Annotated in this window: 49 protein-coding genes, 1 tRNA gene and 1 pseudogene (1 of these 51 running past the window's edge); 13 read left to right on the forward strand and 38 right to left on the reverse strand. The window is 46.0% G+C overall.

Annotation, left to right across the window (positions count from 1 at the left end; translation table 11 throughout):
- Positions 1–63 precede the first annotated feature (63 nt).
- The 5 genes from ACWP87_RS07260 to thrS form a co-directional block, all read right to left on the reverse strand.
- The gene (locus ACWP87_RS07260; protein WP_014569726.1) at positions 64–1,425 is read right to left on the reverse strand and encodes an MFS transporter; all 1,362 of its coding nucleotides are present in this window, start codon (positions 1,423–1,425) and stop codon (positions 64–66) included.
- A 166-nt stretch (positions 1,426–1,591) separates the two neighbouring features.
- Positions 1,592–2,311: an SIR2 family NAD-dependent protein deacylase gene (locus tag ACWP87_RS07265; protein ID WP_005687980.1), complete on the reverse strand. Its 720-nt coding sequence runs from the start codon at positions 2,309–2,311 to the stop codon at positions 1,592–1,594.
- Between the two features lie 288 nt (positions 2,312–2,599).
- Positions 2,600–3,295, reverse strand: coding sequence for an enhanced serine sensitivity protein SseB C-terminal domain-containing protein (locus ACWP87_RS07270; RefSeq protein WP_005687982.1), 696 nt, complete (start codon positions 3,293–3,295; stop codon positions 2,600–2,602).
- Complete coding sequence (locus ACWP87_RS07275) at positions 3,288–3,677, reverse strand: hypothetical protein (protein ID WP_005687984.1); 390 nt, start codon at positions 3,675–3,677, stop codon at positions 3,288–3,290. The genes ACWP87_RS07270 and ACWP87_RS07275 overlap by 8 nt, the downstream gene beginning before the upstream one ends.
- 167 nt (positions 3,678–3,844) lie before the next feature.
- Positions 3,845–5,818 (reverse strand): threonine--tRNA ligase, encoded by a 1,974-nt coding sequence (thrS, locus tag ACWP87_RS07280; RefSeq protein WP_005687985.1) that lies wholly within the window; start codon positions 5,816–5,818, stop codon positions 3,845–3,847.
- Between the two features lie 443 nt (positions 5,819–6,261).
- On the opposite strand from thrS, the gene ACWP87_RS07285 reads away from it, so the two are divergent.
- Positions 6,262–7,434 (forward strand): HNH endonuclease, encoded by a 1,173-nt coding sequence (locus ACWP87_RS07285; protein ID WP_014569727.1) that lies wholly within the window; start codon positions 6,262–6,264, stop codon positions 7,432–7,434.
- A 479-nt stretch (positions 7,435–7,913) separates the two neighbouring features.
- Here the strand turns inward: ACWP87_RS07285 and dnaI are convergent, their stop codons facing one another.
- From dnaI to ACWP87_RS07365, 16 genes and pseudogenes are all read right to left on the reverse strand, one after another.
- A complete protein-coding gene (gene dnaI, locus ACWP87_RS07290) occupies positions 7,914–8,849 on the reverse strand; it encodes a primosomal protein DnaI (protein WP_005689761.1) in 936 nt (311 codons plus the stop codon).
- Positions 8,849–10,195 (reverse strand): replication initiation and membrane attachment family protein, encoded by a 1,347-nt coding sequence (locus tag ACWP87_RS07295; protein WP_014569728.1) that lies wholly within the window; start codon positions 10,193–10,195, stop codon positions 8,849–8,851. Before ACWP87_RS07295 ends, dnaI begins: the two co-directional genes overlap by 1 nt.
- A 75-nt stretch (positions 10,196–10,270) precedes the next feature.
- Entirely contained in the window at positions 10,271–10,738 is a 468-nt protein-coding gene (gene nrdR, locus ACWP87_RS07300; RefSeq protein ID WP_005687991.1) for a transcriptional regulator NrdR, read from the reverse strand.
- Positions 10,739–10,792: 54 nt separating this feature from the next.
- Entirely contained in the window at positions 10,793–11,395 is a 603-nt protein-coding gene (gene coaE / locus ACWP87_RS07305; protein ID WP_014569729.1) for a dephospho-CoA kinase, read from the reverse strand.
- Entirely contained in the window at positions 11,392–12,240 is an 849-nt protein-coding gene (gene mutM, locus ACWP87_RS07310; protein WP_014569730.1) for a DNA-formamidopyrimidine glycosylase, read from the reverse strand. Before mutM ends, coaE begins: the two co-directional genes overlap by 4 nt.
- A 9-nt stretch (positions 12,241–12,249) precedes the next feature.
- Positions 12,250–14,895 carry a DNA polymerase I gene (polA, locus tag ACWP87_RS07315; RefSeq protein WP_014569731.1) on the reverse strand — a complete coding sequence of 882 codons (2,646 nt, stop codon included), beginning with the start codon at positions 14,893–14,895 and terminating at the stop codon, positions 12,250–12,252.
- A gap of 439 nt (positions 14,896–15,334) precedes the next feature.
- On the reverse strand, positions 15,335–16,045 hold the full coding sequence (locus tag ACWP87_RS07320; protein ID WP_014569732.1) for a Bax inhibitor-1/YccA family protein: 711 nt from the start codon (positions 16,043–16,045) through the stop codon (positions 15,335–15,337).
- A gap of 850 nt (positions 16,046–16,895) precedes the next feature.
- On the reverse strand, positions 16,896–17,951 hold the full coding sequence (locus tag ACWP87_RS07325) for a DUF916 and DUF3324 domain-containing protein (protein WP_014569733.1): 1,056 nt from the start codon (positions 17,949–17,951) through the stop codon (positions 16,896–16,898).
- A gap of 14 nt (positions 17,952–17,965) precedes the next feature.
- Positions 17,966–18,331, reverse strand: a complete 366-nt coding sequence (locus ACWP87_RS07330; RefSeq protein ID WP_029943844.1) for a hypothetical protein — start codon at positions 18,329–18,331, stop codon at positions 17,966–17,968.
- Between the two features lie 6 nt (positions 18,332–18,337).
- Positions 18,338–19,126 (reverse strand): WxL domain-containing protein, encoded by a 789-nt coding sequence (locus ACWP87_RS07335; protein ID WP_014569735.1) that lies wholly within the window; start codon positions 19,124–19,126, stop codon positions 18,338–18,340.
- A 31-nt stretch (positions 19,127–19,157) separates the two neighbouring features.
- Positions 19,158–22,700: a WxL domain-containing protein gene (locus ACWP87_RS07340; protein WP_015764973.1), complete on the reverse strand. Its 3,543-nt coding sequence runs from the start codon at positions 22,698–22,700 to the stop codon at positions 19,158–19,160.
- A gap of 416 nt (positions 22,701–23,116) precedes the next feature.
- Positions 23,117–24,622 (reverse strand): helix-turn-helix domain-containing protein, encoded by a 1,506-nt coding sequence (locus tag ACWP87_RS07345; RefSeq protein WP_014569737.1) that lies wholly within the window; start codon positions 24,620–24,622, stop codon positions 23,117–23,119.
- Between the two features lie 345 nt (positions 24,623–24,967).
- The gene (murC, locus tag ACWP87_RS07350) at positions 24,968–26,278 is read right to left on the reverse strand and encodes a UDP-N-acetylmuramate--L-alanine ligase (protein WP_015764975.1); all 1,311 of its coding nucleotides are present in this window, start codon (positions 26,276–26,278) and stop codon (positions 24,968–24,970) included.
- A pseudogene (locus ACWP87_RS07355) lies at positions 26,278–28,002 on the reverse strand (DNA translocase FtsK); the annotation flags it as partial. The gene murC and the pseudogene ACWP87_RS07355, both read right to left, overlap by 1 nt.
- A gap of 1,363 nt (positions 28,003–29,365) precedes the next feature.
- Complete coding sequence (ytpR, locus tag ACWP87_RS07360) at positions 29,366–30,004, reverse strand: YtpR family tRNA-binding protein (protein WP_014569740.1); 639 nt, start codon at positions 30,002–30,004, stop codon at positions 29,366–29,368.
- A 14-nt stretch (positions 30,005–30,018) separates the two neighbouring features.
- Positions 30,019–30,336, reverse strand: a complete 318-nt coding sequence (locus ACWP87_RS07365; protein WP_005687831.1) for a thioredoxin family protein — start codon at positions 30,334–30,336, stop codon at positions 30,019–30,021.
- A gap of 282 nt (positions 30,337–30,618) precedes the next feature.
- Here ACWP87_RS07365 and ACWP87_RS07370 point away from each other — a divergent pair, with 282 nt between their 5' ends.
- On the forward strand, positions 30,619–30,957 hold the full coding sequence (locus ACWP87_RS07370) for a hypothetical protein (RefSeq protein WP_005687830.1): 339 nt from the start codon (positions 30,619–30,621) through the stop codon (positions 30,955–30,957).
- 60 nt (positions 30,958–31,017) lie between these two features.
- Here ACWP87_RS07370 and trmB read toward each other — a convergent pair whose 3' ends face one another.
- The 4 genes from trmB to ACWP87_RS07390 all read right to left on the reverse strand — a co-directional run bounded on the left by trmB (position 31,018) and on the right by ACWP87_RS07390 (position 34,806).
- On the reverse strand, positions 31,018–31,662 hold the full coding sequence (gene trmB, locus ACWP87_RS07375; protein WP_005687828.1) for a tRNA (guanosine(46)-N7)-methyltransferase TrmB: 645 nt from the start codon (positions 31,660–31,662) through the stop codon (positions 31,018–31,020).
- A gap of 131 nt (positions 31,663–31,793) precedes the next feature.
- Complete coding sequence (locus ACWP87_RS07380; RefSeq protein ID WP_005687826.1) at positions 31,794–32,567, reverse strand: phosphotransferase family protein; 774 nt, start codon at positions 32,565–32,567, stop codon at positions 31,794–31,796.
- A 296-nt stretch (positions 32,568–32,863) separates the two neighbouring features.
- Complete coding sequence (locus tag ACWP87_RS07385) at positions 32,864–34,078, reverse strand: ABC transporter permease (protein WP_014569741.1); 1,215 nt, start codon at positions 34,076–34,078, stop codon at positions 32,864–32,866.
- A complete protein-coding gene (locus tag ACWP87_RS07390; protein WP_014569742.1) occupies positions 34,075–34,806 on the reverse strand; it encodes an ABC transporter ATP-binding protein in 732 nt (243 codons plus the stop codon). Before ACWP87_RS07390 ends, ACWP87_RS07385 begins: the two co-directional genes overlap by 4 nt.
- Positions 34,807–34,902: 96 nt before the next feature.
- On the opposite strand from ACWP87_RS07390, the gene ACWP87_RS07395 reads away from it, so the two are divergent.
- The 3 genes from ACWP87_RS07395 to ACWP87_RS07405 all read left to right on the forward strand — a co-directional run bounded on the left by ACWP87_RS07395 (position 34,903) and on the right by ACWP87_RS07405 (position 36,743).
- A complete protein-coding gene (locus ACWP87_RS07395) occupies positions 34,903–35,331 on the forward strand; it encodes an HIT family protein (protein WP_014569743.1) in 429 nt (142 codons plus the stop codon).
- 2 nt (positions 35,332–35,333) lie between these two features.
- Positions 35,334–35,693, forward strand: a complete 360-nt coding sequence (locus ACWP87_RS07400; RefSeq protein ID WP_005687820.1) for a YtxH domain-containing protein — start codon at positions 35,334–35,336, stop codon at positions 35,691–35,693.
- A 147-nt stretch (positions 35,694–35,840) separates the two neighbouring features.
- Positions 35,841–36,743, forward strand: coding sequence for a peptidylprolyl isomerase (locus ACWP87_RS07405; protein ID WP_005689802.1), 903 nt, complete (start codon positions 35,841–35,843; stop codon positions 36,741–36,743).
- 123 nt (positions 36,744–36,866) lie between these two features.
- Here the strand turns inward: ACWP87_RS07405 and ACWP87_RS07410 are convergent, their stop codons facing one another.
- The 3 genes from ACWP87_RS07410 to ACWP87_RS07420 form a co-directional block, all read right to left on the reverse strand.
- Positions 36,867–37,835 (reverse strand): 3'-5' exoribonuclease YhaM family protein, encoded by a 969-nt coding sequence (locus ACWP87_RS07410; RefSeq protein ID WP_005714017.1) that lies wholly within the window; start codon positions 37,833–37,835, stop codon positions 36,867–36,869.
- Between the two features lie 313 nt (positions 37,836–38,148).
- Positions 38,149–38,496: a YlbF family regulator gene (locus ACWP87_RS07415; RefSeq protein WP_005685470.1), complete on the reverse strand. Its 348-nt coding sequence runs from the start codon at positions 38,494–38,496 to the stop codon at positions 38,149–38,151.
- 21 nt (positions 38,497–38,517) lie between these two features.
- Positions 38,518–40,560, reverse strand: a complete 2,043-nt coding sequence (locus tag ACWP87_RS07420) for a PBP1A family penicillin-binding protein (protein ID WP_005685469.1) — start codon at positions 40,558–40,560, stop codon at positions 38,518–38,520.
- 111 nt (positions 40,561–40,671) lie between these two features.
- Between ACWP87_RS07420 and ACWP87_RS07425 the strand changes: the two genes are divergently transcribed.
- Complete coding sequence (locus ACWP87_RS07425) at positions 40,672–41,508, forward strand: RluA family pseudouridine synthase (RefSeq protein WP_014569744.1); 837 nt, start codon at positions 40,672–40,674, stop codon at positions 41,506–41,508.
- Positions 41,509–41,635: 127 nt separating this feature from the next.
- Here ACWP87_RS07425 and argR read toward each other — a convergent pair whose 3' ends face one another.
- The 3 genes from argR to ACWP87_RS07440 all read right to left on the reverse strand — a co-directional run bounded on the left by argR (position 41,636) and on the right by ACWP87_RS07440 (position 44,155).
- Positions 41,636–42,091 carry an arginine repressor gene (gene argR, locus ACWP87_RS07430; protein WP_005711510.1) on the reverse strand — a complete coding sequence of 152 codons (456 nt, stop codon included), beginning with the start codon at positions 42,089–42,091 and terminating at the stop codon, positions 41,636–41,638.
- A gap of 93 nt (positions 42,092–42,184) precedes the next feature.
- Positions 42,185–43,867, reverse strand: coding sequence for an arginine--tRNA ligase (gene argS, locus ACWP87_RS07435; protein WP_014569745.1), 1,683 nt, complete (start codon positions 43,865–43,867; stop codon positions 42,185–42,187).
- A 217-nt stretch (positions 43,868–44,084) separates the two neighbouring features.
- Positions 44,085–44,155: transfer RNA gene (locus ACWP87_RS07440), tRNA-Gly, on the reverse strand.
- A 167-nt stretch (positions 44,156–44,322) separates the two neighbouring features.
- Here ACWP87_RS07440 and ACWP87_RS07445 point away from each other — a divergent pair.
- The 4 genes from ACWP87_RS07445 (at position 44,323) to ACWP87_RS07460 (ending at position 47,825) form a co-directional block, all read left to right on the forward strand.
- Positions 44,323–44,709 (forward strand): hypothetical protein, encoded by a 387-nt coding sequence (locus tag ACWP87_RS07445; protein ID WP_005685464.1) that lies wholly within the window; start codon positions 44,323–44,325, stop codon positions 44,707–44,709.
- Positions 44,710–44,721: 12 nt separating this feature from the next.
- Complete coding sequence (locus ACWP87_RS07450) at positions 44,722–44,904, forward strand: hypothetical protein (protein ID WP_014569746.1); 183 nt, start codon at positions 44,722–44,724, stop codon at positions 44,902–44,904.
- 165 nt (positions 44,905–45,069) lie between these two features.
- On the forward strand, positions 45,070–46,011 hold the full coding sequence (locus ACWP87_RS07455; protein ID WP_005685462.1) for a dihydroorotate oxidase: 942 nt from the start codon (positions 45,070–45,072) through the stop codon (positions 46,009–46,011).
- Complete coding sequence (locus ACWP87_RS07460) at positions 46,008–47,825, forward strand: glycerophosphoryl diester phosphodiesterase membrane domain-containing protein (protein ID WP_014569747.1); 1,818 nt, start codon at positions 46,008–46,010, stop codon at positions 47,823–47,825. The genes ACWP87_RS07455 and ACWP87_RS07460 overlap by 4 nt, the downstream gene beginning before the upstream one ends.
- Before the next feature lie 83 nt (positions 47,826–47,908).
- On the opposite strand, the gene ACWP87_RS07465 is transcribed toward ACWP87_RS07460, so the two are convergent.
- The 3 genes from ACWP87_RS07465 to ACWP87_RS07475 form a co-directional block, all read right to left on the reverse strand.
- The gene (locus ACWP87_RS07465) at positions 47,909–48,592 is read right to left on the reverse strand and encodes an adaptor protein MecA (protein WP_005685460.1); all 684 of its coding nucleotides are present in this window, start codon (positions 48,590–48,592) and stop codon (positions 47,909–47,911) included.
- A gap of 141 nt (positions 48,593–48,733) precedes the next feature.
- Complete coding sequence (gene spxA, locus ACWP87_RS07470) at positions 48,734–49,186, reverse strand: transcriptional regulator SpxA (RefSeq protein WP_014569748.1); 453 nt, start codon at positions 49,184–49,186, stop codon at positions 48,734–48,736.
- Positions 49,187–49,436: 250 nt separating this feature from the next.
- Complete coding sequence (locus ACWP87_RS07475; protein ID WP_014569749.1) at positions 49,437–50,174, reverse strand: MBL fold metallo-hydrolase; 738 nt, start codon at positions 50,172–50,174, stop codon at positions 49,437–49,439.
- Between the two features lie 68 nt (positions 50,175–50,242).
- Here ACWP87_RS07475 and ACWP87_RS07480 point away from each other — a divergent pair, with 68 nt between their 5' ends.
- Entirely contained in the window at positions 50,243–50,746 is a 504-nt protein-coding gene (locus ACWP87_RS07480) for a hypothetical protein (protein WP_014569750.1), read from the forward strand.
- Between the two features lie 174 nt (positions 50,747–50,920).
- Here the strand turns inward: ACWP87_RS07480 and ACWP87_RS07485 are convergent, their stop codons facing one another.
- Complete coding sequence (locus ACWP87_RS07485; protein ID WP_014569751.1) at positions 50,921–52,996, reverse strand: ABC transporter permease; 2,076 nt, start codon at positions 52,994–52,996, stop codon at positions 50,921–50,923.
- Positions 52,980–53,750 carry an ABC transporter ATP-binding protein gene (locus ACWP87_RS07490; RefSeq protein WP_005689833.1) on the reverse strand — a complete coding sequence of 257 codons (771 nt, stop codon included), beginning with the start codon at positions 53,748–53,750 and terminating at the stop codon, positions 52,980–52,982. The genes ACWP87_RS07485 and ACWP87_RS07490 overlap by 17 nt, the downstream gene beginning before the upstream one ends.
- Before the next feature lie 618 nt (positions 53,751–54,368).
- On the opposite strand from ACWP87_RS07490, the gene ACWP87_RS07495 reads away from it, so the two are divergent.
- Positions 54,369–55,043: a response regulator transcription factor gene (locus ACWP87_RS07495; protein WP_005685451.1), complete on the forward strand. Its 675-nt coding sequence runs from the start codon at positions 54,369–54,371 to the stop codon at positions 55,041–55,043.
- A gap of 9 nt (positions 55,044–55,052) precedes the next feature.
- A complete protein-coding gene (locus ACWP87_RS07500) occupies positions 55,053–56,156 on the forward strand; it encodes a sensor histidine kinase (RefSeq protein ID WP_014569754.1) in 1,104 nt (367 codons plus the stop codon).
- Between the two features lie 152 nt (positions 56,157–56,308).
- Here the strand turns inward: ACWP87_RS07500 and nrdG are convergent, their stop codons facing one another.
- Both nrdG and ACWP87_RS07510 read right to left on the reverse strand, forming a co-directional pair.
- Positions 56,309–56,887 (reverse strand): anaerobic ribonucleoside-triphosphate reductase activating protein, encoded by a 579-nt coding sequence (gene nrdG, locus ACWP87_RS07505; RefSeq protein ID WP_015764976.1) that lies wholly within the window; start codon positions 56,885–56,887, stop codon positions 56,309–56,311.
- 220 nt (positions 56,888–57,107) lie between these two features.
- Positions 57,108–57,671, reverse strand: partial view of a heavy metal translocating P-type ATPase gene (locus ACWP87_RS07510; protein ID WP_014569756.1) — the final stretch only. It continues 1,662 nt past the right edge of the window; only the last 564 of its 2,226 coding nucleotides appear in the window; its start codon lies beyond the right edge, outside the window; the stop codon is at positions 57,108–57,110.

The raw sequence follows: 57,671 nt of genomic DNA on the forward strand, positions 1-57,671 counted from the left end.
ATTAACTAATTCACCATACTACTCGTTCATTGTTTGTTTTGCAGAGATTCGGAACCTTTATAGCTAAATTTGATCTTCATCTTCAACCCTACTTTTTCTCAAAACAAGGGTCATGACAAATAAAATCCCCATAATGAGCAAGATTGCTGCCAAAATCATAACATTTTGAAAAATGTGAATGACACTCGTTGTCCCGGACGTAACAACCAACCCCAAAGCAAGCCCCAAAGCCGCACCGAATTGTCTGGTCGTATTATAGACGCCAGATGCGGCTCCGCTAATGTTTTCAGGGATATCAGCCATTGCCGAAGAAGTTAGTGGTGTTAAAGCCAAGGCAAATCCAGCACCGAACGTCAATGTGAATGGAAAAATGTACCAATAGTTTGTCAAACCTGCGAAAACGGCCAACCCAACTGCCGAAACAAACACAAGAAAGAGGCCTACAAGCATAACTTGACTATTACCGAATAATTGCACAATTTTCCGCGCTTGTAACGCAACAAAGAATAGCAAAATTGACATGGGTATCATTCCGATGGCGGCAATAAACGCAGTATAATGAAATTCTCTTTGCATGAACTGAGGAATATAGAACCAGAAAATCACTCCTGCCGCCGAAAATAAAAGTGAGCCAATGTAAGAACCCACCCGCACCCGATTCTTAAAAATGACAAGAGGCATCATCGGCTTAGTTGTGCGTAACTGACTGATAATAAACATGAGCCAAAACATTCCGGAAAGCGTTAACGTTAAGATTGGTCTATGACTGCCAGCAAGACTATAGGTTAGTGAGACCATAGCAAGCACGGACAGTAGATTACCTACCCAATCAAGTTCGACGGTTTTCTTTTGACGGTTCGATAAAACCCTCACCGCAACAACTCCCATTATCAAAGCTAGCGGAGCATTGATTACAAAACCAAGCCGCCATGAAACAAACGCTGCACAGAAACCGCCAAAAGCAATCCCAACTACCGCACCAGCTCCAATGACGGCTGCATAGTACCCAATCGCCTTTTGAAGTTCCTCGCCCCTGAATGTGTCCGTTATGATGGCAAGACAGGTTGGTTGCAAAATAGCGGCTCCAATACCCTGAATTGTCCTGAAGGTAATAATCATAGGAGCGTTCACCGATAGACCTACCGCCAAACTACCTGTAGCAAATAGAAGTAAACTGATAATAAAAAAGTTTTTTCTGCCGTACATATCGCCAAGTTTGCCACCTAACAACATAAAACCAGCGTATGTGAGAACATAACCCATTTGAACCCAAGAAAGCTGACTAGGTGTTAACGACAACTGTGCTGCCAACTCGACGGTTCCAGTATAGAGAATGCCTGTATCGAGAACCGTTAGAAATGCTCCAATAAGTGCAACCATCATGATAACCTTTTTCTTCACTGTCAATACTTTTCCTTCTTTCATTGCTACCTTACGAATTGCACCATAAGATTATTAGATATAACCTAAATATACCTATTAATCTAAAAAGCACCTGTTAATCTCAGTTTTTACCTCGTCACAAAATAAAACGCCACTGGATTTCTCCGGTCACAAGCCAACAACTAATGGACTTAAATTTCGTGCTACATCAATACAACGCGTGGTATTTCTCTGATAAATCAATGAACAAATCGTTTATATTTTGATTAATCGTAAGCACACCATCTTCTGGGGAAGCCGATTCACTAACAACAATCTTTTTAATAGCACTCGGGAAGCTGCTTGCCCGACGTTTCGTTCCAAGAATGAGAAGCAAATCTGCCGACTCGATCATTTTCTCACCGTTTGCCACCTCATTTGGATAAGTCCTTAGATCTCGATAAACAAAATCCGGGATAATGAGTCCTCCACAGATACGACATTTGGGAATATTCTGGTTTTCCAAGAGACTCCAGTCATAAAGTCGGTTACAATTTACGCAACGGTTTTTTCGCATATCACCCCAATACTCACAAACCTGCCGACTGCCGGCTTTTTGGTGTAGATAATCAATATTCATAGTGACGACACCGGCTAACTTTCCAGCCTTTTCAAGGTCAACCAAAAAATGATGACAACTGTTTGGCCGTGCATCTGGGTGAAAAAATGTTTTTCGATAAATACGGTAAAACGTTGCTGGCTCACTTCGCGCAAAACGTTGACTAACAAGGTTATAAGCGTCCCCATGATAGTCACTGTCTCGGTTTAAAATACTTAAAATACCATCGACATCGGGAATTCCCGAATCGGTTGAAACTCCGGCACCAGTAAAAGCAACAATGCGGTGACTTTCTGCGATTAATTCAAGCATTTTGGATATTTTGCACATAAATTCTTACCTCCTTCAATTAATGTTAAAAGTATATTCCAATTATACTTTTAAAACAACGCTTTTCAGTCTTTTATCTATATCCATCTTGTCGCTGATACTACTTTTGTTAGTATCTTTTCCCTACCTGACTAACAAAATTTTCTGGAATTGACCACGGCCGTTTAAATTGACTATCTTTATAAAAAAAGCAGATGCCCAAAGACGGACTCTGCTTAAAATAAATCATTGACTTCACTTTCAAAAATCAAACAATCGTCAACGCCGAAATAGTGTTTTCTCCAGCTGTTACCGTTGATAAAATGGTTCAAACTCACCACTCACATACCGACCAAGCTCATTATCAGCCGGACTGACATGAAATTGCAGCGTCTCCGGTAAATAGGCTTCTGCAAAAGCAACAAGCGCATGCAAGTCGGCGTTTTCGTCAGCATCCACTACCAACAATAAACTCTTGGCATCGTTGGCTCGAATCATGGTTGCTAAATATGCAGCGTGAATCGTTGCCATTTTCGGCAAGTACGTTTGCAGACGTGAAACAAGATCAGCCGCTTCTTTAGGCGGTTCAGAAAGACGAACAGCCTCGCCATGTTCGGCTTGATCCGGTTTAGCAACATAAAACAGGTTGGCGCGGGTTAAGACCATGTTTTCGCCATACGGATTGATTACAACGCCCTGAATATCGTGGTCTTCATAGAGAAAATTCGCACAATCGTCAATGGTTGCAACCGCAAAATGGTCATGGTCAGGACTTTGGGCAAAACTGGCCTGATCGGTAAAAATGGGTAAAAAATCGTGGCCATTATCATCCGTCAACAGTACCACTGTCGGATCCCCTGTCCGCGCCGTGCCAACCGGTAACATAAATTTAGCTGTTTTTAACCCCGCGTAAAAAGCTGCTCGCGTTTCATCATTTTGATCCTCACGTAATAAATGCATCAGGTGAATCAGTTGGGGATTTTTAACTTGTGGTTCATCACTCATCATGGTCATCTCCTTTATCCTGCTGTTGATCCGCGTTAATTTTTTCTCGAAAAGCGCGTAATTTTTTAGGTAATCCAAGTAGCCAGGACAACAAGACGATCCCGACGCTACCGAAAACCGCAACGCCTTGGGGCTGGAATTCGATCTTGCCGAACCACCAATTTGCAATCCCATATGCGGCAACCGCGGTTAACAACATCACGAATCCCATGATCATCAATAATCCGCGGCCACGATGAGCGATTAGCCAGTAGCCGCGTTGATTAGGGGTGCGCCACGGCAGTTTCATATAGATCAGCAAGACAGCGAAGTATAAGACCGCTGCTAATATTTTGGTAACGAAGAACAAGACGAGCCAAGAAGCCCATAACGCAATAAACACCTAGTCACCCTTTCTTTGATGTGGGTTTTAAATGAGTTTAGTGTATCATACATCACAAAATGTCGTGAAACCGCGAGATCTTTATCCTAAGATTGCGCTAATCCTTCAACGGCAATTAAAAAGATCTGAGCTAAATTGCCCAGATCTTTTCGTTGGAACTAAATGAATTAGTCACCTAAAACCTTATTAGCTTCGCCCGGCTTGGTTTTGCCGTCGCGACTGTAGTTCTTAACCTCAGCTACCATCGCATCGATGAACATATTACCCGCTTCTTCTTCAGTATGTTCATCGCCATACCGCCGTACGGATACCGCCGCATCGTTGAGTTCTTTGTCCCCGACAACGACCGTGTATGGAATCTTCTTGGTTTGGGCTTCGCGAATCTTATAACCCATCTTTTCATTGCGGTCATCGACTTTGACGCGCAACCCGGCTGCCTGCATCTGGCGTTTGATGCGGTTGACATAGTCTAAGTGCAGATCATTGTTAACCGGAATCAAAACGGCCTGTGTTGGTGCCAGCCAGGTTGGGAAAGCACCCTTATAAATTTCGGTCAGGTAGGCGATGAACCGTTCCATCGTACCGACAATCCCACGGTGAATCATGACAGGCCGATGTTCCTCGCCATCCTTGCCGACATAAGTCAAGTTGAAGCGTTCCGGCAACATGAAGTCTAACTGAATCGTGGACATGGTTTCATCGTTGCCAAGCGCGGTCTTAGTCTGGATATCCAACTTCGGACCATAAAAGGCTGCTTCACCCTCGGCTTCGTAATAGTCTAGGTGCAAGTCATCCATAGCGCCTTTCAACATGCTTTGGCTACGGGTCCACATTTCGTCATCATCAAAATACTTTTCGGTATTCTTAGGATCACGATAAGAAAGCCGGAAGCTGTAATCGGTAATGTTGAAGTCTTCATAAACATCCATGATCAGACGCAGAATCTTTTTGAATTCTTCTTGGACTTGATCCAGCGCAACGAATGTGTGGCCATCGTTTAAAGTCATTTCGCGAACACGTTGCAAACCAGACAAAGCACCTGATTTTTCATACCGATGCATCATCCCTAGTTCAGCAATCCGCAGTGGTAATTCTCGATAAGACCGAATGTGATGGTTATAAATCTGAATATGGCTTGGGCAGTTCATCGGACGTAATTCGAGCATTTCGCCATCGCCCATGTCCATCGGCGGGAACATGTCTTCACGATAATGATCCCAGTGGCCGGACGTCTTGTACAAGTCAAGGTTGGCAAGCACAGGGGTGTAAACATGTTCGTAACCATCGGCGATTTCCTTGTCAATAATGTAGCGTTCAATGACCCGCCGAATCGTTGCGCCATTTGGCATCCAGTACGGCAACCCAGCGCCGACTTTAGGATCAACGAAGAAAAGATCCAAGTCGCGGCCGATAACCCGGTGATCACGTTCAGCCGCTTCCTTACGCCGCTTGGCATCATCTTCAAGGCCTTTTTCGCTCCAATAAGCGGTCCCGTAAATCCGCTGTAGCATCGGATTGCTGCTCTTACCTTGCCAATAAGCCCCGGCAACCGACAGCAGTTTGAAATGCTTCAAATCCTTAAGACTCGGAAGCAAGACTTTTTCTTCAAAATCAACAAAATCGCCTAGCTTATAACCCTTAATCGGATCGCCGGCAGCTTCGACCAGTTGCTTTTTGAACGGATCGTCCTTAAAGCGGTCAAAAGCCTCTGCCCGACTGAGCACCACTGGCTCCAAAGCAGCGTTAGCCTTAATGATTTCTTCCATTTTCTTTTGGACTGTCGGTAAATCATCAACACTGACTTGTCCATCCGCACGATCGGTATCATAGTAAAAACCGTCTTCTATGGCTTGGCCCTTGCCAAAATGGATATCAGGGTACAATGCTTTGAGTGCTGCTGCTAAAACAAATGCCGCCGTCTGCCGCAAAACCGTGAGCCCTTCTGCATCATCTTTGGTCATAATCTGCAGCTTGCCAGAATGGGCAATCGGTTCATTGTATGCAATCAATTCATCGTCCAGTTTGCCAGCAACGGCCTTTTTTGCCAGACTATTGCTAATGCCTTCCGTGATGGCTTTTACCGTTGTACCATCAGGGAATTGTTTGACACTGCCATCTGGAAACGTAATATCTAATGCCATAAGTAAGACTCCTTTGTCGTTTTTTCGAAGAAACCATTTTACCGAGTACCACTTCTGAGTTGGGGAGGAAAACCGCGCTGGCTCGCGCTCACAAAAAAATCCCTGATATCTCCTAAGAGACATCAGGGACGATTTGTGATCGCGGTTCCACCCAGGTTGCCGACAGTCTTGCTGCGGGCCACTTCATTGGCGCGTAACCTGCGCAACAGGGCCATTAGGGCAATCTCGAGAAGTGGTTCGGATCAGATCTTGCAAGGCTTTCAGCCACGGCCTTACTCTCTAGTAGATGATCCTTTATTGCTTCCGTCTTCGATAGTTACATTGAACCACAATGTCCGCTTTGGTGCAAGTAATTTTCTGAAAGGGTAAAATACCAAGTCCACTTGGTATAAAATAAATATACTTCTCCGGTACGATTATTGACAAATGGGGAGGCATATACCTTGGAAAACGAAAAGCAAATTATCCAAACGAGATTTGGAAGTGCTCTGATGCGACTTCGCCTGGACCAACACCTTACTCGTCAAAGCGTTGTCGATCATAATGACCTTTCACTTAACGCCTTAGCTAGCATTGAAAATGGTCAAGCTCTCGTGAAATTAGACACCCTTATGATGCTGCTGAAATACTACAATATGTCATTAAAAGATTTTTCCGAAAATTACGTAAATGTAGCCAACAATTCAGATTTCAGTACCTTGATGAGTCAGTCCATCACACCAGATACACGATTCTTCATTCTTGATACAAAGGGCGCAACTTCAGCAAATAACTACTCTGACCAAGATTTCTCTCAATATCACTGGAACTCCCGTCAATTTAACAAGGTGCGCACCGGAGACTGGTTCATCTACCGTCGCCCAAAAGGCAGTTCTAAGTTTTGGTATTTCTTTGGTGCTGGTCAAATAGGTCCAATCACTCACGATGCCCAGAACAATCAACATGCCAAGATTGTCAACCCAATTGCATTCACATATTATCTCACCCCTGAGGACTTAATAGATTTTCCCTGGTCGTTTCGTCGACGAACTAGGCAAGATTGGTTGTACTTTTTCAATCAATACGGCATGACTGAAATTCAACAAACCGATTTCCAAGGACTTCTAAATGTTGTCTTAAACCATATGGATAGTCAGACTTCGTTACCTCTCACTCCTGAAATTCTCCAAGAAGACGTTGCTGTATACCAACACATTCAACGCCATGAACCCGAGCTAACGGAGAAAGTCGAGCCTCGTAAAGAGAGAATCGGACAAAATCAACTCGCCGAATTGGTGCGGCTGAACTATGGTTATCAATGTGCAGTCACTGGAATCCATACTCGCTCGTTGTTAATTGCATCACATATAATCCCTTGGGCGTCTTCACCAGAAAATCGGTTAGATCCCAGCAACGTAATCTGTCTATCGCCACTGTGGGATAAAGCTTTTGACCAAGGGCTGATTACATTTGATGCATTTGATCACACTATCCGATTATCATCACAAGTTACTGAAGACACTCATCTTTACCAAGAACTAGCCCCTTTTAAAGGAAAGCTGCTACGCCAACCCACTAAGGATAAACCCCAAACCAAATTTCTTGCTTATCATAATCGAAATATTTTTAAAGGCTAAAAAAACTATCTTTAGCACCAGTTACCGCTAAAGCCCGATCCCCTGGAAAGCTCGTCTAAGCAGAGTGATCTGTATTCAAACATGTCATTGTAGCATTTTTCAATTTAGGGAGCATATTTTACTACCTAGATCCTTAAACTAGTGGTATCTAACATCGATATTTGCAGTGATAATAGTAATCAGCAATCAATAACTTTTTAGCAACACTCACTGTCCATACTACTTCAGATAGCATGTCACTTAACGTTTTGCTGTTTGTCGTTGCCCCGATGCTGGCCACTAAATCTAGTACTCGCGGATAGGGTTTTTGAAATTCGAATTCGCCGAGCCATTAAATACAACGCATTGTTCATCTCTGTGATTTCGTGTAAAAACTAGCGCCCTTCTATAAATAATTATTTCAATTTTGAAGATTATCAAAACGAATCGCCCCAACATGGCATCTAGTGAATGAATAGTAGCGTCTATTGAAAAAACCTTTAATCTGCCAAAGGGTTCCGGCGATTTTCACCGTCAACGGTAATTTCTTTTGCCAAGAACCGTACCCGCTCCATAATGCGTTTGGCTTTTAACATTTCCGAGTTGCCACGGTCCGTCCCTGCCAATGACTCGGTTAATTCGGCCATACTCTTGTTTGAACTGAACAGCGTCGGCATTTTCTCCTGCATGCGATATTGCAGAATAATGCCCAGTACGTCATCCCGAACCCATGGACTGATGCTTTCGGCGCCAATATCATCAAGCATTAAAATCGGTGCCCGCTTCACGCTATCAATCTTTTTCAACACGCTGTTATTGCCGATTGCGTTCTTCATTTCAACGACAAACGTCGGCACATGAATTAATGTGGTTGCGATACCGCCTTTGCTTGCTAAATCGTTGGCAATCGCACCTAACAAGTATGTCTTGCCAACCCCAAACGGCCCACTTAAATATAATCCCTGATGAAACGCCTTAGGATCGGCAACAACCGCTAAAACAAACCGGTTTGCGGCCAAAAGTGCATCAAGTCGGTCATCGGTTGGATCATAACTGTCCAAGCTTGCATCGCGAATATCTTTAGGCATGTTCACCGAGGTCACCAATGAGGCTTGCTTGGCTTCTTCGTCTGCCGCTACTTTCGCATCAGTCGGTTCATACGCCACGTCAATCAAACCGTTTGCCACGACAAGCTTGGGTTGATAGCCAGGCGCCAATGGTAATTCGCCTCGGGCAATCTTGTTACGCTCACTGACAAATTCATAAATCTTGGCAGTTCCGCGGTCAATGGCATCATTGGCTAAATCCGCTTCATGCTGCTTCAGGAAAGTCTGGACTTCCGGATCCTGCAACGCTTCTTTGACCATCTTAAAATACCGCTCCCGCCACTGTCGGGAATCCATCAACATGGCCAGACGCTTGCGCATATCTTCCATTAGTTCTTACCTCCTTTATCACCAAGCTGCCGAAGTTTCTCCAATTGGGCAGCCAAGGTTTGCCGATCAGCTTCACTGACCTTCCTTTTCTTTGGCTGATAACCTTCTTTGGCCCAATCCGGTAGTTTTTCTTGCCGCGTGCCTTTTGTTTGAGTTTGACGACGTTTTTGGCCAGTCGCCTTTTGATGCTCAAACGCATGGATCTGGTTTAAGGCAGCTTCCGGGCTGGTTACATTGGCTTTTAACCAGCTGTTGGCAATCGCATCCAACAACGCCTGATTAATACTGTCGTTGGTTCTGAGAATATAATCAATCAGAATATTAATCGTCGGTGCGTCAAAAACATTGCGCTCACTCAATTGCTGAATGGCGCGCAGTTCGTTGTTAGCCGGATACATGCGCGCGTTTTTAGCCTGTTTCGCCGCAGTTAAAAACTGCCGCGGTGGCATACTTTTGGCCCGCTTAAGCAATGCCTCATCAGCACTTGCTACTTTTGGCGTCTGGGTTGGAGTTTGCGGTTTGGCATGTGGCTGCTGGCGCGTATAGCTTTGTTCGGCTAGCCGGCGCAGTTGATTCAAATCGATTTTTCCCGTCATAACATCGGTCGCGCGACTGATCAAGCGGGCAAAATCAGGCGGTTGCAAGCCGTAAAATGCCGCTACTTGATAAAGTGCCGCTTGATGTTTAGTCAGTTGTCCGGTTTGCAGATTGCTATTGGCCAACAACGATTTTAATAAGTCCCAATCGTAGCCATCCCCGCTTCCCAACCGTGGACGATTTGCCGGCTTTTGGGTCACGGCTTCTTTAGCGGCCACAACAGCCGGTGGTTCCTGGCTGAGGTCATGGTCAAAGCGAAACACATCCAAGAAGCTGGCGGTAATCTCTTGCCATTCCGGACGCCGCACCGGTTTCAAGCTAAACTTGGCTACCAATTCATCGTAGCGATTCTCGCCCACTTTGTCATACAGCAGGAGTCCTAACAGGTCATCTTTGAAAAAGGCATCGGGACTCACCGGTGGGTAAAGTTCATACGCATAATAACGGCCCAATGAGTCAACTTGCGAATAAGTGCGTAATAACCCCACTGCTTCCAATTTCACGCGCGCAACAAACAGCTGCTCAATGTCAATATCCAAAAGATCCAACAGCCAAAGTTGCGGCCGCCGATCCGTGACCAAGGCGCGGTCTTTGACTTCTTGCCATAAGCTCAGGTAAAGCGCCATCGGAACCGGGCCAACTAAGGGTTGATAAAGCGAAACTGCCACTTTTTCGTCAAAGTCGCTAAAATAACCTGCTTTGGTCAACACAAACCCGGCTTGCGGAATAAACGTATCAGGGCGCTGCATGACATTCACCTCTTTTCAGACAACGGACCTGAGACAATCGCCTCAGGTCCGTTTTGTTGATTACTTCAATCACATTTACTTCTTAGTCTTTTCCTTCTTCATCATATCCTGAAGCTCTTGCATGAAGACGGACATATCCTTAAATTGGCGGTAAACACTGGCAAAGCGAATATAAGCGACATCATCGACATCCGCTAATTTCGACATGACATATTCGCCAATAGCCTGACTGGAAACTTCATTTTCACCAATCGCGCGCAGTTGATTTTCAACCGAATCCACGATCCCTTGCATTTGTTCCATGGTCACCGGCCGTTTTTCAGCAGCCCGGATGAGCCCTTTAAGAATCTTCTCGCGGTTAAATTCTTCCCGCGTGCCATTCTTTTTGATGACCAATAACGGGGTCTGTTCAACGCGTTCAAAAGTTGTAAAACGAAACCCGCAGTTCTCGCACTCACGCCGACGCCGGATTGCCCGACCGCCGTCTGTGGGACGCGAATCGACAACCCGCGAACTATTATGATGGCAATGGGGACATTGCACGACTCCACCTTCTTAATCAAAGTTTGATAGCTTATTATAGCACGTGCAAGCCGCTTATGATAGTTGCTCAAGCCGGTGAATCAAGGCTTTTGCCTGGTCAATCGTCGCGGCTTGTGTCCCGTTGTTATCGATCACAAAATCAGCCATTGCCGCTTTTTTGGCTAATGGTATTTGGGAAGCGATGCGTTCTTGGGCCGCTTCTTTGGTCAAGCCATCGCGCGTCATCAACCGCGCCAACTGCACCTCGGGATCAACCGTCACCACCGCAACGCCATCAAACGCATCGGCATAGTCAGCTTCATACAAAAGCGGGATATCCCCGACAACGATGGCGGCACCGCCTGCTTTGGCTTGAGCAAGCGCTTGATTAATCGCTGCACGCAAATACGGGCGATTAATTTGGTTCAATGCTTCCATACGTCCCGGCTGCGAAAACACAATGTCGCCCAGTTTGGCGCGATCAAGGGTCCCGTCCTTGCGTAAGACCCCCGGCCCAAACGCTTGGACAATTCGCGCAAGCACCGGTTGACCCGGTTCAACAATGCGCCGGGCAATCACATCGGCATCCACCACCGGAAACCCAGCCGCTTTAAATGTCCGACTTACCGTTGATTTGCCTGACGCGATGCCGCCTGTCAGCCCTAACAAAAAGGTCATGCCAGTTGCCCCCCTCGATGTAGCGGCTGGCAATGCGGGCAATAATGCGTGCCGCGTTGACCGACTTTAATTTTGACAATTGTGGTGCCGCAACGATCACAAGGCGTCCCTTCACGATCATAGACATGCAAAGCATCCTGAAACGAACCGCGATTGCCTTCTGCATCAACGTAAGTATGGGCACTGGTACCGCCAGCGGCAATGGCGTCGTCCAATTCCTTGATAATCGCATCATGTAACGTGTGAATCTCCGCCTTGGTTAAGGTATTAGCTGGCTGCAGGGGATTGAGCTTGCTGAGCCATAAAACCTCATCCGCGTAAATATTACCGATTCCGGCCACAACAGTTTGATCCAGCAAAACCGATTTAATGGCTTTATGATGCCGCTTTAGCTTTTGGGCAAAGTCACTTTCGCTAAAAGTAGCAGCAGTCGGCTCCGGCCCTAGCTTGGCCAGTGCTGGCACCAATTGCTCCTGACCAGTGTGAATTAGCCGCATTCGGCCAAACTTACGCAGATCGCGGTAACGCAACTGGCTGCCATCCTGAAAGGTAAACGTCACATGATCATGCTTATCCAGCGGCGTTTTGGCATCCGAAACAACGTAATAGCGGCCTTCCATGCGCAAATGACTGACAATCGTCATGCCGTTGTTAAGCCGAATCAGTAAATACTTACCGCGGCGATCAATCGTGTTGACAGCAGCGCCCACAACCTGTTTTTGAAAGGTTGCCAGACCATTAATTAGGATTTTCTCCCAGTTTGTGCTAATCGCGGTGATTTTTTTATTTTTGACTAACGGTAACAAGGAACGGCGAACCGTTTCAACTTCAGGTAATTCAGGCATGAGTTCTCCTTATTTCGCATCAAACCAGGTCGGTCCATAATGACTTTCGACTTTCAAAGGTACCGCCAGTGAAACAGCCGAGTCCATAATCTTAGGCACTAATTGGCCAAGTTGCGCCATTTCAGCAGTCGGAGCTTCAAAAATCAATTCATCGTGTACCTGCAGCAACATTTTCGCCTGCAGATGGGCCTCATCCAACGCCTTTTGCATGCGAATCATCGCGACTTTAATGATATCTGCGGCACTCCCTTGGATCGGCGTATTCATCGCCGTTCGTTCCGCAAACTTGCGCAAGTTGAAATTGCGGGAGTGAATCTGGGGCAGATAACGACGGCGGTGGAAGAGCGTTTCAACATAGCCGTCTTCACGCGCTTTCTTGACCATATTTTCCATGTAATCGTGGACTTTCGGGTATTGTTCAAAATAACCGTCGATAAACGCCTTGGCCTGTTTCCGCGAAATCCCGATATTTTGTGCTAGGCCATAGTCACTGATGCCGTATACAATCCCAAAGTTCGTGGCCTTGGCTTGCCGGCGCATATCCGGCGTGACCTCATCAGGTGAATCGAGGCCAAAAATTTTCATGGCGGTATTTGCGTGAATGTCAACGCCGTGTTTAAAGGCTTGCTGCATATTCTCATCACCCGAAATATGCGATAACACGCGTAATTCGATTTGCGAATAATCCGAGCTAAAAATCTGCCAATCTGGATGAGAAGGGACAAAGGCTTTCCGGATAATCTTACCTTCATCCCGTGCTGGAATATTTTGCATATTCGGATCAACGGAACTCAGGCGCCCGGTTTGCGTCAGTGTCTGTAAATAACGGGTGTGAATTTTATGATCCGGCATTTGTGCTTTCAACAAACCCACCACATAAGTCGAGTTTAGTTTGGCCCAGCCGCGATAATCCAGAATATCCTGAACAATTGGACTAGCCGATTTCAATTCGTTTAAAACATCGACACTGGTGGAATAACCGGTTTTGGTCTTTTTAATCACTGGTAAATTAAGTTTTTCGAATAACACTTCGCCTAATTGCTTTGGAGAATTCAGATTAAATTTAACGCCGGCTTCACCATAAATTTTTTCTTCCAACACCTTAATGCTTTGCGAAAATTCGGTTCCCATGTCCTTTAAGGTTTGAGCATTTAACGTAATACCTTGAATTTCCATTTCTGCCAAAACCCGCGCCAGTGGCATTTCCATGTCCGTGAAAAGATCCGTCTGTTCCTGTTTAGCCAAGTCTTCGGTTAAATCAGGACGCAAGGCGAATAAGGCCTGAGACTTACGAGCGAATTGTTCAAACAGCAGTTTATCTTCAGGCACTTGACGCTTAGCACCTTTACCATATACATCTTCATCGCGAGGCAAGTCATGATAATCATGGTCTTCTGCAATTTTACCCAGATCATTGCTATTTTCATCTGGATTAATCAGATACGAGGCCAACAAAACATCGAAGGCAATGTCCGGCAACTTCAGGCCAAGACGATGAGCAGCCACAATATTGCGCTTGCCATCAAACACCGTTAAGTCGCGGTTTGAATCACCAAGCCACTTAGCAACTTCCGGAATCGTCAACAATGACACATCCGTGCTGACGTAAGTTTCTTCTTTAGTCCCAATGAAAAAGCCCACTTGTTCAGCGGTATGATAATTATCCGCTAACATTTCAATCTCAAAGGTTAACGGTTCGGTTGTTTTCGTGAGCGCCAAAATTGATTGGTCATCCAAAACGGAATAGTGTACAGGCTGTGACGGTTTTGCAACATCCCCGCCAATTTTCTTCAACAGGGAATTCATATTCATCTTAGTATAGAAATCGCGTAACTTCGCCAAATCGGGACCGTTATACTTTACGTCTGCAAGATCGATGGTCACAGGTGCATCGCGGTCAATTGTGGCTAACTGCTTGCTCAGGTACGCTTTGTCTTTGTCATTGATGAGACTTTCCTTCATTTTGGAAGTCTTCATCGCATCAATGTTGGCGTAAAGGTTTTCGATACTGCCATATTGCTTTAGCAGTTTTAAAGCCGTTTTTTCGCCAACCTTGGTGACCCCTGGATAATTATCTGACGTATCACCCATTAACCCCTTTAGATCAATAATCTGAGTGGGGGTAATGCCAAGCTTTTCTTTAACGTGTTCCGGCGTGTACGCCTCAAGTTCATTAACGCCTTTGACCGTGACCTGCACCGTTGTTTGATCCGTCGTTAATTGCGTTAAATCACGATCACCAGTCACGATTGTTGTCTGCCACCCTGCATCATCAGCTCGCTTAGCCATCGTTCCGATAATGTCATCAGCTTCATAATCCTTGAGTTCATAATGCTGAATGCCCATATCGTCGAGTAATTCCTTGATATACGGCAGCTGCTCTAACAACTCGCTTGGCGTCTTCGCCCGACCGCTTTTATAATCCGCGTATTTAGCTGTTCTAAAAGTCGTCTTGCCAGCATCAAACGCAACCAAGGCAGCATCTGGTTTAACCGACTTTAAAACAATCTCGAGCATATTGTTAAATGCGTAGATGGCATTGGTGTGCAGCCCATCTTGATTGGTGAAACGATCGAGTTGATTGTACAGGGCAAAAAAGGCACGGAATGCGATTGAGTTGCCGTCAATCAACAATAATTTAGTTTGACTCGTCATATATGAGCTTCCTTTTCTTCTCAAACCACCGCTATCGATGACATGAGTTAATTGTCATCATTATTGTACCAAATTCTTTGCCTTTGTGACGGCACGTTCCTAGTTAAGGGGGATCATCTCATAGCCGTTGCGGTTTGATAGGTTGCAGTGGGTGGTGGCCGTCCATTGATACACGTTTCTTCGTGCAAAAGCTTACGTGTAAGGACATTGAACGCAATGGCAAAGACCGGGCCATCATGCTTAAGGCCGCTTACACTCTGAGTCCTTGACACTCACTTTCTATAACGCGCTCCCCGGCGCAGAAGTCTGCGTGTAAGGACCTTAAGCGCAATGGCCAAGACCGGGCCATCACGCTTAAGGCCGCTTACACTCCGACTTCTAACCGCGCCGGCTCGCGCTCACATAAAAAAAGCCGGTTTCTGACCGACTTTTGCTTTTATTAATTGTTGTTGTCGCCAACGCCTAGGATCTGCAAGATGGCGGTGAATAGGTTTAAGAAATCAAGATAAAGCATAAGCGCCCCGACAACGGCTAGTGAGCTGGTGGAAATAGCTGCTTGTCCATCGCTGCCAGCCGTCAAGTATAAGTTCTTCAGGCGCTGAGTGTCCCAAGCGGTCAACACGATGAAGATGATCAAGATCGCATAAGAAATCAACATCTGCATGCCGCTTGAACCCATAAACATGTTAACCAACATCATGATGATGACGCCAAACAATGCAGACATCGCGATATTTCCCGCCTTACTCAGGTCACGCTTGCCAAAATGGCCAACCATGGACATGACGAAAAAGACTACCGCCGTTGTTGCCAATGCAACTGCAAGGTTAGATGTCTTTGCAACCATCGCAACGGAAGCAAAAGTGAAACCAAAACTTGCGGACATCAGATAAAACATTAAAGTTGCATAACCCGGACTTGCCTGGGCCCGCCGTCCAGTCACAAAGAAGGACAGGATCAGCGGCAATGCTGTCATAATCCAAAAGATAATTGGATGAGCACCCACAAAGTTGATGTAATCATTCTTAAGGGTAACTCCTAGTAAATAACTTACGAGCGCCGTCACAACCAGCCCGCTCCCCATCAAGGTGTAGATGCGGGAGAAGAACTGCGTCAAGCCGGCCTCGTTTACAACACGGCGTTCTTGCATATTGCGTTCATTCCTTTCAACTATCTATAACTATTATAACCAGATCAAAACATTTTGTCAGTCAGGCCAAAGACCGATTTGCATCTTGGTGAGTCAAACCGTCAAGCCCTGATACTGACTTTATCATGCTAGTGCTAACATTAACAGCCCGACATGCGCTTGTCCACTGGCTTGTATAGATCGTCATTGCTTTATTGCATATGTGTGAATGCGATCTTTCGGAGGACAAGCAAGGGAAAATACTAGATTTATTTATAATTAATTACTATTAATTTACTAAAGTTCACATCCGCTCGTAAAATCATTGACCGGCATACGTTTATCTGTTAATTTTTAATCATCGAAAGTCTCTCTCTTAAAATAAAGGATGTGAATAAATAATGCTCATGTTTTTTTATGGCACCCTAGCTATCATACTGATTACGATGCTCTTATTTAGAAAGAATCCAGCGATTAATCGAATCTCAAGTGCTATCATCTCGTCATCAAAAGTGGGAGCGCTATGTCGAACTTGCTTTTTAATCGTGAATTTCATTTTCTTTTATCTGTTTGTGACCCGCGACTTGTTGACTTTATTTACAATCGCGATGGTCGCCATCATGTATCTTGCCGTTGACTGGAGTCGTGGTCTACAAAGGAGTTGAACGCATTTCGGTTAATAAAGTACGCCTTGAATGCCACAATGAGTCGTTTTTTTTCATGCAAAATCGAGATGCGAAAAAAGCTAACCCGCGATGGATTAGCTTTTTTGTTTAACCGCAGATCTGGTCATAAAGCCCATTTCTTCTCAGAGATAACTGAATTGCCATCACACTGGCAACACAGAACAGATGTCTTGAAAGCCTTCAAATTAAGCACCGCGATGATGCCGCGCATAACGTTTGAACGCAATTACATTAATGGTGAGGAGTACGACTAACCCTGCTAAAATCATTAAGCGCCAGTCAATCGCATTCGCTTGGGCAGGTGCTTTTTTAACAGCGGCAGCATTCAGGTCATCGGCCTCTTTTTGCGCGACCATAAATGTTTTCTTGAAGTGCCATGTTCTACCGCCTGCCTTTGCGACCCCCTCAAAACGATATTTTCCCGGTTTTAACGGTTCATCATTGAGATCGACCTTAAAATTAAAGTTTGAGTTCGGTGCCATCTTGAGTTCGTGCTTGCGCGTTTGATACAGTGTTTTGCTTCCGTCTGCCTCAAAGATCTTCCCTTCTACAGTCAGGTCTTTGAGCATCGCCGGTTCAAAGTTTTGAATATTGGCTTGAATGGCGTTGTGACCATGATCACTGACCGCCTTCACTTCCTGCACCCTCAAGTTCGGTGGCACGACTTGATCAGATTCGGTTAAAACAACACCGAGTGCGTAGACATAACGATTAGCAACTGCGCCACTCGTTGTCGCTTTTTCATCTGGTTTAGCCATAAATTGCAGGCCACCAAGAACCGTCCCGGCAAATGCCTGCGCGGGCAACTTTAATTGCAAAGGTACTGTTTGTTGGCTTAAAGCCGGGATCGTCACTTCCGTTGGGGCCTTTAATAACGTTTTGAGATTGACCTTTAATGACGCATCCGTTCGACCCACCTGTTCGCCGTATTCGACCACCCCATTATCGTTTGTGAAGGCGGGGTTCACCTTGATGAGCACGGTCACGGGATCAGCTTGACGATTTTGAATGACAACGTTTAACGTCTGCGCTTGATTCGGACTCACCCGTAAATCAAAGTAGCTCGCACTTGTACCCCGCTGATTTTCCGGCAACTCAGCTTTGACCGTAAACCCTTCGCCTGCCGCTTGTGCAGATTGCTGCCACATGCCGGAAAAGAGTACCATGACCCACCCCAAGAGACCAACGATCCATATACTTTTTTTCATCTTTTGTGTGGCACCATCGACGCAAACGTGCAACGGCGCCTCCTTTCTTAGTGTTTTAGTTTTCGAGATTGATGCAGATAATATGCCAGTAAGAGACCCAGCCAGAAAAAGACGCCTGCTAAGACAGTTATCAGATATGAAGCTTCTTGTAGCGCTGGCAGTTTTGCAGGCTTAGTGGCTTTCTTTTTGCTTATATCGGCCATTGCCGGCTTCTGGCGAGAGGTAGGCAGCCGATCATCGCCTGGCGAATCCGGCGTTACAACCTTCACAATTTTGGGATCGCTCATCGGCTCAACCAGAATGCGAACATGAGCCACGGAAGTCTTTTCGTCAGCATGGGTCATCGTTGCCGGTGCCGCAACAACAATGCCAATTAAGACTGCCACCCACACTAGCCTTTGATTTGCTCTCATTTGGTTTTACAGTGGCGCCCTGGTCAGCGTCCAAGTCAGCGTGGTGGAAAAATCTCCCGACTTGAGCCCTTCCGTTGCATAACTTTTGGCTGGCACCGTCAAGGCAACCCCTTTATCTGCTTGTTTCTGATTAAACAGATCCATGAAGGTTCCTTTAGCCGTTTGACCGTCACTAACACTCAAAATATCAACCGCTTGCGCATCGCCAGTGTAGACCTTAATCGCTTTGTTGAGTCCGAAACGCGCACTCGCATCTTTGGCTTGGCCATCGATAACGCTGCTTTCAAGCAAGGAGATTGCCGCGTTTGGCAAGACCACGGTTTTGGTCACTTTGCCGGCTTTATCTTTTTCTTCGGACTTCAAATCAGTCGCTTTTAAACTGACTTTCCAACGATCGCTACCAAGTCGCTTGTCAGTGACCTGAATGTGATTAGGCGCCGCTGTTTTCTTGCCGTCTTTAGTCACCCACTGATCGGCTTCGGCGTATGCCACGGCATCTTTAACGGCATCCAGTTTCAATGGTCCAAAATTGAAGCGAGAAACATAGTCCAGTGTTAAACCTTCGCCGCCAGCATGAGTCGTGTTATCCACCCCGGCAAAGGTTCCTGGCGTTTTGGTTTGTGGCGCTAACGGGTTTAAAATATCCGGTTTGGTGTCGGTTTGCATGATTTTAACCGTTCCTTGGGTGGTAACGGTCCGCGCATCGTCAGCACTGACGGTTGTGGCACCATAAGCCAGTAGCCCTGCCGATAATGCAACTGTCGCGAGTAAAGCTTGGTATCCATGATGAGTCATTGGTTGATTCCTCCATAATTTCTAAATTAAGTTAAAGTGGTGCATCGCTTAGGGTCCACTGCAGACCAAAATTGTACGTACCGGCCGTAAAGTCAAAGTCATTAGGCGATATTTTGAGCAGTACTCCTGCTTGTGTATCATACGTAAACGTGTGTTGGATCGTTTGAGACGCAACCGCCTTAACTTGCTGATCTTGCTTAAGTTTGATCGGATAGTCATGGCCGTCTTGTCTGAAAAAGAGTAATTCTTGTTTTAATTCATGCTGATGACGATCGGTAAACGGCTGACTTTGTTGAATCAAAAGTTGCCATGGCGTCTTTTGACTGCGGCCGTCCTTGATCCGAATCGTCATCGGCGCATCACCAATTCGCGGAACTTCTAGCGTTTGGCCATCAATTTTAACGGTGCCGAAATTGAGTGCTGCCGGCGCTTGGGTAAAACTCAAGGTGCCTTCAGTGACTTCCAAAGGGATTTGGTAGTCATAGGTGATGCGCTTGTTAGCATCTGTCAAACTTGGCTGGCTAACGGTTACCGTGACGGTTTTATGCCCCACGGTTTTCAAATCGGGAAACTTAATATTTTCCACTTTCAAGTGTGACTGTTGCTTTTTGACGGTATTCGTCACCGCCTCACGAATGGGCTGTGGGTCGCTGTGATTTTCGATGGTTAAAGATTTGAAGCTGACTTGATTCAGTGTCAAAAACTTGTAACCCGAAGCCGTCACCTCAAACAGGGACTCTCTTTTGTTGGCGCGCTTTTTCAAGGGTTCGCGTTTGCCTGCATGCGCCACACTTACCTTGTCTTCACGATGATTCACCACCACGACATCCCCAAGTTTGGCTTTGACCACGCGCTTGTCTCCCCATTGATCAAGAAATTGCTGCTTAGGGGTATCACCCTGGGCTGCCATGCTCGTGACTTGTTGCTTTTGGTCCTGCAGGTTAAGCACATCACCAGCTGCTCCGTACAGACTCACGCTTAAATACGGTTCACCGGCAAAAACATCGTGGACATTGCGATTGTCATCTTCTGCGCCATCAGTAGCCACGATCAACCAGTCGTTGCCTTCCTTCACCAACGCCAAGGCACCACCGGCATTACGCGTGAATAGTTCGTAACCGTTGAAAACAAGTGCATCGCCATAGTCGGTCAGCACCGGACTCGTTGATAACACCGTGCCAGTGCTGGCCTCAAACTTCATGGTCACGTCAATTGGTTTGCTGATCTTTGTCAATCGCTTTGTGTCCTTGCGCAAGAGCTTATCCAACTTGTCAGGCATGGTGACACTCAGCGCTTTATCCCCCCATTGAATGCGGCGATCATCATACTCACGCGCATCTTTTAGCATGTTGCCTAAAGTATCCGTTGTAACGACTTCACCTAACTTCAAAGTTTGCGATTGGGTCGAAAATGTTGCGCGTTTCACCACGGCCACTGGAACATCATAGTCAGCTTCGATTGTTTTATCTTTGCCATACTTCTGGGAAACCGTCACTGTAGCCGTGGTATCCCCAAGTTTTGAAACATCTGGTCGTTTTTTAAAACCTTTAATCTTATAGGTTGATTTATCCGATAATTTAAAGAACTGCGATAGTCGCAAATCCATTTCCGCTGCTGAAGCATTAATTGGAATATTGGCTTTTTGCGGTACTAATTGATTCACCCGCAACAATTGGTAGCCTTGATCCGTAATTTCAAAATAAAGTTCATTCTTGTTGGCCAAATCGTTGAGGGGCTGCTCTTGTGAATCATGGGTATACCTGATCTTTCTTTCAACGTTGACAACTTTGATAATATCGCCTGCTTCTACTGGCTGAACCCGATCCTTCCCCCACGAATTGAGAAAGTCCTGTTTGCCTACATCACCAGATATCCATTTTAGCGGCACTTCGGATAAATTTTTAACCTTAGCGTCTTTCATCGGCACGTGGGTGATCCCCAGATACGGCTCGCCTGGAAAACGCTGATGAATAGCATGGTTATCACGAAAACCGCCTGATGTTGCAACCACCTTTAGTCCATCATCATTGATTAAAGCAAATGCACCCCCGGCATCGCGTCCTGAACGCAATTCATAGCCTTTTAAAATGATCGCATCGCCGTAATTAGCAGTCGCGGTCGGCCGGGCGGTTAGATGTCCGGTTTTGGAATCAAACTGAATTGGGACTGCGGCATCTTTAAACAATTCGTCAATCCGTTGCGTACCTGGTTGTAAGTGTTTCTCAACTTCAGACGCTTTTAACGGGTAAAGCTGCTTATCCCCCCAAGAAACAGGCGTGCCATCTCGTTGCTGTGCCTGATCAAACATCCGCTGAATACTTTGCATCCCCCAGCGCTCGCCTAAGACGTATTTTCCGGATTTTGTTGTCAACTTGCCGGCAGGGATCACATTCAATTCCACTTCATAATCAAACTTGGCATACTTGCCGTCATACAGTTTTTCAATTGCCCGTACGACGGCTTTCGTTTTACCAGGCTTGCTGACATCTGGGCGTTCCCTAAAATTGTCTGCAGTGATATTGTTATTCAGGTTTAACGCCTTGGGATAAGCGGCATCTAGTTCAGCATCCGTTGCATTTTGCGGGACATCAACTGGACGTGTTTTCAGCTGGTTCACATGTAACGGTACGAATCCCACTGGCGTCATTTGGAAAAAGATGGCCTGATCAATGTTCGGAAAATTTTCCTTTTTCAGTTGATAAACTTTAGAATCACGGGCAAAGCTAATTTTCCCTTCAGCGTTGCAGACCTTGATGATGTCACCCATTCTGGCTTGCTGAACCCGGTTAAGGCCCCATTGATTCAAAAAGTCCTGTTTGCGGGTCTTTCCATTGGCAACCGCATCATTGATGTTAAAATAACTCAGATTGATACTCTGGTGATCACGCATCTGAACGTATTCGTAACTACCATAGAATCGATCACCAAATTCAGGCGCGATTGGCCCATTGTCATTGCCTTTACCGGAAGTCGCAATCACTTTGGAAGTGCCATCTTCATCGCGATCAATGAATACCAAAGCGCCCATTGCATCCCGACCATTTTTAGGATCAGATGCACCGGAAATGACGGCATCCCCGTAATGCGTTTGCACTGAGCCTTGACCGGTTGTTACCCCAAATCTTGAATCAAATGTCAGATCAACCGGTGTTCTGGCAAGAATTGTATCAATACGCGGATATGGTTCATTTAACCCCATCGACCGCGTTGCTTGCTTAAACGCATCAGGCACGATTGCCCAGATGCGATTATCCGTAAATGGAAAATTTGTACCATCAGGATCGGTAGCCTGCTTGAAAAACCTAGCCTCATATCCCGACTTTAAAAACTCACCAAGTGTAAAAGCACTGTCTTGACCGGTAATGGTTGCTTTTGGCCGCTCTGTGTTTTTATCTTCGGCTTTTGGCTTATCATCGGCTGCATACACACGAGTATCGGTTGAATGAAAGAAACGTTTAATATCCGGCTGGGTACCGCCGAGAACGGCAAGCGTTATTACGACGCTGATGCCAATCAACCCACTACAGGCAATTTTTTGGATCACCTGCCGTTTATTTCTAAATCTTGACGGCACTTCTGACACCCCCTTTTTAAAGTCCTAGCAACTATATAAAAAAATATTGATTGACATGGATTTCATTCTAGGGGAGTAGACGTTCTCATAATTCTCACATTTTTATGTGAAGCTTTGAGAACTTGTAGCAAGAATCGAATTTGTATTATTTTAGACTTATTTATTACATTATATTTCGTTGATAAATCCTGTGCGGACAGGTCTTTTAACGAACGACTTTCTGCCATCACTTATTTCTATTACAGCTGTTTTTTATCAAGCTGAAATTTTCCTTTAGCGTGTCAATATTCACAAATAATGCATAACAAAAAGCGAAAAGGTTTCGCAACAGCTACGAAAAACCTGCTCGCTTTGAAAAATTTTAGGCGTTAGCTCTTACAACCTTGACGCTTCCAGTTTAAAGATCCGCAACACTCTCATTGTTTCCTTTTTTGGTCAATTGTTGCTAACAATGCCCTTATTTGTTCTAAGTCATAACGATTTTCAATGCCAGTTAATAAATAGCGTTCCTTTGCCTTTATTTGGTTAGCAGCCGTTGCGGAGTTTGTAATCAATAAATCGTACACGCAATCAGCCACGGCATTGTCAATGATGACGTGATAATAACCAGCTAATGCAACGCGCAACCGAGCTACCATGCCTGCTGTGATGGACCAGTCGTCATGCATACAGATCCCGACATACAACGGCGCATCACTTTGTACGTGAATCAACAACAACACATTCAAATACCGGCGCTTCAAAAAAAGCAGCTGCTCAGGGCTAGGTGACTGCTGTGCATGGTTAAAAGTCAGCATTGCCAATTCACCAGCCATCTTTTCTAAATGTTGTAACACCGCTGGATCAACCTGATAGTTAATGCGCTCTCCATCAAACAGATGAAAATGGCCCGAAAAAAAGCGGGCATGCATCTGAATTTGGTTCAGGATGTACCGAATTCGCAGTTGCGTGTCGCCTGTAAATCGCCGTTTGAAAGCTGGGTAAGCTAATTCAATTCGAGCCATTAACTGTGCGCGAACCTTTTTAATTTCAGGAGTTACCTCGTCCAAATATTGAGCAACCGGTGATAAATCACGATCATCCAGGTCCAGAATCTCCATACTCGTCATAAAGATATAAAGGCTGGAAACTTCAAATTCGTCAATGACAAGTGCATATTGGCGGGCCAAATCAAACAGCCAATTTCTAATCCCGCGGTAAAGGTGGTTGTGATTCAGACTGAGCAGCGGTTCTTTGCTCGTCTTAACGCGGTTCTGCTCCGATGCAAAATGCCGCTTGAGTGCAATGTCCAGCCAGATACTTAATTTGAGTCGTCCGATCATCGAAAATTTCAAGTGTTCCCGAGCCTCAAATGCCGCGATAAACTGCCGCAACGAATACGCTTCCGTAAACGAGGCTAAGGTGTCATAATCATGGCTATTTAGTAGCAACCGATAATACAAATAGCGCAACGCAATCTCGGGACCAATGAGGGTACCACCCTTAATCTGTAATGAAAATGCTGCCAAAGCCTGATTCAAGAGTTTGATCCGACGAAAAACAGCTGGCTTACTGATGTATAGCAACTGTGCCAGTTCATCAGCACTCACTTTGCCTTTTTGCAGCAAGGTTAGTAAAATCCGATAACTTTTCGATTGGACTAACAATTGCCGATAGAGCTCACTAAAATTAACGGGTGTACGTGTTTGCAAACAAATACAACGCTGACCGCCTGAATCAGTCACGCTAATATCAGCGGCAGCATCGAAGCCTCTAATCCGCTGCTGAAGTGCGGCGACGGTTGTTCCCATTGTGCTTGCTGACACTCCCAGCGTTGTGATGGCGGTTGTGTACAAGCAACCGGCAGCCCCCGCCTTTAGCAATAACTGCAACAACTGAACCTCCCGACGTTCATCGTTCTCCAGAAAATCATCAAGATTCATAGCCTACTCCCCCTCATCAATAGATTCCCTGAAAAATTCATAACTTCCTTCGTTCGACACTGATATTAGATGAATCTTAACATAATAATTCGTTGAAACAAATAGAAATGTAAGCGGATTCAAATCGCCTAAAATTTAGTCCTTTTATGATTACAAAACAAGCATCACGCATTTTACTACCACGTTTTCAGGATCAAACTGTGACCACTCAAAAAACGGTCCCAGAACAAGCACTTGCTCCGAAACCGTTAGTCAAACACAGCTTATTCAATTGTCATGGCCGCTCATACTGTCTCAGTATCATTTCACAGTCAGCATACCGGCTTGCCAACAAAGCCGCTTATCTTACTCCTGGCTCAGCAAGTCTTCATAAGCCTTTTCATACTTCTGAATATCGCCTGCGCCCATAAAGACAACCACAGCATGATGGAATTTCAGCAACGGTCGCATATCCGCTTGCTGAATGACAGCGGCACCCTTGATTTGCGCCACAATGTCTTCTGAGCGAATTTTGCCATTCTTTTCCCGCGCAGAGCTGAAGATCGGAGTCAGGAACGTCTGATCGGCTTGGCTCAAGACTTGAACATATTGCGGTTCATATGCCTGCGTCCGGCTATAAGTATGAGGTTGGAACACAGCAATAATCGCCTTGTCAGGATATTTCTGCCGGGCCGCATCCAATGTTGCTTTAATCTCATTCGGATGGTGCGCATAATCATCGACAATGATCATGTCTTTAAGATCTTTTTCGGCAAAGCGGCGTTTAACCCCACTGAAGTTACCGAGTTCGCGCGCGATCAAGCCTGCATCAAGTTTCTCCATATGCGCGACAGCCACAACTGCCAAGGCATTCAGGACGCTATGTTCGCCAAACAATGGCACAAAGAAGTGGCCGATCAATTCATCATGGAAGTACGCGTCAAAACTGCTGCCTTTTGTATCACGCTTGACATTGCGGGCCTGAAAATCATCACGGTCACTGGTGCCGTAATAATAAACAGGAACTTTAGCTTTTAGTTTGCGCAGCCAAGGATCATCGCCCCATGCGACAATCGCCTTTTGGACCTGATTTGCTTCGGTTTCAAATGCATCGTAAACATCTTCAAACCCGTGATAATAATCGGGGTGATCAAAATCAATGTTCGTCATGATCATGTAATCGGGATGGTAGGCCAGAAAATGGCGCCGATATTCGTCTGCTTCAAAAACAAAGAATTTTGAATCGCGAACGCCTTTGCCAGTCCCATCGCCAATCAGATAACTGGTTTTAGCAACCCCGCTTAACGTGTGGGCAAGTAAACCGGTGGTGCTCGTTTTACCATGCGCACCCGCCACGCCAATGCTGGTATACCCCTTGATCAGCTGACCAAGAAATTCATGATACCGATAAATCTTAAGCCCCATCGCTTTGGCTTGCTTGATTTCCGGATGCTCATCGGTAAAGCTGTTACCGGCAATCACAGTGTAACCGGGCTTTAGATTAGCTGGATCAAACGGAAGCATCGTGATTCCGGCAGCCGCCAAGCCTTTCTGGGTAAACGTATATTGGGTAATATCACTCCCCAACACTTGATGCCCCAAATCATGCAGTACCAATGCCAATGCGCTCATGCCTGAACCCTTAATGCCAATAAAATAATAAGTTGCCTCTGTCATCACGAATGTTCCTCTTCCTTTGCTTGTGTGTAGTAAACTTCGCGCGGTTTTGCCCCTTTTGCTGCGGAGACCAGATGTTTGGCCTCCAACGTATCAATCAGGTTGGCGGCGCGATTATACCCAATAGAAAAGACGCGCTGTAACTTAGATGTTGAAATATGCCGTTCACCAGCAAGATAATCCAGCACCTCAGGCATCAGTTCATCTTCATGCGTATTGCTAGCCTCAGCGGACTTGACTAACCCTGCCGGATCAAAAAGATACCTTGGACCGCGGCGGCTTTTGACATACGCAACAATGCTATCGATTTCCCGATCAACAAAGGTGCCTTGTAGCCGAATTGGCTGACTGTCACCATTGCCTAAGTAAAGCATATCGCCACGACCCAACAACCGCTCAGCCCCAGCCGTATCGATAATGGTCCGGGAATCAATTTGACTCGCCGTCATAAAGGCTATGCGAGTAGGGATATTGTTCTTGATAGTACCGGTGATCACATCGACACTTGGCCGTTGAGTCGCGACAAGTAAGTGAATGCCGGCCGCCCGCGCTTTGGCTGTAATCCGGGCAATGTCATCTTGAATCTCACTACCTGCCGCCAGCATCAAATCTGCCAATTCATCAATAATAATCACCAGATATGGCATCACCTGCGCAAACTCATGATGCCGCTTAGCCTTTGCATTGAACTGTTCAAGATTACGTACGCCTGCTGCAGCTAGTTTTTTGTAGCGATCATTCATCGTCGTAACCACCCACTTCAATGCCGCGCTCGCCGCTTTTGGATCAGAAATCACTGGCGAGACCAGGTGCGGCAAACCGTTATAACCGGCTAACTCAACTGCTTTGGGATCAATCAAAAGCAGTCGCACCTGTTCCGGAGTCGCTTTATACAGCAACGATACCAGTAAACTGTTAATAAAGACGGATTTACCTGATCCAGTCGCTCCGGCAATCAGCCCATGCGGCATTTTAGCAAGATTCGTGACAACCGGCTGACCAAAAAGATCCACGCCAAGGGCAATGGTTAACGGCGACTTAGCTTCCTGAAACGCCGGCGTGTCCAGAACTTCCCGCAACATGACCGGACGCGGTTTCAAGTTGGGAATTTCGATGCCAACTGTATTCTTACCGGGTATCGGTGCCTCGATTCGAATATCCTTGGCAGCTAAGGCTAACTTCAAATCGTCATTCAGGTTTGTAATCTTGCTGACTTTAACCCCACTGGCAAGACTCACCTGAAATTGCGTTACGGTTGGCCCAATCGTATCGGCAACGACATGCGCATCGACATTAAATGCCTGCAACGTTTGATCCAACCGCTGCCGCTGATGATGCACCCAGTCTTGCTGGGCGGCTTGATCAGCAACAACTGGTGGTGATAATAAGCGAACCGGTGGGATTGTTTCAGAAGTCTCACCTTGATCACCGCTTGAAACGGGCGTGGCTTCCGGCGTCGTCATCGAAGCAGGCAGCTGTGAGCTAACCGCCTGCTGCTTGGTTGTTTCTGCTGACACACTGCTTGTCGTTGGCTGTGTGACTGATGCCGTGGTGCCAGCCGTACTTTGCGGCCTGGAAAACGCCTTTTGGGAATTGTCTTTCTGATCCGATGCGGATTCCCTAGCTTTTTGGGCGGCCAATGCTTTCCGCAACTTTTTGGCTTCGTGCTTACGCCTTAATGCCTCAATGCGGGCTGCTTTTCGACTATTAGGGCCATGAGATTTGCCCATCGATGTCAAAGAAGTAGCTATTTCCGCAGTATGGCGTGATGCTTCGCTGCCGCTCACACTGGCCACCGATTGCATCGGCGGATGCGGGGCACTGGTGTTATCGGATGCCGAGGAGCTCGATGTTGTTTCATTGGAGGCTTGTTGTGTTGCGCCATCCGCTTCCGTTTGTTGTTTCGAGTCGCTCGCTTCTGAATGCTCATCAGGGCTCTCAGTTATTGACGCCATGCTGCTTGCACTTGTCTCCAGCCACTCGCTTGAACGCGTCTCCTCTGGTGCCGCCACTGACGAAGCCACGGCGATCGCAACCGGGTCAGTGGCGGCCTGCGAACTGGGACTGACCCCGTGTCCGGCAAAAAGATAAAGGCTTTGTTCATCCGGTTTCAATACCGCCGCAATTTGGCGATAGTCCGTTTGATCCCGCTGCACGTTTCTGACAGTGCTGTTGGGTGTTGTCAGCCGCGCTAACCCATTGCGCTGATGGTCGGCTCGCGGATGTGTCATTGCGCGCAAATCCGCCTGTGCCTCAGCGACTTTTTGCGGATTCACTTCATGCGTGGCTTCATGCGTAATCTGCGGTGGCAATTGATACGCGTCATTTTCTGATTGCTGCCAGTTCGCGGTTGTTTCCCCGGATTGCGATGCTGGCGATTTATTCTGATGTAAAAATGCCGGCCCATCATAATGCGCCATGATCAAATCCCCTTTTTATCGTGTTTCGACAGTGTCTCTATTTTAGCATAAGCATCAGTTCGCCGAATCCTGGATTGAAAAATAACTCGGCAAAATCAGCGTTAGTTTGAAAATAGCCTGATTCTGGCATTGCCTTTTAACGTTAATAAAGGTAAGGATCAAAACGACACCGGTAGCGCCCTTTCCCGGAAAAACGTCGGCTTGTACGGAACAGGAAAAATGATTGACACTTAATCTATAATGGAGCAGATTTTAGTTGCTATAAAAATTGTCGTTGCTACAAACATTCATTGGAGGCTGACAACATGCTTTTCCTAATTCTTGATGTTCTACTGATCATATGCGGCTTTGTTCTATTGGTATCCTGTTATCGGTTCTCTGAAGAAGAGATCAGGGAGGCCTTGAACGACTGGGCATTAGATGTTTTTGTATTCGCTCCTATTTTGGGCTGGATTGGCAAAAAGATGAATGTTAGGTCTCCTTATCGAAAAGCCCTGTTCTTACTGGGATTAGCTATGACCGTCATCTTCGCATTTAATCTGATCGCAGAACTATAGGTATTGATGCCAATATCGTCACTATAACCGTCTAAGACTCGAAAAAAGGCTCGTGAGCTTATCTGCCCACGAGCCTCTCTTTAAAATTTTTTGTATTTTCACCGTAGCAATTACGCCTGAGCCGCGACCACGGCCGCCGCTTCCTTGGCATCGAACGGACTTCCGGCAGCCAGATTGTCCGGCATCACCAAAATGCCACGCCGCTGTGGTGCCCCTGGAATCGCTAATTCACGCGCACTGCTAATCATGCCGTAAGACGCGACCCCACGTAGAGAACCCGGCCAAATAATCTTACCATCTGGCATCATGGCGCCTGGCAACGCAACAACCACCGTCTGGCCTAAGGCAGCATTCGGCGCGCCACAAACGATTTGAACCTGTTCATCACCAATATCGACCTGCGTGACATGTAAGTGATCAGAGTCGGGATGATCTTTGAAATCAACAATCTTACCAATGACAAACTTGGGCTTTTCGTCAACTTCAAGCTGACCCGGTAAAGCAGCTTGCTGGATGGCAACATTTAATTGAGCCACCTGTTCAGCGGTCAATTGAATCTGCCCATGTCCATCCACGGCTCCCAACCACTGACTGACATTAAAAAAGTTGTAGCCAATCACATGATTCTGATCATCTAAAATTGCCACAATATCCCCGCTGCGTTGCGATGTCTGGGTCTCAGTATCCGGTCCTGTGATGGCAATAAGCGTATCACCAAAAGCCGGTTGATTATAACTGGTAATGAGCATTTGAACCTCCAAAATTAATTCAAGCCGGTGATGAAATCCTCGACTTGTTGTTTTGTTTTACGATCTTTGTTAACAAAGCGGCCGATTTCTTTACCGTCTTTAAACGCGATAAAACTTGGAATACCAAAAACACCCATCTCCTGGGCAACTTCCAGATTCTTGTCCCGATCAACCGCAACAAACTCATAATCCGAAAAGTCTTTTTCGATCTCTGGCATTGCTGGTTTGATAAAACGGCAATCCGAGCACCAATTAGCAGAGAAGAAAAGCATTTTCTTACCAGGCTTTTTTACCTCATCCAAAATCGCTGCATTTGAACCTAATTCCTTCATGGCCAACATCCTTTCGCTTACTAATTATAAGTAGACTATAGCAGGAAAACTTTCGCAGCGCAATGCCGCTCACCGTCTTTTACATTATACTTAAAACAGCGGTGTGGCAATCCATAAGCAACAGAGCGTTCGCCAAGGCTGGCGAGCGTGTTTCAGCGCAACGTCATCCTGCGCTTATCCAAGATAGGCATGTAAAGGTTCCATTTTCAGCAGTCAAGACGTGAACACACTGAAATTACAATGGCTAAACGCACCAGCTCACGTCAAAAGGAGGACTTCACGATGTCCATTTCAAGGTCTCGATTACTTTCCGGTATTGGGCTGTCATTAGCATTTATTGCCACTGGTACGGCGCTTGCCGGGTATTGGTGTCACCGCAATCAACGAATTTCCAACCGCATTTTAACCAAGGTAAAACGTAATTTTGCCAAGGAAGGAACCATTGAAACAAGTTGGATCGAGCTGCAACCACTCACCATCAATGACCATCATCAGCATATCCAAGTGTATCGCGGCGGTATGATCCTTCGTCATTCGAAAATGCACCAAGAAATAGCATTTCTAGCCTTGGCTGATGGTTCGCTATGGCGCATCAAACAGCAGCCCATCACCACTGCCTAGATTCATGATAAAGGCTGCACGCCTTAGTTGCCACTTAATCTATTATCAATGCACGCTCACTCAGGCCTTAAAGCGCGCAACCAGTTCATAAATTCGACCACCATCAGCGCTGAACTTTTCCTCGTACTCTGTCGGCACATTATCCGGAATGCGTTGATCATGATGAACATCAAGCGAGACGAGTTCAAAAGTCATGCCGAAATTGTTCATACTAACCAGCGAGTATTCAAATAAGCCTTGATTGTCAGTCTTAAATTGCAGCCGTGCGTCTGGCTTCATGATCGTTTGATATTGTTGCAAGAAACGCCGATATGTCAGCCGCCGCTTTTCATGCCGCGTTTTTGGCCAAGGATCAGAAAAGTTTAAGAACAAACCGCTAATTTCAGCTTCAGCAAAATAATCGGTTAAGTCGGCACCATCCCCCAAAACCAGTTGAAGATTTGGGAGTTTTAAGACTGCCTGTTTCTTCAGGATCATGGCAATAGCAGCCTCTTGTAATTCCAAAGCAATAAAATTGCAGTCTGGATGAGCCTGCGCCATCGCAACAATGAATTGGCCTTTGCCAGAACCAACCTCAAGATAAAGCGGTTGATTCTGTTTAAATCGCGACTGCCACTGTCCCGGCATCTTTTCCGGACGAACCAGAATTAGCTCAGGATGCTCGGCTATTAATGGTTTCGCCCAAGTTTTGTTACGTAATCGCATGAATGTCTTCCTTTATTTCATAATTGTGATGATTCTTCGCGGTGATCGTTTTTCCCGTGTCGACAATCAAAAGGCCTGAGACAAAACCGGATTTTGCCACAGGCCCTTTGCCACGCGCTTACAGCTTCCATTCAATGGGTTGACTGCAACGTCTCAAATTGTTGCAAAACTTGTGCAACCTCATCTGTTCGCTGGTGCTGTGCTGCTGCTTTCATGTCGTTCAATAAATGCAAGTCGCCATACCAATAAAGCCGATTTTCCAAAGATTCATCATTGTTGGCACCATAGGCTCTTAAGAACGCTGGCCATGAATTGCGATGACCATAATGCGCCATGACATCAGCAAGATCATAAGCCGGATCACCTAATGCCACCTGCTCCCAGTCAACTAAATAAAGTCGGCCACCAGCACGCAACCAATTTTTATGATTGAGATCGCCGTGACAGACACTTTGAACCGTCACCCGCGGTAACCACTGTTGTAAGTCGCTCAAAGCACGCTTAACCCGCGGCTGATTTGTAAGGTCACGGGGAAAGTCTTGCAATAAATCGTGGCGTAACCGCGCTGGGTCAAGAATTTGGCCACCGACTTGGCGAAGCATTCGTTTTAATAAACTTGAATGGTGTACCTGCGCCAACATTTTGGCTACCACCGGCTGCATCATTTGCTCGCGGGTTAATGTTTCGCCGTCCAACCATTCTTGTGCCGTTAACACATCACCGGTGCTAACCCGACGCGTCCATAATAGGCGTGGGGTAATATGCTCGACTGAAAGTGCCGCAAGAAATGGCGAAGCGTTACGTTTTAGGAAATACTTTTGATTGGCATAAACCCCAAGAAACGCACTACCGGTGGAACCGCCTGCAGGTTGCAGGGACCACCCGGCATCTAATTCAAACTCCATAGGCACTACTCCTTATATCTGGCCGCAGGAATGGTTCTAATCGTCAAAAAGACACTCCCAGGCGCTCGTGCGTCCACGTTCAATATTACTAACTTGAGAAATTCACGTCAAGAGGCAAAGTGAGCGCGAGCCAGCCCGGTTAGAAACCGGAACATAAGTGGCCTTGGGCGTGATGGGCCCGGGCTTGGCCATCGCGTTCGAGGCCCTTACACGCAGATTCCTGCGCTGGCGAGCGCGTGATGACAGGCGCGAGCCATCGCACTTAAACAAGAGAGCTGTCCAAAAACCACTCGCCTCTATACCACCACATGATGCTGCTTAAGTCGCATTCGTGCATACCACCGTGTAAAGCCCCAGACGAAAACCACGCCGCAAATGAAAATAGCCCCTGCTGTCAGCCACTGAAGCCGCAACAATGTCACCAAGGTGAACGTCGCCACTTCGATTAAAAGCAACACCGTCAACAACCGCTCAAATGCAGCCGGTTTTTGGTCAGGCGCGACCGGATACAGATGGGTAAAGACAATCTCATCATACTGATAATAAAAAGGTAACAGCTGGAAGCCGACCATGTAAAGAAACAAGATAGCAAAACCCAAAGCCAGCCACCATGGCGACAACACCGCCACGATGACAGCACCGATCACCAGCAGGCGAAGATATAAGCCGAGATACTCACCGCCACGTAAAAAGCCGCGTAGATACAATGAGAGCCATGTTGTTGCCTGGCGTGGTTTGACTAATTTTAATAATCCATCCAAATAACGGCGCCGATGCACACTATTGGCTAATCCTGGTACATCGGTAAATAAGTTATAGAACCGATATACCCGACCCATTCGATCATCTTCTAGTTTGATCAAGGCCATGAAATTCAACCGTCCTTGATCCAAAATGGTTCGCAATTGCCATCTGAAAACAAGATCCAGAATCAATGCAACCAAAAGGGTCACTGCCGGATGCAAATAAAACCCGGCAAAAAACGCGGCCCCGCTAATTGCCAACAACAGTAACCGTTGATGATGCCACTGAGTCGGTAATTGATATCGTTTTAGTAACTGCAACCACAAGTCAAGATCCTTAAATAGCCAAACTGCCATTAGTAAGGTAACCGTCGCACTGGCCGGGTCTTTACCCAGCTGCGCAAACAACGGCCACATAGCAAGACTGGCAAAGGTCAGCAAAACGCCTGGCAGCAGCAAGCTATAATGGCGGCTCTTTAATAAATATTGCCGAAACGCCTCTGCTTTTGGTAGCAAAAAAATTTGATCCGGTGCTTCTGCAAGGGTCGCTAGCTGACCGAAGCTAAGTAAGCCGGTGAAAATAATTGCCAAGCATAAAGCTAACCACCAGGAAGGCTGCAAGGTTTTGACAATTTGGCTATACACATAAAGCGCACCGCCAAATAAAATCAGTAAAATCAAGACAAAGTGATCATTAAATACAAGGCGTAAATACTTTTGTTGTGCCTGCACATGTTGGCGGAGGCGCGTACGCCACAAGTCAATCATGCTTCTTCCTCCGTCATCTTCATATAAATGTCATCCAGACTGCCATCTTTTAAGTCAAATTGTTGCTTTAATGATGCCATATCACCAGTGGCACGCACTTTTCCTGCTTTGATCAAAACAAACTCGTCAGCATATTGCTGAGCGGTTGCCAAGATGTGCGTCGACATAAGAATCGACGCCCCCTCCTGTTTTTTTTCGGTAACTAAATTTAACAAGTCGTGAATTGCCAGCGGATCAAGACCGGTAAACGGTTCATCAATAATAAACAATTTGGCTTGGGTCATGAACGCCGCTACAATCATGACTTTTTGCTGCATCCCCTTAGAAAACTTAGCCGGAAACCAATCTAGCTTGTTATCTAAGCGAAACTTTTTAAGCATCCGATCCGCAGCCTCCCAAGCCGCTTTGGCATCAAGATCGTAAGCCATGATGGTCATTTCAAGATGTTCCCGCAACGTTAATTCCGGATAGAGTACCGGCGTTTCCGGAACATAGGCAAGGTTAGACCGAAAGTCAGTGGGATTTTGCTTCAATGTTGTCCCGTCCAAGTCGATCGTGCCTGTCTGTGGCGTCAACAGTCCGATAATATGTTTGATAGTGGTCGATTTTCCGGCACCATTCAAGCCAATTAAGCCCACAATTTTGCCGGATGGTACTGTAAAACTGACATCGCGCAAAACGGTTAGATTCCCGTAGCCGCCTGTTAATCCTTCAATTTTTAAAGTCATCTTACCAGTTCCAATCTGTATAATTTCAGTTAGGGATATGATAGCATGAAATCAAGGTTCCTATAACAAAAGCACAAGGAGAAACGAGGTAAGAGCATGAACGATTGCATTTTTTGTAAAATTATTCGCAATGAGATTCCAAACGTTGCGGTCTATGAAGACGATGTGGTCAAGGCATTCCTGGACATCACTCAGGTCACCCCGGGCCATACGCTGATTGTTCCTAAAAAACATGTGCCGGACATTTTTGCCTATGACACTGAGTTGGCAGCTGCGGTTTTTGAGCGCGTTCCAAAAATTGCGCGTGCGATTAAAGCCAGCAATCCGGCGATTAAGGGAATGAACATTTTAAACAACAATGGTAAAGTGGCTTATCAAAGCGTCTTCCATTCACACATTCATTTAATTCCGCGGTACAGCGATCAAGACGATTTCGGGATGCATTTTGGCGATCACAGCGCTCAATATGACACCAGTAAGCTTGAAGAAGTAGCCGACAAAATCCGCACCCAACTGGAGGCTTAAGTATGAAATTTCGGGATGGGCTCTTGTTAGGTGCTCTTACGGGTACGATTTATGGCTTATTGACCGCCAAAAAAACCGGACGACAACGGCAACAAGCGATCGCTGCTTATTTTAACGGCATCGCTACCGGTGTCGGTCAGGTTCGCCAAAGTATCAATCAAGTCAGCGCGGCGTTAACGCAACTATCTGCCGAAGTCGACCAAACCCTTAAACCGGCAATGAAAGATATTACGGCCAGCGTTGAGACATTCGAATTTGAAACCGCACCGCGCACGGAAGCCATCAAAGAACATGTGGACAATATCAATGATGCGATCACCGGACTTGAAGAAAATCAATCTGCGCATCCGACCAAACCTTAACCAAAACATTGAAAATAACTACCGTTGGCTTTATACAAGCCGTGACGGATTCTTGAAAGTTATGTGAAGATCCGCGTACGGCCGTAAGTTATGGTATAGTAGACGGCAGTGTTAACCGAAACTTTTTAGATTAGGATGTGTGATTACATGAAAAAATGGATTCTCGGTGTCGTTGGCTTGTTCGTAGCAGTGACCCTAGCAGGCTGTTCCAGCAGCACGGTTGCAAATATGAAAGGTGCCAAGGTCACCAAAGACGAGTACTATGACGCCATGAAAAAGACCACAACCGGTCAGGCAACATTGCGTAACATGATCGTCTTAAAGGCTTTAGAACAACAATATCCGAATAAGGTATCGGATAAAAAGGTTAACAGCCAGTTCAACAAGCTAAAGAAGCAATACGGCTCTTCATTTGATTCAACTTTGGAACAAAACGGCTACACCGAATCAAGCTTCAAGGATCAGATTCGGACAACGCTTTACTCTGAAGTTGCCCTCAAGGATATGAAAAAACCGACGACCAAGCAAATTGAAAGTCAGTGGAAGAAGTATCAGCCAAAGATTCAGGTTCAGCATATTTTAGTTAAGACCGAAGATGAAGCTAAGCAGATCATTTCCGATTATCAAAAAGATCCAACTGAAAAGAACTTCGAATCTCTAGCTAAGAAGAACTCGATTGATACCGGGACCAAGAATAAAGGTGGTAAGTTAGCTGCCTTTGACAACACGGACACCAGCTTGGATTCCACTTTCAAATCAGCTGCTTTCAAACTCAAGAAAGCTGGCGACATTACGACAACGCCGGTTAAGACGCAATACGGTTACCACGTCATCCGTGTTATCTCCATTGCCAAAAAAGGTACGATGAAGGAACACAAGAAGGATCTTGAAAAGCAGATCTACACCTCATGGCAAAGTGATTCAACCGTTATGAACGGTATTATTACCAAGGTGCTTAAAAAAGCCAACGTTTCGATCAAGGACAATGATCTTAAAGATGTGCTTTCAAGCTACCTCAGCACCAGCTCAAGTTCTTCAACTAGCAAATAAGTAAGAAATTGAGTCATGCAAAAACGACCTCGCATCATGCGCGAGGCCGTTTTTTTGTTCCGGTAAAACCATAATTTAAGTTTGACGAAGGCTTTCTAATCGCAAACAGTTTGCCTTTAGCTCTTAGTGCGGATCCGGATATGTTTGACCATTTGTCGGCCGGTAGAAACGCCGATTGTCCATGCCAAAGAGTCGTTCAGTAAAGGTGCCTGGATCGACATGTTGGTAGGCAGTCGTCATCATGTTGATTGAGGCATCCATTTCGTCCAAATCGTGCAACACCTGGGCTTCAAGTAGTTGCGGCCGCACCGGCGAGCCATATTCCAATAAACCATGGTGCGCTAATACAACATGCCGCAGCAATAGCATATCCTCACTATTAATATCGATCTTTAGTTGATGGGCTGCCAACACAATTTGTTCATCGATCAGAACAATATGCCCAATCAGATTCCCGGGTACTGTGTATTCAGTTGAAATCGGACCACTTAATTCAATCGTCTTGCCCAAGTCATGTAAAATCGCACCCGCATAAAGCAAGCTCTTGTTCAAACTTGAATACTGGGCAACCACATTTTTGGCCAAGCGTAAAATGCTCAGGGTATGAAAAGCAAGCCCACCAGCAAAGGCATGATGATTCGACTTGGCAGCAGGATAACTGAAGAATGCCTTTTTATGATCTTGAATCAGTTTACGGACGATTCGATTCCAATTGGCATTAGTAATCTCGAAAATGAAACTGTTCAGCTCTTCTTCCATGGCATTGGGCGCTTCCGGTGCACGTTCAACGAAGGTACGCGGATCATTTCCTTCTTCTTGGGTTGCCAAACGCATTGAGTAAATCTTGATCTGCGGGTTGCCTTGATACAATTCCCGCTTTCCTGACAGCTGCACCACTTCGCCGGCTTTGAACTGGGCAATATCATTTTCGGTTGCATCCCAGAATTTACCCGAAATATGGCCGGAATTGTCTTGAAAAATCATGGCAATAAATTTCTTGCCATTTTTTGCTACCCGGACTTCCGCTGATTTAATTAATACAGGAAGTCGCACATCTTCTTCATTATGGTAATCAAAAAGCCGTTTTGCCACGGTCGTCACCTTTTCCTTTACTATTCAAGCTAATTAAATCATACCGATGTCAGTTGGAAAGTACAAGGAAGGGATCGTTCAGGCACATGGCAGCATGAACACAGACACGATTCTTCGTTTTCAATTCCTCCACCACTTTGAGCCGCTTGCACGTGTTTTTGTGGGATTCCATCGCATAAAAAAGCGGTTCCAAAAAGACAAGCCGTCTAAAATAAAACGAGCTTTGTCTTCTTAGAACCGATTTTACTTGATCTTTATCGACATGCCACTTCGCTAACCTAAGTTGGTATGTTGTTTAAAGTGAGCCAATAACTTATGGCTTGCTTTGATAAACGTCAATAATTGGTTGGGAGATGATCTTATTCAATTCGTCCATCATCTGGGAAAGGCCTTGTTCTTTAGCCATCAAGTTCTGGATCGGTTGAATATCACGCATCTTGTCGCCAAGTGCCTGCAGTGATTTCACTTCTTCATCGGTAAAATCCTGTCCCTGCATTGACTTTTGTTGCATCTCATATTGCTTTTGTTGGAACTGCTGGAACAAGCCATATGCAACGGTGTCCAATTTCAAAAGATCAAATGCCTTCTTAAGATCTTGGAATTCCTGAGTTGTCTTGATATCTGCCGCCATTTGATTTGCGGTGTCGTAAACGTTTGCCATGCTTTACCTCACTTTTTGAGCCTATTTGAACCAGCTCTTAATATTATCATACCATTTTCCCACAGTTTCCTTGGCACTGTCTATACCTTTATCGATACTATCTTGAATTCCTTGCCAAGTGTCATCACTTTTTCCCGGTGTTTGGATGCTGGCCATTTGGGCGGCATCCTTGGTGTCAAAGGCAGTTTGAGGTGTATTGGGCATCAGCTTCGACATTTCAAGCTTGAACAACGGTGCGACACCGGATGTGCTGGTACCTTGCAAAAAGTGCTGACTATCCGTTGTCGGATAACCAATCCAAGTTGCATTCACAATATCCGGCGTATAACCAACTACCCACTGATCCTTGGTGCCATAACCCCAACTGCTAGGAACCTCGGTACTGCCGGTTTTACCTGCAATTGTATAGCCAGAAGGTTTAGCCGTTTTCCCGGTACCTTCGTTAAACGTACCGATCATCATACTGGTCATTTCCTGAGCGACTTTTTTGGACATGATCTGACGCGTTGCCGGATGGGAATTATCAACCACCGTTTCGCCGCTCGCATCAACGATTTTCCGAATAAAATGCGTGGTCGGCAGCTTGCCATCGTTAGCAAATGCCGCGTATGCCCGCGCCAGCATCAACGGTGAAACCCCGTTTTTTAAACCGCCAAGGGCTGCGGCTAGATTCTGATCACTCGATTTGAGCTGAATGCCAAAACGATCAAGGCTGGCAACGCCTTTTTGCACCCCGAGTTTGTTGAGTAACCAAACAGCAGGGGCATTGATCGAATCCGCCAGTGCTTGATACATCGGAACGGTGCCAAGGTATGTGCCGGTCGCGTTTGTCGGGGTATAATTATTTTTGCCGTAGCTAAGCTTTTCGTCTTTCAGAATCGAATCGTAGTGATACCCGTTTTCTAACGCCGGTGTGTACACCATCAGCGGCTTGATAGTCGATCCCGGCGAATTACGCAGCTGAGTCGCGTAATTAAACCCTAGGAAGGTATGTTCGCCCCGGTTGCCGACAACTGCGCGCACGCCGCCAGTCTTGGGATCCAGAATAATCGATGCGCCTTGAACCTGTTTACCATCTGCTGCATTAGCCGGAAATGCCCAGTCCTGTTCAAAACTGGTTTGCAGATTCTGCTGATAAGTTTGATCCAGATTGGTGTAGATCTTATAGCCTTTATTCAGAATATCATCAACGCTAATCCCCTCACTGCGCGCTTCTTCGATGACCGAATCAAAGTAAGATGGATATTTCTGTGCGTTGGCGTTTGAAAAAGCATCCACCACCTGAACCGATTGCGCTTTGGCTGCATTTGCCTGCGCCTGAGTCAATTTGTGGTTATCCACCATTAGCTGCAAAACCACATTACGTCGCGAAATCGCGTTATCTTTATGATCAGCCGGATTATAATAACTCGGGTTACGTAACATCCCTGCTAAAATGGCACCTTCACTGGCATCCAGTTGACTCGCATTCTTGCCGAAATAACGTTTTGCAGCGTCCTGCACGCCCCAAACCCCATTACCAAAATAGGCATTGTTGAGATACATCGCGAGAATATCCTGCTTGGAGTAAACTTTATTCAGTTGAATCGCCATGAATAGCTCTTGTGCCTTACGCAGCATGGTCTGCTTTTGCGTCAGTAACGTATTTTTGGCTAATTGTTGCGTGATGGTGCTCCCACCACCCATAATTTGACCATGATGGATAACATAGTTCAACGCCGACCGCAAAATTCCTTTAATGGAAAAGCCGCCATTCGAGTAAAACGTCCGGTCTTCGGTTGAAATAACCGCATTTTGGACTTGCGGACTAATCGCACTGAGTTCAACATACGTCCCTTTTTGACCGTACAATGTCCCCGCTTCTTCATTGTTGGCATCGTAAATAACCGTTTTGGTCTGTAAGGTGCTCTTGATATTTTGAACATCAGCGGTTTTTGCTTTATAAGTGAACCAGGCAGAGAAGATTAGGATGACCGTCAACCCAAGTAAAATGAGCCAGCGAATGACCTGAAATCGGCGGAAGAACCACCGAATGCTCTGCCAGACACGTGATAGAACCTGCATGTCCTTCCTCCTATTATGAATCTTATTTATTGTAGCATAGGCCGTTGTCAGCCAAGTCTCGACCGGCTGTTTTTAAGCAAACTTTATGACCGAACGAATCGAGGAATCCTTTTGTTATTTCAAACATCCGCCATTGCCCAGAATCATGCCAGCCTCCGGGATCAACTTCAAGACTGGCTAATCCCCCGGAAACGCCAGCATCAGATGCGCGTGGCACAAACCATTCAGGTCAACGGCCACTACCGCCATCTTAACGAGCCCGTTAAAAATGGTGACCTTATCTCGCTGACTTATGATGAGCTTGTCCATCGAACCTACGTCCCGGAAACGCCGCATCTTAACATCCGTTATGAGGATGACGACTTATTGATCGTGGACAAAACCGCCGGCATGAAAACCCACCCAAATCAACCTGGCGAAACCGGCACCTTAATGAATCAGGCTGCTGCTTATTTGGCTCCTTTTCCAGCGCTTATCACCCACCGGCTTGATATGGCAACCAGCGGCCTATTAGTCATTGCCAAAAATCCGTTAGCACAAGCCATCATTAACCGGCAACTAGCAACGAAAACCATGCACCGTGATTATCTCGCCGTGGTTCCGCGCGGGATTCCGGAAAAAGGAACGATTCAAGCTCCTATTGGTCATGATCCTGACGATAAGCGTAAGCGGATGATTCGCGCTGATGGTGCCTTTGCTGTCACGCACTATCATCGAATTGCCGAAACCGCGGATACTGCCACGATTGAACTTAATCTAGAAACCGGACGCACTCATCAGATTCGGGTTCATCTAGCCAGCATCGGCTTCCCCATCATTGGCGATCCTTTATATGCAGCCACTGAAACGGCCACTCGGATGCAGTTACATGCATTTCGCGTACGTCTGATCCGGCCGCTGACGATTGAGCCTCTAACGGTCACCAGTCCAAGCCCGTTTCGTCAATAAGCTATACGATCAGCGCTCTTTGAATCCTCGACCCATCATGTCAGTTAGAACCTGAAAAGCTCCCATAATCGCTAGCGTTTTTAGCTAACCATTATGGGAGCTCTTTTAAACCACAACTTACCTCAACTCACCGATCAAAAGCATGACGATAAGCCTCTTCAAACCATTTTGCCTGTTTTTCATCAGGGCTAATAACGACAATCGTATCGTGGCCGGCGATGGTTCCTACAACTTGATCAAAATCGATATCATCAATAATGGCCGCCAACAAATTACCATTACTTGGCAGCGTCTTGATGACATTCAGGAATTGAACCCGAGTGATCGTCAAGCCGACTTCCCGAATCGATCGCCCCAGCCGTTCAAGCTGTGACTCCTCTGACCCGCGAAAAATCGTATAGCGCAAAGTTCCTTTGGCATCTTGGGCTTTAACAATTTGCATTTCCCGAATATCACGCGAAATCGTCGCCTGGGTAGCATCAATACCAGCCGCCTTCAATGCCGCCAAAAGCTCCTCTTGCGTTGCGATCGGTTTTTGATTAATAATCCGTGCCAATGCAGCTTGGCGTTCACTCTTATTCATTCAACAACCTCCTAAGCGCGACCCGGCGCGGTTAGAAGTCTCTGCCGGGTCGACCGCGTCATGAAACAAGACTCAATTCATCCACACAAGTGACTACATTTCTTCAGGTGCCGCCACTCCTAGCAAGTGCAGGGCATTCTCCAAGACTTGAGTCGTCGCGGAGACCATTGCCAACCGAGCCGGCAGTTCACTGTCTTCAACCAACACCTTGACGTTGGCATAATATTTGTTGAATGCCTTAGCCAGCCTTAATGCGTATTTTGCAATCACTGAAGGCTCATACTCTTTAGCCGCCCGCACCACGATACTTGGATAATCACCCAAAGCCCGTAAAACATCCCACGCAGCCGGATCACTCAAGGCTACTTCCGGCGCCGGTGCAATGTTGGCCTTGCGCAAGATGCTGTGTGCCCGGGCATTGGTGTATTGAACGTACGGACCGGTTTCGCCTTCAAAACGAACGACTTCCTCTAGGTTAAAGTCAAAGTTATCCAGCCGTTCATTCTTCAAATCATGGAAAATAACCGCCCCGACACCAACTTCATGGGCAACTTTTTCTGCATTCGGTAAATCCGGATGTTTCTCATCAATTTGCTGCTGGGCAAGTCCGACTGCATCTTTTAAGACTTTTTCAAGCAAAATGATGTTACCGCGGCGGGTTGACAACTTCTTGCCATTGGCTGTGATCAAGCCGAATGGAATGTGGTGTATATCATTGGCCCACTCGTAACCCATTTCCAGCAAGACTGCTTTTAACTGTTGGAAATGTTCGCGCTGCTCGTTACCCACGACATAGAGGCTCTGCACAAAATGATAATGTTCTTTCCGGAAAATGGCTGCTGCTAGATCACGGGTCATATAAAGGGTGGCGCCGTCTGATTTTTTGATCAGCGCCGGATTGAGGTTGTATTTACTTAAGTCTACAATCTCGGCACCTTGACTGGTTTTTAGCAAATGCTTATCTTCCAGGGTTTTAACCACACGATCCATCTTGTCGTTGTAAAACGCCTCGCCATTATATGAATCAAAATCAACGCCAAGAATTTTATAGATTCGGTTAAACTCAGCCAGTGAAACCGTCCGGAACCACCGCCATAGCGTGATTGCCTCTTTGTCGCCATCTTCCAATCGCTTAAACCATGCCCGCGCTTCATCTTCCAACTCAGGATCGGTTTCAGCCACTTCATGGAACTTAACGTAATACTGCAACAGGTTTTTAATCGGATCAGCCTTAACATCGGCTTCCGATCCCCATTTTTTATAGGCAACAATCAGCTTGCCAAATTGGGTTCCCCAGTCACCTAAATGGTTAATTTTAATCGGCGAGTAACCGACCTTCTGCAAGATATTAGCAAGTGCATTCCCAATAACCGTCGACCGCAAATGCCCCATTGACATTGGCTTAGCGATATTAGGGCTGCTCATATCAATCGGCACATTGCCTTCACCAAGCTTAGCATCGCCAAAATGCTCGCCGGATTGGGCAATTGCTTTTAAAACTTCATGGGCAAAACTGATCTTGTCTAGATAAAAGTTAACATACCCGCCCACTGCTTTAACCTGCTCAAACGGGGACGCGTCAATCTTTGCAACCAAATCACTGGCAATCATCTTCGGGGCCTGATGCAAGATCTTTGCCAATGAAAACGTTGGAAAGGCAAAATCGCCTAAATCAGATGACTTGGGTGTTTCAACTAACGCGGTGATGGCCGCCTCATCTAGCTGACCATCCAAAACCGGAACAAGCGCTTTAACAACAAGTTCTTTGAAATCCATAATTTCCTCCTAAATCATGATGCCACGAAAAAAGACCCATCTCTCCCTTTACGAAGAGACGAGCCTGCACCCGCGGTACCACTCTGCTTGACATGAGTCCACTCAAAACACTGATCCTCAAAAGCGCGCCAACAGGTTAGACGTGATCGTTTGCACTAGCCGATCTCACTTTTAAACGTCAAATAACCTGAATTCCTCTTTCTCACCGGATCTATACAGCGGTCGACGAGAATCGAACTCGCGACACCAGCTTGGGAAGCTGGAGTTTTACCACTAAACTACGACCGCAAATCAACGCATATAAGTGTATCACGGCGAAGCAGGTTTGCAAAGACTCAAGCGGTACTTTTTTCTATGATTTTAATGAGAAAACATCTTAAAAATGAGTACGGGTAATTTTGTTGTTAATCTTTCTCACCGTGTTATAATAAAAAGAAAGAAGAGGAGTGGTTGAGATGGCAAAGACGGGACGCCACTATTATTTTGTGGCGCGCAACGAGAAAACCAAAACTGGTTATCACATTAGTTTTCCTAATATTCCTAATGCTGAGGCGGTCGGGACAACGTATGAGGAAACTGTTTATTATTCATATCGCGTTCTGGCCGATTTCCTAAGCCATCTGCCAAAGCAAGAAGCTGAAATCCGCGCTTACACACTCTCTGATATTCCCGACACCGTGGCAAGCAACGTTTTCTACTCTTTGGTTAGCGTGACACCAGACTTCGATCCCCATAAAATGGAAACGCACTTTACGCTTCCGCAAACGCCACCCGCCGACATTCGTCAAAAAGCGGCTAAACTTGCCGGTCTCGTGACCCCCAATGACAATTTGGCTTTGTAGGCAGACATTAGCATGCAAGTTATTCGAATTGGACTTTTGATTATTTTCATTGGTGCGAGTGTTCTGACTCTGATTGGTTTATTAGGCTGGCTCATTTTAATACTCAGTCATCATCATCCAGAAAAAATGCGGCGTTTGACACTAATTAGCGGTGGCATTGCGTTGGCGGCGTTAATCCTTAATGCCTTCACCTAGCATGCCGGCTGATCATGAATTTGCATACAACTCAAAACGTTCCTTTAAACTTCACGAACAGGAGTTTAAGGGCGCTTTTTTGGTTACGCCGGGGTGAGTGACTGGTTTCTGAGGCTTTTCTATGCTTAAATGGGAACAGCAAATATTGAAGGAGTGGGCAAGTTTATGACTGATCTGCGTACAAGTATTGATGGCTTTAAATTTGACAATGTATTTATGAATGCAAGCGGCGTTCGCTGTTACACCGAACAAGAATTAGACGAACTGGTGCAAAGCGATGCCGGCACCTTGGTTACCAAAAGTGCAACCCAAGCAAAGCGGCTAGGTAACCCGAGTCCACGCTATGCCCGTCTGGAACTAGGCTCAATCAATTCCATGGGCTTACCTAACGAAGGCTTGGATTACTACCTCAACTACGCCTTGAATTTTCAAAAAGCGCACCCTGATCAGCCCATTTTCATTTCAGTTGCCGGTTTGTCGATGGAAGAAAATCTGGCGATGGCACACACGATTGAAGATTCGGATTTTAACGGTTTGGTTGAATTTAATCTCAGTTGCCCCAATGTGCCAGGTAAGCCGCAAACCGGTTATGATTTTGACCGTACGCAAGAAGTTTTGACTAACCTGTTTAGCTTCTTCACTAAGCCAGCCGGGGTCAAGTTGCCGCCTTATTTCGATTTGGCTCAGTTTGACCAAATGGCAGCTATTTTAAATCAGTTCCCGTTGAAATTTGTCAACTCCATCAATAGTCTGGGTAACGGTTTGATGATCGATCCAGAAACCGATACTGTTTTAATCAAACCAAAAGGCGGTTTCGGTGGTGTCGGCGGTGCTTATGCTAAGCCAATCGCCCTTGCCAACGTTCGCGCTTTTGCCCAACGACTTAACCCGCAAATTCAGATCATCGGCACCGGCGGCATCACCAATGGCCGCGATGCTTATGACTTAATCCTTGCCGGTGCTAGTCTGGTTCAAGTCGGTACCCTCTTACAAGAAGAAGGGCCAGCGGTGTTCACCCGCCTCAAACGAGAGCTAGCGGCGGTTATGCAGACAAAAGGCTACACTCAAATTAGTGACTTCAAAGGACAACTCAAAACCTTATCATGAATAAAAAAATCAAAGTCTGGTCTTTGTTTACCCGAAACACCAAAGACTTTGCCCATCACTGGGGCGCCTACTTTCTACTGATCAGCGTAACCAATCTCGCAGTCGGACTGGCAATCATCCCGCTGCTGACTTTTAGTGCGCAACAAATCCTGCGTCTAGGAAATGTTCCCTACATCACTTTAACCAACTTAGGCACGATTATCGTGGAAAAGCCAGGTACCGCCGTCTTACTCTTGCTAATTGGCTTACTATTACTGCTGTTCGTCTATTGGCAGTTTGCGTTTCTAATTCTCGGCATTCAAAACATCCACCGCCAAACGCATTTAAATTTTCGCCAGTTAGCTTTAGCAACGATCAAAAAGACCCGCCGCTTGACGCCCACAACCATTATGATTTTGATTGCCTATTTTGTTTTGGTTTTTCCGTTCTCAAGTATCGTGTTTAAAACCAGTTTATTGGCCAAATTGACGATTCCCGATTTCATCATTGATTTCATTTTGGACCGCTGGTATTTGGCAATTCTGGTTGTTTTGTTATATCTGGTTGGCACCTGGTTGGCTGTGCGCCTATTACCACTTTTGCCAGCTTTAATCCTTGGTGATGAGCATCCCGCAGCAACGGTTGTTCGCAGCTGGCGAGCAACACGCGGTCAGGCTTGGCGAACACTCTTTTCAATCATCCTCATTGTCATTCCGGTGATGGTACTGACGGTGTTGCTGATCCTTGGATTATATGGGTTTCAGACATACCTAGACCAGCAATGGCAGCAGTGGTCATTATTAGGTGCAACCATTAATCTTGGTTTATTGCAGGTCACACTTTTGCTGATCACGGTTTTCTTTACTGTCATGCTGTATCAATTAGCAACCGCCCAAGCAGAAACTTTTCAACTCATTTCCGTGCAAACGATTGATGCGCCAGTGTCGAAACGGCGGCGGACGGTACTTTTTCGTCTCAGTGCTTTGGCGCTAATTTTGCTGGTTGTCGCTAGCACCAGTGCTTTTTACCACGCTTATCTAACCGGAGCCTTAACGACCCAGCCATTAACCATCTCACATCGCGGAGTTGACAACGGAAATGGCGTGCAGAATACGATCCCGGCGTTGGAAGCCACTGCTAAGGAAAAGCCCGATTATGTCGAAATGGATTTGCACGAAACCAAAGATCACCAATTTGTTGTGATGCACGATGAAAATCTAAGCGCATTAACCGGACGTAATGCTCGGCCGCATGATTTAACTTTGGCTGAACTAACACAGCTAACCGCGCGTGAAACTGGGCACGCCGCCAAAGTCGCTAGTTTCGATGACTATCTGGCCGCCGCTGAAGCAGCCCATCAGAAATTATTGGTTGAAATTAAAACAACCCCCTATGACAGCCCAGAAATGATGGATCGTTTTATCCAGCGATATGCGCAACGCTTATTGGCAGATCATGATCAAGTTCATTCGCTCGACTATCATGTGGTCACCACTCTGCGTAAGAAGGTCCCGACACTCAAGACGTTCTTTATTCTGCCATATACACTGGTTTCCCCTGCAACGCCAGCAAGCGGTTATACGTTAGAATCAACCACCCTTTCAACGACCGTGACTGATCAAGCCCATGCACGGCATCAGGCGATTTATGCATGGACCGTCAACGATAGCGATGATATGCAGAAAATGACGTTTATGGATGCAGATGGGATTATCACTGACCAACTGGCAACACTTAAGACGACCTTACGTCAGATGAACGATCACCCTAGTTATGCCGATCAGCTGCTGAATTACATGACCAGTTTCTCCTCTGGGGATAATAGTCCGTTTTAAATGATTCGCGTCATGTTTTCAGAGATGCTAAGTTTAAGAACACGAAAAAATCCACTCATTTGAGCGGGTTTTTTAAACCATCTTTACTTAAAGTAATACCGCGCTGTTTCTAATGCGCTGGTTTCCATCAATCGTTTGCCGTACTCCGACAAAACCGCAGATGACAACGGTGACCGATCACCAAATTCCAGTGCGACTGCCATTTCATCGTGCGCTTCATTAGATGAAATTTCGTTTGGATAGAAAGTCAAAACAAGGTAGTAGTTTTGCTTGTAACGATAAAGATCACTCTTACCGCCTTCCAAGCGAAGCGTCTGAGCAAGGCTGATGAAATCTTCAAAATCCTTTAATTTTAAGACTAATTCGGTTTGTGGTGCTTTGGCAGCATCAATATAACCGCCTTCGTCAACAGCTTGCTGATCATGTTGATCGTTGGCATCTAACCCCTGCAGCTGCTGGCGAATATAATCCGGCACCTGGGTATCCGCACTATCACCATCAGAACCGGTGTCGCTATCATCATTCTTTTGTCCGTTCTTACTGATCAACAACTCGAGTCCGGACTGACTTGGCATGACTTGAAACGTCACGGCCTCATTTGTCGCAAACGTATGATCTTTATCGACTTCATCGAGGATACTGTAGAAGAAGCTTTCAATCTGCTTGTGATTACCAAGCAAATCCAGCACGGTAATTCCCCGCTGCGCTAGATCATCGTTGCCTAACATGACCCGGATCGTATTTGCGTTAATCCGTTCCATTTCCATGATTGCTGCACCTCACTTTAGTCACGGAACCCTGACTTTTGTGGTTCATCACATGACCACTTACTACATTATAGCAGATTTCGTACTTCACGGCATTCTACCGCACGTACCTGTTATGATCAAGTCGCAGGCTTTGAAATCTTAAAATCGCACACATTTTGTACGCAAAAAGAACTGCCTCGGCGATCCATTGTGCCAAGGCAGTTCTTTTAATTGCGCCTGTTGCAATTCCAAAGTCCGAACAGATCGTGGCAAGAAGCGGCGGATTTCGTCCTCGTTATAGCCAACCTGAAGGCGTTTGTCATCCATCATGATCGGTCGCCGTAACAGACCTGGATATTTCGCCACTAACTTAATCAGGGTACCCGTTGACAGTTCATCAATATTAACGCCGAGCTCCTGGAAGATCTTTGAACGTGTTGAAATAATTTCTTCAGTTCCTTCTTCGGTCATCATCAATAACCGTTTGATTTCATCAACATTCAATGGATCAGAAAAAATATTTCTTTCTTGGAATGGAATCTTATTTTCCTTTAACCAGGCGCGCGCCTTCCGACAAGATGTGCAACTTGGGGATGTATATAAAATAACCATGAGCGCTCGCTCCTTTTCTTTGACGAGGTATCTTTCTCAACTACAGGTATAGTATACGAGATTGCCTCAAAGCGGCGCAATCACATTTAGAAAAATAATTTTTCAAATGATGAAAATTTCGCGTTCAAAGTCTTGATATTGCGTGATCTATCAACGTCTTTATAAGTTTAATTGTAATAAATACCCCAAGTTATAATAACTAAATTTTTAACATTTTCCTCTCATTTTAAACGATCAGTTATCATCACTATCAGACATTAATTGTCAAGTCATCCCTGGCAACGTCAATTGGTATACCTCCCGCTACTGCTTGTGCCTGATCCTTCAAAGTGACAAGATCTAGCTGTTGGGGCAAATGCGTTAAGAGTGAACGCTTCACCTGCGCTTCTTTTGCTAACGTTCCGGCTTCTGGAGCGGTCAAATGCCATCGTGGCGCTGGTTGATCGGCAAGGAAATTGGTATCTGCCATCAACAGGTCAGCGTGCTTAGCAAAGGGAACCAATCCAGAAAAATAGCGCGTATCACTCGTATTCACAAGTACTTTGTTGGTGCCTTCTTCTTTAATCCGTACCGCAAACGCCGGAACAGGATGCTGTGTCTCCAGGAAGGTTAACGTAAGCGGCCCTAAATGTAAGGTGCTGTCTCCGGTATAACCGATCCCTTGCGTAAACGGACCAAACGTTAAGCTCCCAAAGTTCAAAGGATCCTTTGTGTGCCCGTAAATTGGCAATGGCGACACTTTTTTGTTTCCCTTGCGTAGTTGATAGAAGTACTGCAAAACGCCGACATCCGCCGTATGATCATGATGATAGTGCGTCAACAAAACCGCGTCCAATTGCAATGGGTCAAAGACCTTTTCCAATGCCAGCAAACCGCCACTACCTAAATCCATCAGTAAGTGATAGTCGCCACTTTCAATTAAATAAGTACTCGTTGCATGTCCGGCATCCGGATAGCCGCCGAGATAACCTAAAACTGTTAATTTCATTTAGTTTTTCCTCCTTTTCAAAGTGAAATGCTGCCAAGAAGTTTATAATAAAAGTGGAGGTGGTCGTTATGTCCACAATACAAACGGTTTTCGGCAGCAAGTCTTTTCTGACTAAATTGCTTGATGAACGCCATGATCCGCAACTAAAACTCTTGAAACCAGCACAAAGCGGTCTAGACTATATGATTTTCGATCCCAGCGGTCAAGCCACATTCAGTGCTCCCCTACGCTATGAAATTTTAGCTAGCCTAGGGAAAACCGAGCAAAGCGGCTATGTGCATTTCATGTACTTTAACCTTGATACGGATGACGTCAAAGTCTTCTTATCCAAAATTAAACAACTGATCGATAATCATGATATTTTGTTGGGCGAAAATCATATTTTACTAGCGCAGGAAGCCAAACATCCGGACAATTTCCTGGTGATGTCAGTCTGGCAAACGAGCAATGACTATTACGAATTCAAGAATACGCCGGCACTCGCATCAGTCAAGGAATTCATTCGCCGCGCTGCCTCTGCCAATGGTTTTCATGAGGCCGGTTATGCCGTGATCGACCCGCACAAAAAGTGACAGTGTCAACCGCCAAATCATTTTCGTAGCGGTTGCTGCATTTGATTGGGATGAAAAATTTAAACCTGCACCAAGCTACTCGACACCAGAAGTTTGCCACCAAGATTCAGCGTCCGGCTTTACAGGCTGGGTTTTGGCGATTCAAACATGCTGGTGTTTTTCCATGCCGGAAATTCATTCAGTTCGCCACCGCCCAATCGGTGAATCGACCATGCGAACCATCACATGAACGGTTGCTTCGTAAAAGAGCCAGTCAAATGCTGCATAAATGCCAATCATGACGCCTAAATAGCGCGAGGGTGGATTATCAAGATAATTGGTCATCACACTAATGACACATAAGGCGATCAAAATACCGCAGATGAGCGGAACAGCAAAAATAACTGCAGCCTGGCGATAAAGCGTGACCCGAATCTGATGGGGATCCATCCCTAACTGTTTCAGAATCTGAAAATGGCGAATTTCCTGCCGCACCGCGATCACTTGCTTCAACAACAAGATGCTTCCGGTTGCCACGACGAATACACCGCTAAGCAATAAGATCAAAAATAGTAAGAACCCATATAAGGTACTGACGAAATTCTGCTCGGCCGCCTGAAGACCAATGGGGTTACGCCAATATACCATGTTGGTGCTCGCTCGATCCGTCACCGTTAAATCATCGCCTTCACGCTGTTGTATGCCAATATTAACAAACTCTTCCAGATTTTTACTGTTGCCCAAATGCTGCAGCAAGGTAAGTGCGCGTTTGGCAGCTTTTGTTTTTGGCAACTTAGCCATATACAAGCGATCCGGCGTCCCATTCAACATATCAAAGGTTCGATTGGTCACCAACAGACCACGGTCAAAATAATTATTGCTTCCGGTTGGAAAACGATTGGTCGTCTGCGTCAGACGTAACGATGTATCACTGCCAGGCAGGATAATGGCGCGGTTCGGATTACGTCTGGCGCCAACTGGCCGAAAGCCGCTTCTGGTCGGAAGCATCAACTTAGCCTCTTGTGAATGCAACCGAATCGGTCCTAATTCCCGTTGAATCTTAGCCGCGCGCTGGTAATCACGTAACGCAACCACATTGTAGACCCCCGGCTGTTTACGCACTTCACCAATCTGATTACGGAGACGAATTTCAGCATAAACCAGCTTTGAGGGAATCGTCATCGCCTGCTTCGGTTTGACTTTTGCCTGTTTCAAAATATCGGTCACATTATCAACACCGACACCTGATGCGACTATGGTTGTCGGAATCTCACGTAAAACCAAATCCTGATTATATTGAAAAAGCATGACTGAACTACCTAGCATGGTAATGGTGATCGCACACAGCAACGTGGTTAACCACAACGAATGAGCATTCCCCTGCAGACGCTTAATAATCAGATGTCGGGAAATACCGCTCGCATTATGGGTTTGCATCTCGTGCCGTTTTTGATACCACGCTACCAGTCCCGGCAGGAAATAAGCAAAAACCAAAAACAACCCAAGCAATAAGGCGCCGATTACCAACAATAAAAAGAGCGGTAACACAATCGGTCCCGGGAGCCAGGAGAGTATGCGCATCAAGCGACCGCCAATTGGAAGCAAACGCAACATCGTCAACAAACTGCCGACCAACAACAAAAAGCCAAAAATACCGACCCAGAAGCGCCAGCGGGTTTGCGGTTTTGGTGGTGCCGGGACATCTTGCTGGCGAATAAACTGGCGTAACGGACTGCGAACATAAATCGCATTGATCGCACCGACTAAAAGATAAACAACTCCCATCAACGTCAAGACGTCCATTAATGCGGACAAAGAAAACATAAAGCCGATGGGTGTGTGCAATGCCATTAACCGGATCAACACCATCCCTAGCAATGGCGATAAAATCAAGCCAAGCAAAGCCCCGACAAACAGACCCACTATGCCGATCATCACACTTTCAAGAAAGACAATCAGCCCAAGTTTGGCGCCTGATAATCCTAAAAGACGGTATAAGCCAATTTCCTGATCACGCCGGCCAATTAACAGACTATTCAAATAAAGCAGGAAACTGATTGAAAAAAGTGCCAACACCATCATGACAATCATCAACAGGCTCGGGACAATATCCAAGTTACCAAGTCGCTTACTGGCATCACTTAAAATTAACCGATTATTGGCAACTGCACCGATCGCGTACATAATCGCACTAATCAAGGCAGCAATCAGTATCTGTAGGCCGTCCTCGTGCCGATGCCGAATCAGATTCGTTTTAATCTGTTCCCACACGTGAATGGCCTCCCCCACTAACGGTCGCTTCCATATCAATGATGCGATCAAAAAATTGTTCTCGCGACTTACCACGCGTTACTTCGGCAAAAAAGGCCCCATCTTTAATAAAAATAATCCGACTCGCAAAACTAGCCGTAAACGGATCATGCGTGACCATTAAAATAGTCGTTTTCTCTTGCTGATTCAACTGGCGTAAATAACGCAAAAATTCTGTTGCTGCCAGCGAATCAAGGCTGCCAGTCGGCTCATCGGCTAGCAACAGACTGGGTTGTGTAATCACGGCACGCGCTGCTGCTACCCGTTGCCGCTGCCCCATACTAAGCTCACCCGGAAAAGCGTTCAACAAAGCATCCAGATTAAGGTGTTTTGACACCATTTGTAACCGTTCGGCCCGGTCAGGCTGCACATGATGTTGCAACGTCAGTGGTAACAAGACATTTTGGGCAACCGTCATATCATCTAGTAAATTAAAGTCTTGAAAAACAAAACCAAGGTGATCACGGCGAAACTTAGCTTGCTGCCGTTCATTAAGCGCCTCTAGATCATGGCCGGCAATCCTAACCTTCCCCGTACTTGGCGTTTCAATAGTTGCCAAAATGTTCAAAAGGGTTGATTTGCCCGCACCACTAGGACCCATGATGCCAATAAACTCACCTGCCTTAACCTGAAAGCTAAGATCGTTTAAGGCCCGAACCCGATCGTGGCGCTGGCCGAAAATCTTACTTAAATTAGATACTTCCAAAATTGCCATGGGCTTACCTCCGTCATCATCATACCAAAAACCGCCACATTCAACATGCCAGTGCGACTATCAAGCTTTCTAAACGGGACAGGTTAAAGGCATCAGAAAAAGTTCCGAGAACTTTTCACCATAATACGCTTATGTTCTAAGTTACGCCCATAGCGCGCTCACCGGCGCAGGGATCTGCGTGTAAGGACCTTGGTCGCAATGGCCAAGGCCACTTATGTTCTAACTTACGCCCATAACGCGCTCACCGGCGCAGAAACCTGCGTGTAAGGACCTTAAGCGCAATGGCCAAAACCCGGCCATCACGCCTGAGGCCACTTATGTTCTGTCTTACGCCCATAACGCGCTCCCCGGCGCAGAAGTCTGCGTGTAAGGACCTTAAACGCAATGGCCAAAACCCGGCCATCACGCTTAAGGCCACTTATGTTCTGTCTTACGCCCATAACGCGCTCCCCGGCGCAGAAGTCTGCGTGTAAGGACCTTAAGCGCAATGGCCAAAGCCCGGCCATCACGCTTAAGGCCACTTACACTCCGACTTCTAAGCGCGCCGGCTCGCGCTCACTTTTGTTTGTGTCTCGGCCACAAAACTTGTACGATAAGTTCAGGAATGGAGTTGGTCGCGTGTTTAAAATCATGATTGTAGAAGATGATCAGACAATTAGCGGTCTTATCGCTGACAACCTCAAGAAGTGGCAGTTTGAGCCTGTCGTTGTGACTGATTTTAACGCTGTCTTCGATGATTTTCTGCAGGAAAAACCACATTTAGTCTTATTAGATATCAATTTGCCGGTTTTTGACGGCTATTATTGGGTCCAAAAGATTCGTGAAGTTTCAAAGGTGCCGGTTATTTTCATCTCAAGTCGCAACACCAATATGGATATGGTGATGGCAATGAACATGGGTGCAGACGACTTTTTGAATAAACCTTTCGCGATGGAAGTCCTCATCGCAAAGATCAATGCGCTGTTGCGGCGAACTTATAATTATGCCGATCAAGGAACCGATGTCCTTGAACACAATGGACTCATGCTGAATCTAAAAAACGGTATGGCCCAAATTGGCGAAAAGGAAATCAATCTGTCGAAGAACGAATATAAATTACTTCAAATTCTGATGCGGCAACATGGCCAAATTGTCAGCCGGTCAAGACTTTTGCGCGACCTCTGGCAAGATGAACGCTTTGTGGACGATAACACGCTCACGGTCAACGTTAACCGCTTGCGTAAGAAAATCGAAGAAGCAGGATTGAAAGATTACATTCAGACTAAAGTCGGTCAAGGCTATATTGTTCCCTAGGAGGCAGCCATGCGTTTTCGCGACTATTTTAAAGACCATATTTGGGCGATTGGCGGCTATATTTTATGCGTCGGTTTAGCTGCCATCATCGTTTGGCTGGATCCGCAACACCGCGTTAAATTGGCAACGGTCTGGTATGCGGTCTTACTCGTCACGTTGGTTGCAATTGCCTTCTTTATCGCCCATTTTGTCCGTATTCGCCAGTTTGCTGCTCGCTTGCAGGCGCGCCAGAATGCTGAAGATGCTGCTTTGGATTGGCCGCTACCAGGGGGTCAATCCGGACTGGAACAGGTTGTCTCGGATACTTACAACAAAATTCTGACCTTGCATCGGCAACAAATTACCGCGCTTTTGGCTCAACATCAAGACCAAAAAGATTTCATTGACTCGTGGGTACACGAAATTAAAGTACCGTTGGCCGCGGTTTCATTGCTTGCTGAAAGTTTTGAGGGCCAAGTTCCCGATGACAAGCTGGATAACCTCAATTTACAACTGGATCAAATCGAGTTTTATGTTGAGCAGGTCTTATACTATTCCCGACTTGACAGCTTTTCGAAAGATTACTTGCTGCATAATACGCAATTGAAACCGCTGATTAATGACGTTGTTGCCAATCAACGTAATGGCTTCATTAACAAACGTCTGTCATTTAAACTGAACGGCGATGACCAAACCGTCTTAACGGACAATAAATGGCTGCGGTTTATTTTGACGCAGCTCATTTCCAATGCAGTCAAGTATACCCCAGAAGGTGGGCGCATCCAGGCAACCATTCGCGACACCGGCAAGGAAACCCAGCTGATGATCATCGACAACGGCATCGGCATTCCTAAAGACGAGCAACACCGCGTTTTTGAAAAAGGCTTTACCGGCAGCAATGGACGCCTGTCAAATCATAAATCGACTGGTTTGGGATTATTCTTAGCAGAAAAGTTGGCCGAAAAGTTAGGGCATCACTTAACGTTGACGTCCGTGATCAATCAAGGCACAACGGTTACCATTCATTTTCCATATGTCAGCTATTACAATGATGCTGGTCAAACCGTTGAACATCCCAAAAAGGCACTTCATCAAACAGCAGATACATCTGATTCATCCAACCAAAATGAGTAGGACATTCTTCTTTAACGAATAAAGCGAGTAGCTAAGCACACGACCGTCATTGTTGTCTTGTGGCTAGCTACTCGCTTTTTTATCTGTCTATATTTTGTTTGCAGCAAAGAACCCAACCACCAGCGGCTGCGACTTTAATCAGGGTCAAACTTTTATCGAATGAGGTTTTTCCAAAGCTTGATCTCACCCGCCGCCTGGGTTGCCGGCACATCAATAATCCGTTGGTTGGAACTGCCGCGAAATTGCAGCGTTAAGTCTTTTTTTGCCAACAGGAAGCGCCCATCCACCAATATATCGATGAGGCTCAGCAGCGTTAACTTGTCTTCGGAATCCTGCATGAGTTCTTCGTAAGTGTAACCACTCCAACTCCAGATATCCTTATCATGCCCAAACTCTTGGCGAATCCGGCGGCAAAGACGAATGCAGACCTGAGTATTCAAAAAAGGTTCTCCGCCTAGCAGGGTCAAGCCTTGAACATATGACTGAGCCAGATCCGCAATAATCCGATCTTCCAGTTCCTGAGTGTATGGCTGACCATACCGAAAATTCTGGGCGACACGATTGTAACAACCCGGGCAAGCAAAGCGACAGCCCGAGACATATAAACTACACCGAACCCCTTCCCCATCAACAAAATTAAACGGCTTGTAATCAGCAATTCGTTGTTGTGAAAGTTCACTAGCAAGCCATTCTTTCGGTTGTGGATTCTGCGGTAAACGAGCTGTGGTCATCATAAGATCTGCCTTTCTTAACAGGTTGCGTTAGTCAGGTTAAAACGCAGCCGTGCGTGTTCTTGATTCAATCAACGCTTCAAAAATGAACGCCAACGAATAAGTCTTTTTCATCGTATCATCTTTTGACTACAAGATGTAGTATCGATTGTGCACAAAATACCGGCCTATTATCTATATCTTGATAACAGGCCGGTATGGATGCTGTTTTTAAATACGATTACGCGCGCTTCAAATGCAGTGTCATGGCATTTAACGCCACCACGATGGTTGATAACGACATAATCGCGGCACCAACAGCCGGGCTGAGAATGAAGCCAACTGGTGCTAAAATGCCTGCTGCCAGTGGAATAGCCAGGATGTTGTAGCCGGCACCCCACCAAAGATTCTGAACCATTTTACGATTGGTTGCTTTAGCCAAAGATAAGAAGTTAAGAATATCGGCTGGATCACTATGAACCAACACAACATCGGCAGTATCAATGGCCACGTCGGTTCCGGCACCAATGGCGACTCCGATATCCGCTTGCGCTAGACTAGGAGCATCATTAACCCCATCGCCGACCATCATCACAACGCCACGTTTTTGATAAGCTTCGACTTGCGCCACTTTGTCTTCAGGTTTTAATTCGGCTTGAAAATCAGTGATGCCGAGTTGATCGGCCACTTTTTTGGCGGTTTCGTGGTTATCACCAGTCAGCATGACCGGTGTAATTCCTTGCTGCTTCAACGCGGTGACAAACGACTTGCTTGACGGCTTCAGCTGATCGCCTTCTGCAACCAT

This window comes from Lacticaseibacillus sp. 22, from assembly GCF_055413445.1.

What these genes read in the sequence shown, in the direction of transcription:
- ACWP87_RS07260 (WP_014569726.1), bottom strand. Translation starts at nt 1,425, where the DNA reads ATGAAAGAAGGAAAAGTATTGACAGTGAAGAAAAAGGTTATCATGATG.
- ACWP87_RS07265 (WP_005687980.1), bottom strand. Translation starts at nt 2,311, where the DNA reads ATGTGCAAAATATCCAAAATGCTTGAATTAATCGCAGAAAGTCACCGC.
- ACWP87_RS07270 (WP_005687982.1), bottom strand. Translation starts at nt 3,295, where the DNA reads ATGAGTGATGAACCACAAGTTAAAAATCCCCAACTGATTCACCTGATG.
- thrS (WP_005687985.1), bottom strand. Translation starts at nt 5,818, where the DNA reads ATGGCATTAGATATTACGTTTCCAGATGGCAGTGTCAAACAATTCCCT.
- dnaI (WP_005689761.1), bottom strand. Translation starts at nt 8,849, where the DNA reads ATGGAAGATATGCGCAAGCGTCTGGCCATGTTGATGGATTCCCGACAG.
- ACWP87_RS07295 (WP_014569728.1), bottom strand. Translation starts at nt 10,195, where the DNA reads ATGCAGCGCCCTGATACGTTTATTCCGCAAGCCGGGTTTGTGTTGACC.
- coaE (WP_014569729.1), bottom strand. Translation starts at nt 11,395, where the DNA reads ATGACCTTTTTGTTAGGGCTGACAGGCGGCATCGCGTCAGGCAAATCA.
- mutM (WP_014569730.1), bottom strand. Translation starts at nt 12,240, where the DNA reads ATGCCTGAATTACCTGAAGTTGAAACGGTTCGCCGTTCCTTGTTACCG.
- polA (WP_014569731.1), bottom strand. Translation starts at nt 14,895, where the DNA reads ATGACGAGTCAAACTAAATTATTGTTGATTGACGGCAACTCAATCGCA.
- ACWP87_RS07320 (WP_014569732.1), bottom strand. Translation starts at nt 16,045, where the DNA reads ATGCAAGAACGCCGTGTTGTAAACGAGGCCGGCTTGACGCAGTTCTTC.
- ACWP87_RS07330 (WP_029943844.1), bottom strand. Translation starts at nt 18,331, where the DNA reads ATGAGAGCAAATCAAAGGCTAGTGTGGGTGGCAGTCTTAATTGGCATT.
- ACWP87_RS07335 (WP_014569735.1), bottom strand. Translation starts at nt 19,126, where the DNA reads ATGACTCATCATGGATACCAAGCTTTACTCGCGACAGTTGCATTATCG.
- ACWP87_RS07345 (WP_014569737.1), bottom strand. Translation starts at nt 24,622, where the DNA reads ATGAATCTTGATGATTTTCTGGAGAACGATGAACGTCGGGAGGTTCAG.
- murC (WP_015764975.1), bottom strand. Translation starts at nt 26,278, where the DNA reads ATGACAGAGGCAACTTATTATTTTATTGGCATTAAGGGTTCAGGCATG.
- ytpR (WP_014569740.1), bottom strand. Translation starts at nt 30,004, where the DNA reads ATGCTCATTACCAGTTATAATCAACCGGCTTTTGGTGATACGCTTATT.
- ACWP87_RS07365 (WP_005687831.1), bottom strand. Translation starts at nt 30,336, where the DNA reads ATGAAGGAATTAGGTTCAAATGCAGCGATTTTGGATGAGGTAAAAAAG.
- ACWP87_RS07370 (WP_005687830.1), top strand. Translation starts at nt 30,619, where the DNA reads ATGTCCATTTCAAGGTCTCGATTACTTTCCGGTATTGGGCTGTCATTA.
- trmB (WP_005687828.1), bottom strand. Translation starts at nt 31,662, where the DNA reads ATGCGATTACGTAACAAAACTTGGGCGAAACCATTAATAGCCGAGCAT.
- ACWP87_RS07380 (WP_005687826.1), bottom strand. Translation starts at nt 32,567, where the DNA reads ATGGAGTTTGAATTAGATGCCGGGTGGTCCCTGCAACCTGCAGGCGGT.
- ACWP87_RS07385 (WP_014569741.1), bottom strand. Translation starts at nt 34,078, where the DNA reads ATGATTGACTTGTGGCGTACGCGCCTCCGCCAACATGTGCAGGCACAA.
- ACWP87_RS07390 (WP_014569742.1), bottom strand. Translation starts at nt 34,806, where the DNA reads ATGACTTTAAAAATTGAAGGATTAACAGGCGGCTACGGGAATCTAACC.
- ACWP87_RS07395 (WP_014569743.1), top strand. Translation starts at nt 34,903, where the DNA reads ATGAACGATTGCATTTTTTGTAAAATTATTCGCAATGAGATTCCAAAC.
- ACWP87_RS07400 (WP_005687820.1), top strand. Translation starts at nt 35,334, where the DNA reads ATGAAATTTCGGGATGGGCTCTTGTTAGGTGCTCTTACGGGTACGATT.
- ACWP87_RS07405 (WP_005689802.1), top strand. Translation starts at nt 35,841, where the DNA reads ATGAAAAAATGGATTCTCGGTGTCGTTGGCTTGTTCGTAGCAGTGACC.
- ACWP87_RS07415 (WP_005685470.1), bottom strand. Translation starts at nt 38,496, where the DNA reads ATGGCAAACGTTTACGACACCGCAAATCAAATGGCGGCAGATATCAAG.
- ACWP87_RS07420 (WP_005685469.1), bottom strand. Translation starts at nt 40,560, where the DNA reads ATGCAGGTTCTATCACGTGTCTGGCAGAGCATTCGGTGGTTCTTCCGC.
- argR (WP_005711510.1), bottom strand. Translation starts at nt 42,091, where the DNA reads ATGAATAAGAGTGAACGCCAAGCTGCATTGGCACGGATTATTAATCAA.
- argS (WP_014569745.1), bottom strand. Translation starts at nt 43,867, where the DNA reads ATGGATTTCAAAGAACTTGTTGTTAAAGCGCTTGTTCCGGTTTTGGAT.
- ACWP87_RS07445 (WP_005685464.1), top strand. Translation starts at nt 44,323, where the DNA reads ATGGCAAAGACGGGACGCCACTATTATTTTGTGGCGCGCAACGAGAAA.
- ACWP87_RS07450 (WP_014569746.1), top strand. Translation starts at nt 44,722, where the DNA reads ATGCAAGTTATTCGAATTGGACTTTTGATTATTTTCATTGGTGCGAGT.
- ACWP87_RS07455 (WP_005685462.1), top strand. Translation starts at nt 45,070, where the DNA reads ATGACTGATCTGCGTACAAGTATTGATGGCTTTAAATTTGACAATGTA.
- ACWP87_RS07460 (WP_014569747.1), top strand. Translation starts at nt 46,008, where the DNA reads ATGAATAAAAAAATCAAAGTCTGGTCTTTGTTTACCCGAAACACCAAA.
- ACWP87_RS07465 (WP_005685460.1), bottom strand. Translation starts at nt 48,592, where the DNA reads ATGGAAATGGAACGGATTAACGCAAATACGATCCGGGTCATGTTAGGC.
- spxA (WP_014569748.1), bottom strand. Translation starts at nt 49,186, where the DNA reads ATGGTTATTTTATATACATCCCCAAGTTGCACATCTTGTCGGAAGGCG.
- ACWP87_RS07475 (WP_014569749.1), bottom strand. Translation starts at nt 50,174, where the DNA reads ATGAAATTAACAGTTTTAGGTTATCTCGGCGGCTATCCGGATGCCGGA.
- ACWP87_RS07480 (WP_014569750.1), top strand. Translation starts at nt 50,243, where the DNA reads ATGTCCACAATACAAACGGTTTTCGGCAGCAAGTCTTTTCTGACTAAA.
- ACWP87_RS07490 (WP_005689833.1), bottom strand. Translation starts at nt 53,750, where the DNA reads ATGGCAATTTTGGAAGTATCTAATTTAAGTAAGATTTTCGGCCAGCGC.
- ACWP87_RS07500 (WP_014569754.1), top strand. Translation starts at nt 55,053, where the DNA reads ATGCGTTTTCGCGACTATTTTAAAGACCATATTTGGGCGATTGGCGGC.
- nrdG (WP_015764976.1), bottom strand. Translation starts at nt 56,887, where the DNA reads ATGACCACAGCTCGTTTACCGCAGAATCCACAACCGAAAGAATGGCTT.